40 protein-coding genes and 1 pseudogene are annotated in these 43,284 nt (G+C 46.3%); 32 read left to right on the plus strand and 9 right to left on the minus strand.

The window, feature by feature from the left end:
• Nucleotides 1-211: 211 nt before the first annotated feature.
• A complete protein-coding gene (locus NFR99_RS09755; RefSeq protein ID WP_251353510.1) occupies nucleotides 212-469 on the plus strand; it encodes a type II toxin-antitoxin system Phd/YefM family antitoxin in 258 nt (85 codons plus the stop codon).
• Nucleotides 462-791: a type II toxin-antitoxin system RelE/ParE family toxin gene (locus tag NFR99_RS09760; protein WP_251353511.1), complete on the plus strand. Its 330-nt coding sequence runs from the start codon at nucleotides 462-464 to the stop codon at nucleotides 789-791. The genes NFR99_RS09755 and NFR99_RS09760 overlap by 8 nt, the downstream gene beginning before the upstream one ends.
• A gap of 112 nt (nucleotides 792-903) precedes the next feature.
• Here the strand turns inward: NFR99_RS09760 and NFR99_RS09765 are convergent, their stop codons facing one another.
• From NFR99_RS09765 to NFR99_RS09775, 3 genes are read right to left on the minus strand one after another with little or no spacing between them, the layout of a single operon-like run.
• Nucleotides 904-1,722, minus strand: a complete 819-nt coding sequence (locus NFR99_RS09765) for a tyrosine-type recombinase/integrase (protein WP_330642182.1) — start codon at nucleotides 1,720-1,722, stop codon at nucleotides 904-906.
• Nucleotides 1,688-2,632 carry a tyrosine-type recombinase/integrase gene (locus tag NFR99_RS09770; RefSeq protein ID WP_251353512.1) on the minus strand — a complete coding sequence of 315 codons (945 nt, stop codon included), beginning with the start codon at nucleotides 2,630-2,632 and terminating at the stop codon, nucleotides 1,688-1,690. The genes NFR99_RS09765 and NFR99_RS09770 overlap by 35 nt, the downstream gene beginning before the upstream one ends.
• A complete protein-coding gene (locus NFR99_RS09775; protein ID WP_251353513.1) occupies nucleotides 2,625-3,824 on the minus strand; it encodes a site-specific integrase in 1,200 nt (399 codons plus the stop codon). Before NFR99_RS09775 ends, NFR99_RS09770 begins: the two co-directional genes overlap by 8 nt.
• Nucleotides 3,825-4,000: 176 nt before the next feature.
• Here NFR99_RS09775 and NFR99_RS09780 point away from each other — a divergent pair.
• From NFR99_RS09780 to NFR99_RS09795, 4 genes and pseudogenes are all read left to right on the plus strand, one after another.
• A pseudogene (locus NFR99_RS09780) lies at nucleotides 4,001-4,216 on the plus strand (transposase domain-containing protein); the annotation flags it as partial.
• 212 nt (nucleotides 4,217-4,428) lie between these two features.
• Nucleotides 4,429-6,144, plus strand: a complete 1,716-nt coding sequence (locus tag NFR99_RS09785; protein ID WP_251353514.1) for a L,D-transpeptidase family protein — start codon at nucleotides 4,429-4,431, stop codon at nucleotides 6,142-6,144.
• Nucleotides 6,145-6,165: 21 nt separating this feature from the next.
• Nucleotides 6,166-7,206, plus strand: coding sequence for an A/G-specific adenine glycosylase (gene mutY, locus NFR99_RS09790; protein ID WP_251353515.1), 1,041 nt, complete (start codon nucleotides 6,166-6,168; stop codon nucleotides 7,204-7,206).
• A 60-nt stretch (nucleotides 7,207-7,266) separates the two neighbouring features.
• Nucleotides 7,267-8,283: a glycosyltransferase family 2 protein gene (locus tag NFR99_RS09795; RefSeq protein WP_120484713.1), complete on the plus strand. Its 1,017-nt coding sequence runs from the start codon at nucleotides 7,267-7,269 to the stop codon at nucleotides 8,281-8,283.
• Here NFR99_RS09795 and NFR99_RS09800 read toward each other — a convergent pair.
• A complete protein-coding gene (locus NFR99_RS09800) occupies nucleotides 8,276-9,190 on the minus strand; it encodes a diacylglycerol/lipid kinase family protein (protein ID WP_120484712.1) in 915 nt (304 codons plus the stop codon). The genes NFR99_RS09795 and NFR99_RS09800 overlap by 8 nt on opposite strands.
• 168 nt (nucleotides 9,191-9,358) lie before the next feature.
• Between NFR99_RS09800 and NFR99_RS09805 the strand changes: the two genes are divergently transcribed.
• From NFR99_RS09805 to NFR99_RS09825, 5 genes are all read left to right on the plus strand, one after another.
• Complete coding sequence (locus NFR99_RS09805) at nucleotides 9,359-11,023, plus strand: glutamine--tRNA ligase/YqeY domain fusion protein (RefSeq protein ID WP_251353516.1); 1,665 nt, start codon at nucleotides 9,359-9,361, stop codon at nucleotides 11,021-11,023.
• 7 nt (nucleotides 11,024-11,030) lie between these two features.
• Nucleotides 11,031-12,425, plus strand: a complete 1,395-nt coding sequence (gene pdxR, locus NFR99_RS09810; RefSeq protein ID WP_251353517.1) for a MocR-like pyridoxine biosynthesis transcription factor PdxR — start codon at nucleotides 11,031-11,033, stop codon at nucleotides 12,423-12,425.
• Between the two features lie 84 nt (nucleotides 12,426-12,509).
• The gene (locus NFR99_RS09815; RefSeq protein WP_243126715.1) at nucleotides 12,510-13,157 is read left to right on the plus strand and encodes a TlpA family protein disulfide reductase; all 648 of its coding nucleotides are present in this window, start codon (nucleotides 12,510-12,512) and stop codon (nucleotides 13,155-13,157) included.
• Nucleotides 13,154-13,303, plus strand: coding sequence for a CD1871A family CXXC motif-containing protein (locus NFR99_RS09820; protein ID WP_135976539.1), 150 nt, complete (start codon nucleotides 13,154-13,156; stop codon nucleotides 13,301-13,303). The genes NFR99_RS09815 and NFR99_RS09820 overlap by 4 nt, the downstream gene beginning before the upstream one ends.
• Complete coding sequence (locus NFR99_RS09825) at nucleotides 13,296-14,135, plus strand: 4Fe-4S binding protein (protein ID WP_251353518.1); 840 nt, start codon at nucleotides 13,296-13,298, stop codon at nucleotides 14,133-14,135. Before NFR99_RS09820 ends, NFR99_RS09825 begins: the two co-directional genes overlap by 8 nt.
• A gap of 60 nt (nucleotides 14,136-14,195) precedes the next feature.
• Here NFR99_RS09825 and NFR99_RS09830 read toward each other — a convergent pair whose 3' ends face one another.
• From NFR99_RS09830 to NFR99_RS09845, 4 genes are all read right to left on the minus strand, one after another.
• Nucleotides 14,196-14,624: a hypothetical protein gene (locus NFR99_RS09830; protein WP_251353519.1), complete on the minus strand. Its 429-nt coding sequence runs from the start codon at nucleotides 14,622-14,624 to the stop codon at nucleotides 14,196-14,198.
• 69 nt (nucleotides 14,625-14,693) lie between these two features.
• A complete protein-coding gene (locus NFR99_RS09835; protein ID WP_120484705.1) occupies nucleotides 14,694-15,026 on the minus strand; it encodes a branched-chain amino acid transporter permease in 333 nt (110 codons plus the stop codon).
• Nucleotides 15,013-15,717: an AzlC family ABC transporter permease gene (locus tag NFR99_RS09840; protein WP_120484704.1), complete on the minus strand. Its 705-nt coding sequence runs from the start codon at nucleotides 15,715-15,717 to the stop codon at nucleotides 15,013-15,015. Before NFR99_RS09840 ends, NFR99_RS09835 begins: the two co-directional genes overlap by 14 nt.
• Nucleotides 15,718-15,760: 43 nt before the next feature.
• On the minus strand, nucleotides 15,761-16,366 hold the full coding sequence (locus NFR99_RS09845; protein WP_120484703.1) for a YdcF family protein: 606 nt from the start codon (nucleotides 16,364-16,366) through the stop codon (nucleotides 15,761-15,763).
• Between the two features lie 154 nt (nucleotides 16,367-16,520).
• On the opposite strand from NFR99_RS09845, the gene NFR99_RS09850 reads away from it, so the two are divergent.
• The 3 genes from NFR99_RS09850 to NFR99_RS09860 are packed head-to-tail and all read left to right on the plus strand — an operon-like array spanning nucleotide 16,521 to nucleotide 18,276.
• On the plus strand, nucleotides 16,521-17,207 hold the full coding sequence (locus NFR99_RS09850; protein WP_251353520.1) for an HAD family hydrolase: 687 nt from the start codon (nucleotides 16,521-16,523) through the stop codon (nucleotides 17,205-17,207).
• Nucleotides 17,204-17,992, plus strand: coding sequence for an HAD family hydrolase (locus NFR99_RS09855; RefSeq protein WP_251353521.1), 789 nt, complete (start codon nucleotides 17,204-17,206; stop codon nucleotides 17,990-17,992). The genes NFR99_RS09850 and NFR99_RS09855 overlap by 4 nt, the downstream gene beginning before the upstream one ends.
• 26 nt (nucleotides 17,993-18,018) lie before the next feature.
• A complete protein-coding gene (locus tag NFR99_RS09860; protein ID WP_251353522.1) occupies nucleotides 18,019-18,276 on the plus strand; it encodes a glyoxalase in 258 nt (85 codons plus the stop codon).
• A gap of 27 nt (nucleotides 18,277-18,303) precedes the next feature.
• Here NFR99_RS09860 and NFR99_RS09865 read toward each other — a convergent pair whose 3' ends face one another.
• A complete protein-coding gene (locus tag NFR99_RS09865) occupies nucleotides 18,304-19,023 on the minus strand; it encodes a TraX family protein (protein WP_251353523.1) in 720 nt (239 codons plus the stop codon).
• A gap of 212 nt (nucleotides 19,024-19,235) precedes the next feature.
• On the opposite strand from NFR99_RS09865, the gene argH reads away from it, so the two are divergent.
• The 18 genes from argH to NFR99_RS09955 form a co-directional block, all read left to right on the plus strand.
• On the plus strand, nucleotides 19,236-20,636 hold the full coding sequence (argH, locus tag NFR99_RS09870; protein ID WP_120484698.1) for an argininosuccinate lyase: 1,401 nt from the start codon (nucleotides 19,236-19,238) through the stop codon (nucleotides 20,634-20,636).
• Nucleotides 20,637-20,810: 174 nt separating this feature from the next.
• A complete protein-coding gene (gene asd, locus NFR99_RS09875) occupies nucleotides 20,811-21,896 on the plus strand; it encodes an aspartate-semialdehyde dehydrogenase (RefSeq protein ID WP_251353524.1) in 1,086 nt (361 codons plus the stop codon).
• Nucleotides 21,897-22,066: 170 nt separating this feature from the next.
• Nucleotides 22,067-22,951, plus strand: coding sequence for an ABC transporter ATP-binding protein (locus tag NFR99_RS09880; RefSeq protein ID WP_120484696.1), 885 nt, complete (start codon nucleotides 22,067-22,069; stop codon nucleotides 22,949-22,951).
• A complete protein-coding gene (locus tag NFR99_RS09885; protein WP_135976542.1) occupies nucleotides 22,944-23,741 on the plus strand; it encodes an ABC-2 transporter permease in 798 nt (265 codons plus the stop codon). The genes NFR99_RS09880 and NFR99_RS09885 overlap by 8 nt, the downstream gene beginning before the upstream one ends.
• A 21-nt stretch (nucleotides 23,742-23,762) precedes the next feature.
• Complete coding sequence (locus NFR99_RS09890; RefSeq protein WP_251353525.1) at nucleotides 23,763-25,763, plus strand: DNA topoisomerase; 2,001 nt, start codon at nucleotides 23,763-23,765, stop codon at nucleotides 25,761-25,763.
• A complete protein-coding gene (locus NFR99_RS09895; protein ID WP_120484739.1) occupies nucleotides 25,763-26,428 on the plus strand; it encodes an acyltransferase in 666 nt (221 codons plus the stop codon). The genes NFR99_RS09890 and NFR99_RS09895 overlap by 1 nt, the downstream gene beginning before the upstream one ends.
• Nucleotides 26,429-26,566: 138 nt before the next feature.
• Nucleotides 26,567-26,887: a PadR family transcriptional regulator gene (locus NFR99_RS09900; RefSeq protein WP_120484693.1), complete on the plus strand. Its 321-nt coding sequence runs from the start codon at nucleotides 26,567-26,569 to the stop codon at nucleotides 26,885-26,887.
• Nucleotides 26,884-27,609 (plus strand): DUF1700 domain-containing protein, encoded by a 726-nt coding sequence (locus NFR99_RS09905; RefSeq protein WP_120484692.1) that lies wholly within the window; start codon nucleotides 26,884-26,886, stop codon nucleotides 27,607-27,609. The genes NFR99_RS09900 and NFR99_RS09905 overlap by 4 nt, the downstream gene beginning before the upstream one ends.
• Nucleotides 27,606-28,352 (plus strand): DUF4097 family beta strand repeat-containing protein, encoded by a 747-nt coding sequence (locus tag NFR99_RS09910; protein ID WP_120484691.1) that lies wholly within the window; start codon nucleotides 27,606-27,608, stop codon nucleotides 28,350-28,352. Before NFR99_RS09905 ends, NFR99_RS09910 begins: the two co-directional genes overlap by 4 nt.
• Before the next feature lie 28 nt (nucleotides 28,353-28,380).
• Nucleotides 28,381-28,563 (plus strand): PspC domain-containing protein, encoded by a 183-nt coding sequence (locus NFR99_RS09915; RefSeq protein ID WP_120484738.1) that lies wholly within the window; start codon nucleotides 28,381-28,383, stop codon nucleotides 28,561-28,563.
• 98 nt (nucleotides 28,564-28,661) lie between these two features.
• Nucleotides 28,662-28,865, plus strand: coding sequence for a small, acid-soluble spore protein, alpha/beta type (locus NFR99_RS09920; RefSeq protein ID WP_120484690.1), 204 nt, complete (start codon nucleotides 28,662-28,664; stop codon nucleotides 28,863-28,865).
• Nucleotides 28,866-29,179: 314 nt separating this feature from the next.
• A complete protein-coding gene (gene holA / locus NFR99_RS09925) occupies nucleotides 29,180-30,178 on the plus strand; it encodes a DNA polymerase III subunit delta (RefSeq protein WP_120484689.1) in 999 nt (332 codons plus the stop codon).
• Nucleotides 30,175-30,666 carry a DNA-deoxyinosine glycosylase gene (locus NFR99_RS09930; protein WP_135976546.1) on the plus strand — a complete coding sequence of 164 codons (492 nt, stop codon included), beginning with the start codon at nucleotides 30,175-30,177 and terminating at the stop codon, nucleotides 30,664-30,666. The genes holA and NFR99_RS09930 overlap by 4 nt, the downstream gene beginning before the upstream one ends.
• Nucleotides 30,667-31,358: 692 nt before the next feature.
• The gene (locus NFR99_RS09935; protein WP_251353526.1) at nucleotides 31,359-40,700 is read left to right on the plus strand and encodes a DNRLRE domain-containing protein; all 9,342 of its coding nucleotides are present in this window, start codon (nucleotides 31,359-31,361) and stop codon (nucleotides 40,698-40,700) included.
• A gap of 35 nt (nucleotides 40,701-40,735) precedes the next feature.
• Nucleotides 40,736-41,275, plus strand: coding sequence for a hypothetical protein (locus tag NFR99_RS09940; protein ID WP_251353527.1), 540 nt, complete (start codon nucleotides 40,736-40,738; stop codon nucleotides 41,273-41,275).
• Nucleotides 41,276-41,289: 14 nt separating this feature from the next.
• Complete coding sequence (locus tag NFR99_RS09945) at nucleotides 41,290-41,853, plus strand: hypothetical protein (RefSeq protein WP_251353528.1); 564 nt, start codon at nucleotides 41,290-41,292, stop codon at nucleotides 41,851-41,853.
• 47 nt (nucleotides 41,854-41,900) lie between these two features.
• Nucleotides 41,901-42,239 carry a hypothetical protein gene (locus tag NFR99_RS09950; protein ID WP_251353529.1) on the plus strand — a complete coding sequence of 113 codons (339 nt, stop codon included), beginning with the start codon at nucleotides 41,901-41,903 and terminating at the stop codon, nucleotides 42,237-42,239.
• 95 nt (nucleotides 42,240-42,334) lie between these two features.
• A partial coding sequence (locus NFR99_RS09955; protein ID WP_277613459.1) for an RHS repeat domain-containing protein occupies nucleotides 42,335-43,284 on the plus strand: 950 nt, incomplete at its 3' end.

Here is a 43,284-nt window from a genome sequence, read left to right on the forward strand (position 1 = left end):
AGTCTGCCCATTTTTGTGGATAAATCGATTGATTTCACGGGAACTGGTTCAAGGATTTGTAGTATCGAGCATTTTTAGATGCTCATGAATAATTCAGGGTTAGGAATATCCTGATTAAAATAATTATTTTGCTACTTGTAAAATATACAAGTTTTGTTTATAATGAAAATTGAGATAGAATATTGATAAAATTATGATAAGGAGAAGAGCAATGATACAGATAAAGCCAGTTTCCGATCTTAGAAATAAATTCCCTGATATAGAAAAAATTGTAAATTCCGGCGAACCAGTGTATTTAACTAAAAATGGGTATGGCGCTATGGTGGTACTAAGCCTTGAAGAATATTCCAAACTGACGGATGGGGCAGAAAATGCCATGGATGAAGCGGATCTGGCAGCAGAAAGTGACAGCAGGCGTTATACGCATAATGAGGTTTTTGAGGGACTTAGAAGGAGAGTAAATGGCTGATACAAAATATATTTTGCGGTATTTGCCATTATTCTATGAGGAATTAGAAGAAAAAGTGGTTTATATTGCCAAAACATTAAAAAATCCGCAGGCTGCAAATAATCTTCTGGATTTAGTTGAATCGGCTATCTTAGAGCGTTTGCCAAATGCAGAGTCTTTTGAGCCGTACCATTCATTGAAAGAGAGGAGATATCCATATTATCGCATCTATATAAAGAACTTTGTGATTTATTATGTCGTGGTTGATGATAAAGGCCCGAAGAAAATTATGGAAGTTAGGCGCTTTCTATACAATAGGCAGAACCGTGATGCCAATATATAGTGGGATGAAATGTGTATGGTTATAGAAAACAAGGGGGATTTTCAAAATATTATGTAAGAATGTGTTGATTTTGGCTGAGCATTGGGGAAAAATGGCAGATGTGCAATTCCTGCTATATTTTATTCTTTAAAAGTGATGGAGATAGTACTGCGGCTCTTGCTGAAATGACGGTTATCCTTTGTCCAATACCAGATCTCGTCATTGGTGCTTTTGCCCTGCTTTGAATCAGATAGTCATCTTGGCTTAAGCACTGCATTGTTATATATTTCTTAATAAATGATGCAGTGGTCTTCCATATGGGTGTGATGCGTTCTTTTCTTCCTTTTCCCATAAAGCGGATGGATGATGTTCCATCCATGCTCAGGGTAATATCACGGAGCTGGATATTTATAAGCCCTGAAGCCCGGCATCCTGTATTATACAAAACCATAAGCATCATCTTATCTCTCGCTGATACTATGTCCGAGCCGTCACATGTCCCGAGCATAGATTCATACTCGTTCTTTTTAATAAATGTCATTACCGGTTTTTCTGTCTTCTTTGCAGGAAAAGCCAAGGCCTTGCGGATACTATTCGTGTATTCCGGAGCTTCTATTGCAGCATATCTCAAAAAGGATTTAATTGCGGAAATCCGAAGGTTGATTGTAGAAGAACTGCATTTCCGGTCGTTCTCAAGGTATTCTGCAAACGCATTCAGGTGGTCAATAGAAAAATGCTCCATTTCTACATCATCAGGTTTCACATGATATACACCACTGATGAACCCGAGATATAAGGAGAAACTGTCCCTGTAAGAAGAAATCGTCTGTGGTGACACATTCCTTTGGGAAATCATATAGGATAAAAAGTATTTTTCCAGCAGTGGGGCAAAAGAACACAGTTTTGATTTATCACATTTAACCATTGTCATGACCTCCATAAATGTTTTCATATTTACGGGAAGACATATCCAGCAGCTCAGGTGTTGCAGACAGATACCAATACGTATCTTCCGGATGATTATGCCCCATATATGTGGATAATAAATATAACTTAGCATTTACATCTATATCCTGCTCAAGCCATTCAAGGACAGTCCTGGACGCAAATGTATGACGGAAATCATAAAGTCTGGCTTTATCATAACCAGAATCACTGACATCTATGATGCCTCGAATCTTCCGGAATGCGTATTCCAGGGCATCACGTTTTAATGGTCTTCCTCTGGTAGTTATAAAAAAGCTTGGTTCTCCAATAGCATTAGTGGACAGTACTTCTACTTTCTGACGATAGTTTCGCAGTTCAGCAGTAACCTCTGGCTGTATGGGAATCAACCTGTCTTTATTGAACTTACTACTATGGATAAAAATCAGGTTGTTTGTAAAATCCACATCCGCCACTTTAAGATTTATTAGTTCAGATGTCCGAAGACCTGTTGCCCAAAGCAATCCGATTGCCGTTTTTACTGTTAAAGAACGGATGCCGTCTGGAGCATACAGTTTATCACAACATTCCATAAGGCTACATGTTTCCTCGAGCGAATATATATGAGGTCGGACTCGGTTGTGTGGATTCCCATACGGGAGTTTTGGCATTATTTCGGATTCCGGATCAAATGCATTTGCATAGTCAGCAAATGACTTTATTGGTTCGTACCGGCGGCCTTTTGTGACCAGAGAAGGATTTTCCCCAAGTTCACACCACTGAAAAACAATCTGACATGTCAGCGCCCCATTATATCCTGTTTCTATCGTGTATCTGGCAAATGCCTTTAAATATACGGCTTCTCCGACTAACTGGAAACCAAGTCCATGCTTGTATTCCAGATAAGCTTCAACCAAAGAAGATATCCTATTACTCATGATTCATCCTCCTTGGCCAGGATGATGTAACTTTCTTTAAAGAATCCACATCGATCCTTACATATGCTTTGGTAGCAGAAACAGAAGAATGGCCTAAAAGATCAGCAACGGTTTTCATGTCGTTACCTGCATTATATAAACGCGACCCCATAGTTCTCCGCAGCGCATGTGTTCCGACGTGCCAACCACTAATCCCGTTTTTTTCATATAGACGGCGTATCGAACTTCTTATGTTTTCAGTTGATGCAGGTAATTCCATCTGGCGTTCGGATTTGAAGAACAGCTTATTTCCCAAACTTTTAGGACGGGCATGCATCACGTACTCCTCGAGAGCTTTTCCCAATGTCGCTGAAACAGGGAGTTCACGCTGACTTCGAGTCTTTGTTGACCGGATGATTATCGTACCGCTGTGCCATAGGATATCTTCCATTTGCAAGTTCGCAACCTCACTGCATCTGAGACCGAGTTCTGTAAAGCAGCACAGTATCAACCGATCCCTAAGCCCTATAGGTGTCTTTGGGAAGGTGTAAGTTTCAAGTTTCTTCTGCTGTTCAGCAGAAAGAATGATGGGAAGACTGCCGCCTTTACTCCATGCTGTGACTGACAACGGAAGATTAAGTATAGAATGATGCACCAGCTGGTCATTATACTCCAGAAAACGAAAGAAACGTCGGATTGCCGTTACAGTAACACCCAAGCTTGCAGTACGTAACTCAGACCTCTCTGCATCAAGATACGCAACGATATCATCTGCCGTAAAATCTGACCAGTCAACTTTTGCAGGTTCAGGAGCAAGTATCTTCATAAAAGCTTTAACCTCCCGTATTGCTGCCAGTGTAACCGGTTCTGTAAGATGAAGAAAATCTCTGCAATAGCTTCCGTATTGTTCCATGAGAGGATCATACATATCTTTTGGGATGCACTGTTTCCGATATTCTTTTATGTGTATTCCCGTTTTCATGAAGAAAAAAGAACTGAGTGATGCCCGGGCAGAAGCAAAAGATGTCCGATTAAGGACAGCTTTCTTCAATGATAGGGCATTGTCAATAAAAGACAGCAGATCCCTCGGATTATCCGTTTCAGGCGGTTCCTCCAGATCGCTTATCAGGCGTACATAACTATTAACAGTGCCTTTCGTATGGTTTTGCTCCTGTAGAAAGTTCAGAAACATTTCAATAGTTGTTTGTTGCATTTTTGCATCTACCTCCTTTAAATTGGTAGATACATCATAACGTGTATTTTAGATTCTATATACAATTATGTTCTGTTTATTGTGGTGCCGCGTAAGCAGTTTTAAAAGCCTATGCGGCACTACAGAACATAATCTGATACAGAGCATAATTCTTTTTATGTTCTGTAGAACATAAAAAGAAGAACTGGCTGTTCAGTGATTCTGTCTCTGGAGCCAATGCCAGCGCTGTAGTTTATACAATGGTTGAGATGGCAAAGGCGCACGGCCTGAACATTTACGGATATCTAAAATTTCTGCTGGAACGTCGGCCAACGAAAGAGATGACTGATGCTCAGCTGGCAGAGCTTGCACCCTGGAGTCAAAAACTCCAATCTATCAAAAATCGCATGTGAATTATAGTGAATTACTCCAACTCGCAAAGGGCTGGATTCTTTGCCTAAATTTACGCATTCTTACGGACTTTGCAGCAAGTGCAAAGTCCTGGGCTGAACTGTTACAAAAAATTTGCTGAAAATTAGAAAAAGTGCTTTCTCATTCGTTTATATGATGATATCATAGAAGGAAATGGCGTAATGATTATAGAACATGAGGTCAGAGGGAAAGAATGGGAAAAGGAAAGAAAAAGCATAAGAAAAAACAAGGTGAGATAAACAATCAGCCGGAAACAGTGAAGGAAGTAAAAGCGAAAGCGCTGCCTCCCAAGGGGCAGGCAGAAACGGTAACAGAACAGACAATACATCCCCGGAAGGAAAAGGAAACAGAGAAGCAGGAAGTTCAGCCGCGGGAAGAAAAAGAAACCGTGGTAGAGGAAAAGAATCAGCCTGCGCCAGAGACAGAAAAAGAGACATCAGAAAAAACAGCAGGAAAAACGGAAGAAACACCGATAGAAGAACCTGAGGAAGAGGTTCAGGCGGAAGGTGCAAAGGTATTTCCGTGGAAGAAGTTCTGGATGATTTTCGGCGGCAGTGTGTTTGGGGTAATGCTTGTGGTTTATGTGGCAGGCATGATTTATCTGCATGATAAGTTTCAGCCGAATACCAAGATTAACGGGCTGGATGCGTCTTTGTATACGGTAGAGGAGATGGAGCAGCAGATTTCTGATATGGTGGGAACGTATGAATTGAAGATTGAGGAGCGCGGCGGGACTGAAGAAATCATCACAGCAGACCAGGTGGGCTATCGGTATGTGCCGAAAGGCGAGGTACAGGGCTTTAAGGACAGTCAGAAGCTTTATTTGTGGCCTTTGTCTTTGTGGGAGGACAGTGAATTTGTGTTTGCGTCCAGTACCGAGTTTGATGAGGAGAAGCTGGGCGAGGCGATAAAAGCGTTGAAGTGCTGTGATAAGAAATTGGAAAAAGAGCCGACAGACGCTTATATGAAATTCAACGGAACGACCTATGAGATAGCAGAAGAGACGCAGGGGAAGAAAGTAAAGAAGAAAGTGCTGAAGAAGGTGTTGGGTGAAGCGATTTCGAAAAGTGAGGATGAGCTTTCACTGGAGGCGATGGACTGCTATGCCAAGCCTGCGGTTACGAAGAAAAATAAGGCGCTTAACAGGCTTACGAAAAATATGAACCGTTTTGCAAAGACGGAGCTTATCTATAAGTTTGGAGAAAAGCGTGAAGTATTGGACGGAAGCATCATACGGAAGTGGCTTTCTTATGATGAAAATGGGGAGGTTACTCTTGATGAGGAGAAGGTTGCGTTGTACGTGGACTATCTGGCAGAGGAGTATGATACTTACAGAAAACCGAGGGCGTTTACGACTTATGATGGTTCTGTAGTGACTGTCGAGGGTGGTTCTTATGGATTTCTGATTGACCGTGAAGCGGAGACTGCAGAGCTGACGGAGCTAATCCGCAGCGGCGCCCGGAGGACGCGGGTGCCGGTTTACGCGCAGGCTGCCGTAAGCCGCGTAAACAGTGATTTGGGCGTAGACTATGTGGAAGTAGATATGACAAATCAGTGGGTATGCATGTACATAGACGGAGAGAAAATCCTGGAAACGGACATGGTTTCAGGCACTTACACGAATCCGTCAAGACGTACGCCGCCGGGGACTTATACGCTTTATTGGAAGAAATCTCCGGCTGTGTTAAAGAGCGACAAGCCGGGCGACAGCTATGAGAATCCGGTAACATACTGGATGCCGTTTAACGGGGGCATCGGGCTTCATGACGCGAACTGGCGCGGCAGTTTTGGCGGTTCGATTTATATGTACAGCGGTTCCCACGGCTGTATTAATCTTCCAACAAGCGCGGCGAAAGTGATTTATGACAATATTTATAAAGGGATGCCAATAATCTGCTATTATCGGTAGATACTAAGTGAGGTTGCAGCTATGCTGAAAGAAATCATAGAACCGCTGTTGGACTGGTATGATGCAAACGCCAGGGTTCTGCCCTGGCGGGAAGAACCTTCGCCCTATCGGGTATGGGTGTCGGAGATTATGCTCCAGCAGACTCGGGTAGAGGCGGTAAAACCGTTTTTTGACAGGTTTCTGGAATCCCTTCCCGGGGTAAAGGAGCTGGCAGAATGTCCGCAGGACAGGCTGCTGAAGCTATGGGAAGGGCTGGGATATTACAACCGGGTGCGGAATATGCAGAATGCGGCCCGGGTTGTGATGGAGAAATATGACGGCCGGATGCCGGAGAATTATGAAGCGCTTTTAGAACTGCCCGGAATCGGGCGCTACACAGCGGGTGCGATTTCTTCGATTGCTTTCGGGATTCCGGTTCCTGCGGTGGACGGGAATGTGCTGCGGGTGATGTCACGGCTGACAATGGATGAGGATGATATTTTGAAGCAGTCGGTAAAGAGCCGATGGGAGAGGGAAATCGGCGTGATGATGCCGCAGGACAGGCCGGGTGCGTTTAACCAGGCACTGATGGAGCTGGGAGCAGTAGTCTGTGTCCCGAATGGGACAGCGAAATGCGGGCAGTGTCCGTTAGAAGCTTTCTGCATGGCGAGGGAAGCAGGAAGAATCCGGGATTTTCCGAAAAAGGCGCCTAAGAAACAGAGAAAAATTGAAAAGCGTACGGTGCTCATCCTCCTGGCAGGGAACAGAACGGCAATCTGCAAAAGACCGGAGAACGGGCTGCTGGCAGGACTGTATGAGCCGCTTAACCTGAAAGAGCATCTGTCGAGAGAGCAAATTTTGAACTATTTGAAGGAGAGACATATCTCGGCGCTCCATATTCAGGAAGCAGAGGAGTCAAAGCATATTTTCAGCCACAAGGAATGGCATATGGCGGGATATATTGTAAAGGTTGAGGAACCTTTAGGGAGAGAGACAGACGATATTATATTTGTGGAACGTGAGGAGAGAAAGAAAAACTACCCTATTCCATCAGCGTTTAGGGCATATATGAAATACATGTAGTGTGCCTGGGGCATGGCAGCCAAGGCGGCGCATGGGCAGTATAGGAGGTTAAGATTAAAAATGAAAATATTGTCAGTAGCAATCCCTTGCTACAATTCAGAGAAGTACATGGAAAAATGTATAGAGTCCCTTCTTCCCGGCGGTGAAGATGTGGAAATACTGATTGTGGATGACGGCTCGAAAGACAGGACGGCAGAAATCGCAGATGCATATGAGAAGAAATATCCGGGAATCGTAAAGGCAATCCACCAGGAGAACGGCGGCCACGGCGAGGCAGTGAACACAGGGCTTAGAAATGCCACAGGGCTGTATTTTAAAGTGGTGGACAGCGACGACTGGGTGGATGCTTCGGCATATCCTAAGATACTCCATGCACTGCGGGAGCTGGCAGGAGGTCCGCAGACAGTTGATATGGTCATTAGCAATTTTGTTTATGATAAAGTTGGGGTGAGGCGTAAGAAGGTGATGCAGTACCGCGCGGCTTTTCCGAAAGAGAAAGTATTTGGATGGGAGCAGGTACGTCATCTGCGTATCGGGCATTATATTTTGATGCATTCCGTGATTTACCGGACGAAGCTTCTGCGGGAATGCGGGCTGGTGCTGCCAAAACATACTTTTTATGTGGATAATTTGTTTGTGTTCCAGCCGCTGCCTTATGTGAAAAATATGTATTATATAGATGAGACATTTTATCACTATTTTATCGGACGGGAGGATCAGTCGGTAAATGAAGTGGTGATGATTGGGAGAATTGACCAGCAGATCCGGGTAAATAAGCTTATGATTGATATTCTGGCAGGACAGAAGATTGCGGATAAAAAGCTGCGGAAATATATGATAAATGATTTGGATATCATTACAACGGTGTCCTCCATCATGCTGATTCGCTCAGGCACGAAGGAGGCGCTGGAGAAGAAAAAGGAGCTGTGGCAGTATCTGAAAAAGGCAGATTTTGCACTTTACTATAAGCTGCGGCGGGGGATTATGGGGCGTACTATGAATCTTCCGGGAAAATCAGGGCGTAACTTGTCAGTAGCGGCGTATAAGATTACACAGAAATTCTTCGGATTTAACTGATAAACTTTAATTTGGAATCCAACAGCGATACCGTTATTGTATTTCGGAAGTGAAAGGACTCTCCGTCCGCATGGACAGCCAGCGGGCGGGGAGTTTTTATATGTGCTTCGCGGCATCGGTAAATATGTACTTCTTCAATGCTTGTATGCCTGCCGGAAAATGCGGAAGGGAGTACACGGAGGAACTTTAGCTTGGGGACTTTTTCAACCAGGCACACGTCCAGGAAACCGTCATCCGGCAGCGCGTCCGGACACATCTGAAAACCGCCGCCCTCGTATTTGGTGTTCATGAAGGCGCAGAAAAAGATTCGCGGGAAAGAAAATGCGCGTCCGTCATCGAAAGCCAGTTTTGCCGGGGTGCCTTTTAGAAGCATAATCTGCTTTAGGGCAATGCCCAGATAAGTGAGCTTTCCCAGATGGAACCGGTTCAGCAGCTTTTTCAGACGGGAGGAAAGCGCTTCGTGGCAGACCGAGGCATCGAAGCCGACGCCGGAGCTGACAAAAAAACGCCGGGAATCTTCACCGCTTTGGATGCATCCCACGTCCAGGGCGTGTATGTGTTCCGGATTTAGCAGCAGAGCAAGTGACTCTTCCGGGGCGTCGGGAAGGTTCAGGGCTCTTGCCAAATCGTTGCTGGAACCGGTAGGGATATAGCTAAAGATGGTGTTTTCGAAATCACAGATGCCGTTCAATATTTCATTTGCCGTGCCGTCTCCTCCCAGGGCGGCAAGTATGAGGGGTTCGTGCCGGGAGGTGATAGCCTGTGCAAAGCGCACTGCGTCGCCGGATTTCCTGGTGAAATATACTTTATATGGGAGATTCTGCTTTTTAAGAAGAGCGGCAATCATTTTCCACTTTTTCATGCCGGAACCGGAGCCGGCAGAAGGGTTTACAATAAAATAATACATAGGGGGTCTCCTTGTGTGAAATAATAATAAGAGTGTATCATTTTTGGCGGACTCTGGCAATTCTAAGATTGTCAATTATCCTGGTTTATGCTAAGATAGTAGCCAAAGCAATTTTTGAAAAGGCCGGAAGGCCTGTTTATAAGAGAAAAGGAAATCAGGAGGCGCGTTATGGAAAATGAAGTAGTTTCCAAAAACTTTATTGAGCAGATCATTGAGAAGGATTTGGCGGAAGGACACTGCGATGCAGTATGCACCCGTTTCCCGCCGGAACCAAACGGTTATCTGCATATAGGACATGCTAAGTCGATTTTACTGAACTATGGGCTGGCACAGAAATATAACGGAAAGTTCAATATGCGTTTTGATGACACGAACCCCACAAAAGAGAAATCCGAGTTCGTGGAGTCTATCAAGGCGGATATCCAGTGGCTAGGAGCCGACTGGGAGGACAGGCTGTTTTTTGCATCAGATTATTTTGGACAGATGTATGAGGCAGCGGTAAAGCTGATTAAAAAAGGCAAGGCGTATGTATGCGATTTGACAGCAGAGCAGATTCGTGAATACAGAGGAACGCTTACCGAGCCGGGAAAGAACAGCCCGTACCGGGACAGGAGTGTAGAAGAGAATCTTGAGCTGTTTGAAAATATGAAAAATGGCGTTTACCAGGATGGGGAGAAGGTACTTCGTGCAAAGATTGACATGGCTTCTCCGAACATTAATATGCGTGACCCGATTATTTACCGTGTGGCGCATATGCATCACCACAGAACCGGGGACGCCTGGTGTATTTATCCGATGTATGATTTTGCCCATCCGATTGAAGACGCGATAGAGGGTGTGACGCACTCGATCTGTACGCTGGAGTTTGAGGATCACAGACCGCTCTACGACTGGGTGGTACGTGAACTGGAGTATGAGCAGCCCCCGAAGCAGATTGAGTTTGCGAAACTGTACCTTACGAATGTGGTGACCGGAAAACGCTACATTAAGAAAATGGTAGAGGACGGCATTGTGGACGGCTGGGATGATCCAAGGCTGGTGTCGATTGCAGCGCTGAAACGCCGTGGGTATACGCCGGAGTCTATCAAGATGTTTGTAGAATTGTGCGGTGTGAGCAAGGCACAGAGTTCTGTTGATTATGCGATGCTGGAGTACTGCATCCGTGAAGATCTGAAGCTGAAAAAGCCCCGTGTCATGGCGGCTCTTGACCCGGTGAAACTGATTATTGACAACTATCCGGAAGGACAGATTGAGTATCTGGATGTGGATAATAATCTGGAGAATGAGGAATTAGGCAAGCGCAAGGTTCCATTTTGCCGGGAGCTTTACATTGACAGGGAGGATTTCATGGAAGAGCCGCCGAAGAAATATTTCCGGCTGTTTCCGGGCAATGAAGTGCGACTGATGGGAGCATATTTTGTAAAATGCGTAAGCTATGAGAAGGATGCAGACGGAAAGATTACGGAAATCCACTGCACATACGACCCGGAGACGAAGTGCGGCACAGGATTTACCGGAAGGAAGGTAAAGGGAACAATCCATTGGGTGGCAGCGCCGACGGCTTTGAAAGCGGAAGTGCGTCTTTATGAAAATATTATTGATGAGGAACAGGGCGTTTATAACAAAGAGGACGGAAGCCTGAACCTGAATCCAAATTCGCTGGAAATCAGGCAGTGTTTTGTAGAGCCAAGCCTGGCAGATGCAAAGGCGTATGACAGTTTCCAGTTTGTACGCCAGGGATATTTCTGTGTGGATGCGAAGGATTCAAGGCCGGACGCTCTGGTATTTAACCGCATCGTATCGTTGAAAAGCTCTTTCCGCCTGCCGAAATAGGAGTGTTATGAATGAGTTAACAATCAGCCTGGATGCGAAAGCGTCCAAGCCGCTGTATGAACAGATTTATGGTTATATTAAGAAGGAAATCGAGAGCGGAGGGCTGCCTTTTGAAGAAAGGCTGCCCTCTACAAGAATGCTGGCGAAGCATCTGCAGGTGAGCCGCAGCACGGTAGAACTGGCGTATGAGCAGCTTTTGTCAGAAGGATATATCGAAGCCGTTCCCTATCGCGGGTATTTTGTGTGCCAGCTGGATGGTTTGGTACGTCTGGAAAGACAGACGGCGGCAGAAGAGGTACGTCAGGCAGAGAAAAAAGAGCGGTATGTATATGATTTTTCTCCTAATGGTATCGCGTTGAACAGCTTTCCGCACAATATCTGGAAAAAGCTTTCGCGGGGGATTTTGATGGAAAATGACGATGAGTTTTTCCAGCTGGGCCACCCGCAGGGAGAAGAATTCCTGCGGATGGCAATAGCTTCGTATCTTCATCATGCAAGGGGTGTTTCCTGTACGGCAGAACAGATTATTGTGGGTGCGGGGAGCGACTATCTGTTGATGCTTTTGTTGAATATCCTGGGAAACCGCCGGGTGGTAGCGATGGAAAACCCTACTTACAAGAGAGCGTACCGTGTTCTTCAGTCCATGACGAAATCCATGATTGCGATTGGGATGGATCAGAGCGGAATGGATGTCGGGGAGCTTTCCGGGAGTGAGGCGGATATTGCGTACGTGATGCCGTCCCATCAGTATCCTATGGGAATTGTCATGCCTGTGAGACGGCGGATGCAGCTTCTGGAGTGGGCGGCGAAAGCAGAAGAGCGGTACATTATTGAGGATGATTATGATAGTGAATTCCGCTATAAGGGAAAGCCCATTCCGGCGCTCCAGGGCTTTGACGCCAGGGGGAAAGTAATTTATCTGGGAACCTTTTCACGGGCAATTGCGCCTTCTATCCGAATCAGCTACATGGTTCTGCCGAAAGCATTGATGAAGTTTTACCAGGAGCGGGGGCGCATTTTCTCTTCCACTGTGTCAAAGGTAGACCAGATGATTATTGCAAGATTTTTAAAGGAAGGGTACTATGAGCGCCATTTAAACAGGATGCGTGCATTGTATAAAAGCCGCCATGATGTGCTGTTAGAGGAGATGGGCGGCTTTTTGGATATATGCAGTGTGTCCGGGGAACATGCGGGTGTTCATGTGCTGCTGCATTTTACAAATGGCATGAGTGAGGCGGAGGCTGTCAGAAAAGCAAAAGAAGCAGGCGTAAAGGTTTATGGGCTGTCAGACTACTGCATCGGGCATGAACCGGAGGAAGCGACCGTAATCTTGGGATATGCAAATATGGAAGAAGAGGAAATACGGAGCGCGGCGGAGCGCCTGCGGAGGGCGTGGAAATAACAGAAGAGAGCACAGATAGTTTACGCCGAAACAGCAAAAATGTGGTATAATGCTTTTACGAAAAGAAAAGGAGTTGTTTTAGTTATGGCAGGAAAAATCAAAAAAATAAGTGCAGTTTTGATGATCGGTATCATAAGCATGACAGCTGTCGCAGGGTGTTCGGCTCCGGCAGCAGAATCGGAAAAAGAATCCGTTGCAGAATCTGCAAAGATGGATACTGAGGCGCTGTCCCCGGAAGAGACGGCGGGGGCTGAGAAAGCCGATGTCAGTATCGGTGAATTTACGATGCAGGATGTGGACGGAACAGAGTACACCGAGACAATGTTTGAGGACTATGAGCTTACAATGGTAAATATTTTTGCTACCTGGTGTACGCCATGTATTAATGAGATCCCGGATTTGGAGAAACTGCGGAATGAGATGACAGATAAGGGCATAAATGTAGTTGGTATCGTCCTGGATGCAGCAGGGGCTTTTGGCGATGCAGGCGGGGAAGCCGTAGAGAAGGCAAAGCTTTTGGCTGAGCGGCTGGAGGTTACGTATCCATTTTTGATACCGGACGCAGGGCTGTTAAATGGCAGGCTGGCAGGGGTAGAAGCAGTACCGGAGACATTTTTCGTAGATAAACAGGGAAATATTGTGGGCGAGACTTATTCGGGAAGCCGCAGCCTGGAAGAGTGGAAGGAAATCGTGACGCAGACGCTTGACGGTATAGAAGGAGCGGGAGAATGATTCGCCGGCTTGGAGAGCATAAAGCAGGAATCTGCCTGGCAGCCTTGGGACTGGCTTTGATGGGGTATGGGATTTACCGCGGAGAGGCGGCAGTCTGCTTTCAAAAGGCGATAAATATCTGTATGGAGTGTATTGGAATTGGGTAAGAAGAAAATAACAAATGAGTGGAAACGTCATAGAGTGCAGATTCTATGGGCGCTGCTGACGAACAGCTATTTGATAGGATTTGTCCAGGGGAAGATTTACAAAGGAAAACTGAAAAACCTGTGTGTTCCGGGGCTGAACTGCTATTCGTGCCCCGGCGCTGCAGGGACATGTCCGATTGGGGCGATGCAGGCGGTTATCGGAAATTGGAATTTTAAATTTGCATTTTATGCGGCGGGTTTTTTGATGTTTGTCGGCGCACTGATGGGAAGGTTTGTCTGCGGGTGGCTCTGTCCGTTCGGGCTGATTCAGGATTTGTTATACAAAATACCTTTTCCCAGAAAGCTTCGCACGTTTAAAGGGGACAGGCTTTTGCGCAAGCTCAAATATGTAGTGCTGCTGTTTTTTGTAATCCTGCTTCCTATGTTTCTTGTAGATGTTTTGGGGCAGGGAGCGCCGTACTTTTGCAAACTGATTTGTCCCGTTGGGACGCTGGAGGGCGGCATTCCGCTGGTTTTGCTGAATAAATCCATGCACGGCGCCCTGGGATGGCTGTATGCCTGGAAAAACGTGCTGCTTCTTTTTACAGTTTTCCTGTCTATTCTGATTTATCGGCCATTCTGCAAATACATATGCCCGCTTGGAGCTGTTTACTCCGTGTTTAACCCTATTTCGGTGTTCCGCTACCGGATAGACAGAGAAAAATGTGTGGGCTGCGGCGCCTGTGCGAAAGTCTGCAAGATGCAGGTAAACCCGGCGGAAAATCCAAATCATCCGGAATGTATACGCTGCGGACAGTGTAAGAAGGCTTGTCCGAAGCAGTGTATCCATTAAATTTAAAACAGAAATAAACAGTGGATGGAAAATCACTCCATCCACTGCCTGCATTCAAGGCTATTTATTTTTGCTTACGTTCTCCTTTACCCGGTCTACGGTTTCGGATACGGCGTCAGCAACAGCCTGTGCTGCGTCTTTTGCCCCGTCTTTTATATCTTCAGCAGTATCTTCCAGGGTATCTTTTGCATTTTCAACAGCATCTGCGGCTGCGTCTGTTATATCTTTTGCGGCATCTACAGCGGCATTTTTTACATTTTTGGCTGCGTCTGTTACTGTCTCAGCTGCTTCTTTTGGAATCGTAACATATTCTCTGGAAGCAGTAACTTCTTCTTCGTCGTCAAAATCATCATCCAGTTCATCCTGAAAATCATCGAAATCATCATCCCAGGATTCTTCTTTTTTGCATTTATTCAAATATGCCAGTCCACAGCCGACTGCCGCGCCGATGATTGCGGCGCATATGAGTTTTCCATGACGTTTTGCCATAATTTGACTCCTTTCAAATGGGATAGGACTATTGTAATACTTTTTGGGTAAAAAGAAAAGGGGAAAAATTTAAAAAACGCACTGAACCAAAAACATATAAAACAGCGTGCCTCCTCCGATACTAAGCAGCGTGTTCCGTTTCCAAAGATGTACGGCAACGATAGCCACTGCAGCCAGAAGTTCGGGCAGGCCGAAAGGCGCGGTGAGCGGAGAAACATCTTTTAGGCAGTAGACCACCAGCATACCGATAATCGCATAAGGAAGTACTTTTCCAAGATAGAGTATGTAAGCAGGCGTTTTTTTATTCCCCGGAAATAGAAGGAAGGGAAGGACACGGATAAAAAATGTGATAGCTGCCATAATAAAAATCATAATTAGAGCTTGTGAATCAGGAATCCGCATGTTTTTCTTCCTCCTTATCCAGTGTTTTTCTGAAAATACTTAAGATTGCCAGGATGGACAGCATCGCCGGGACAATAAAATTGTCTGCGCCAAAGAAAATAAGGCACAAAATGGAACAGCCGACGCCAATAAGGGCCGGGCGGTGTTCCCTGGTATCCAGCCACTGATTAACAAAAAGCACAAGAAACAGGGCGGTCATGACAAAATCCACGCCCTTCGTATTGAACTTTACCAGCGAGCCGAACAGGGCGCCAAGCGTACAGCCGCAAATCCAGTAAGAGTGATCTAAAAGGGAAATAAAAAAGTAAAACCATCCCGCATCCACGCCTTCCGGAGGTTCGCTGGTGGCTATAAGCGAGTAGGTTTCGTCTGTCAGCTCATAAATCATCATCCATTTTTTCTTTCCCACGTTTTTGTATTTTACAATCAGGGAAAGTCCGTAAAATAGATGGCGTATCTGTATCATGACCGTCATGATAGCGGTTGTAATGAAAGAAGCTCCGGCTGCCAGTAAATCAATGGCTACATACTGCATGGAGCCGGCATAAATGATAATGGACATAAAAGCGGCCCACAGAAAAGAAAAGCCTTTGCTTGCAAGAAGGATTCCAAATCCAAGGCCCAAAAACAGATAGCCTGCCATGACGGGAAGCGTCAATGGAAAAGCGGCTTTTAGTGCTTTGCGTTTCATAAACGAGTTCTCCTTTGGTAAAATCCGGTGTACAGACCGTGCCTTAAAGTATAGCACCGTTCAGATGGTTTTTCAAGATGTCGTGGAACTGGCTTCCGCACCGTTCCACTTCTCCCAGAACCAGGTCGATTTTTACCGGGTCATCCTGCCAGTTTTCTCTGGAAATGCCTCTGGTCACGGCAGGACAGACCAGAAACCGCGTTTCCGGGTAGAGCAGTTGGAAATAAAGGAGACACCGCTTGGCATGGTAAGCCTGGCAGGAAATAATGGCAGTCCGAACAGAAATGCCCAGTTCGTCCGTCATTTTTTTTGAATAGATAGCATTCTCATAAGTATAAGAAGCCTGCTTTTCCTGTAAAATGGCTTCGGGCGGCACCTGATTTTCCAGAAGGATATCCGAGAGGAATTCACATTCTGCCGCATAGGAATTTTTACGGTAGCGTGCGGGGGATTTTACCCCGGAAAAATATCCGTCTGTGATACTGTATTTTCCGGACACCAGAATCAATGGGGCATAGCCCTTGTGATAGAGCTTTGCTGCATTCTCAGCAATTTCCCCATACCCGCCTCCGGGGACAAAAATAATATCCGCATTCTCCGGTACATTTTCGGTAAAGATAAAATCTGTCAGATAGTCATAAAATAGCATAAGCTCACCTCTGCTACAGTATAACACATTCAGTTGTAATTGTACAAAAATCGTGTTATTCTAGTTCAGGAGAAAAAAGGGGCAGGTTTCCCAGCGTCTGGTACAGGCTTGGCAGAGCCGTTATGTGAGAATGAAAGGAATGGAGAATGCGTGTATGTATAAAGCAGGGATTTTTGACTTAGACGGGACATTGGCGGATACGGTGGACTCTATGGCATATTCAGCAAACCTGGCGCTTCGTGAACTGGGGCTTTTGGAGCAGCCGGCGGAGCGTTTCAAAACCTTTGCGGGGGATGGCGCAGAAGAGTTAATCAGGCGCTGTCTGAGAGCCGGAGGAGATGAAACATGCAGCAAATTTGAGGAAATGCAGCGGCTGTACCGGAGATATTTTGGCGAGAACTGTATGTATCATGTACAGCTTTATGACGGAATCCTTCATCTTCTGGAAACGATGAAGCAGAAGGGAATGAAGCTCGCCGTGCTTTCCAATAAGCCCAATGCCCAGGCGGTGGATGTTGTAGAGAAGCTTTTTGGAAAGGGACATTTTGATTATGTACAGGGGCAGACAGAAGAGATTCCCAGAAAGCCAAGCCCTGTAGGGGCATTGCATATTGCAGAATACTTTGGCGTGGAAAGGTCAGAATGTCTTTATATAGGAGATACGGACACGGATATGCAGACCGGAACAGCAGCAGGGATGTTTACAATCGGCGTGCTGTGGGGATTCCGAAGCAGAGAAGAGCTTGAGGAAAACCGCGCAGATTGGATTGCGGGGCATCCTTCGGAGATAGAGAGTTTTCTAAGGCGGCGCTGCAAATGCGTCAGGAAGGGGGAAGTATGATAAAATTGATTGCATCGGATATTGACGGGACGCTGTTGGAAGAAGGAACAGATGGAATAAACCCGGAGATTTTTACCGTGATTAGAGAGCTGAAGAAAAAAGGCATTGTTTTTGCGGCGGCAAGCGGACGGGAATATGCCAGTCTGAGAAGGCTGTTTCAGCCTGTGAAGGACGATATTTATTTTATTGCAGACAATGGAGCGAGCGTTATGTATGGCGGAGAAGAAATCTATGCCACGCTTATGGACAGGGGACTTCTGGAGGAAGTGGTGAAGAAAATCAGGACGCTTCCGGGCTGCTACAGCGTCATATCCACCCGAAAGGGGGAATGCTATTTAGAACAGGAAAGTGAAGAACTGGATGATTTTCTGATAAATGGCTATCATTATGATGTACATCATGTGGACGATGTGCTGAAAGCCCCGATTGAGATTATCAAATGTGCGGTTTACAAAAAGCATGGTATCCAGGAGCTTGCGCCGGAATTTCTTGAGAAGTATAAGAACAGGCTGAATGTGGCGATTGCAGGAGATATTTGGCTGGATTTTATGAACCTGGAATCAGACAAAGGAAATGCTTTGAAGAAACTTCAGGAGAAACTTCATATTCTGCCGGAAGAGACGATGGCGTTTGGAGACAATATGAACGATATCGGTATGCTGCGTGCAGCGGGAGAGAGCTACGCGGTGGAAAATGCGGCCCAGGCTGTGAAAGAAACGGCAAGGTATACTGCCGGGAAGCATACAGAGGACGGCGTGCTGAACGTATTGAGAAAATTGTTGTAAGATTTTACATGACGGGAGGAAAAGGGATGTTTAGCAAAGAATGTGTGGAAACTTTTTTAAAGAATCAGCTTCAGCTTTTTGATGAAAAAGTAGTAGAGAATGAGGAGGAAGCAGAAGAATTTTTGGAGGATAACCTGGCAGTTGTATTGAATTCGCTGAAAGAAGTACGTGAGTATTTTGAGGAGAGCGGTATGGACGTGTCCGGATTATCAAAGAAAGAATTGGAAGAAACCTCGGAAGTGTTTAAGCTGCCGAGCGGAAAATATCTGGTGGTGGAAGCGTAGCTTCCGCCGCCTTTTTCGTAACAGTGTTTACAGCGCCGCGCAGTACTGTGCGATACCCGCGAGAATCAGCAGATGCGCAGGGTAAAACAGATAGAAGAAATATTTCATGGACAGTCCGCGTTTTCCATTGTAAGCCAGGATGGGAAGAAAGGCGATAGGGGCTGTCGTCTCCCAGCTAAAAGCCAGTGCTCCGGCAATACACTGCATTTTTCTGTCATAGCGAAGAAAATATAGGAGTTCAATCAGAAAAACACCTTTATATCCGTAGTCTGTCTTAAGGACATAGCCTGCGCCTAGACCGAGAGCGAAAATGAGGCCCTGCAGCCATATGTTTTTGGAGAAATAAGAGGCCGCCATCATCACCAGGAGCCCAATGAGCAGTGTGAAAAATACGTTTTGGGCGCGGAAATCCACAGCATTTCCCCGAACCGCCCAATCAAATGGAATTTCGGAAATGAAGGCAAAAAGCAGAAGCCGTAAGGCATACTTTTTGGAATCTTTCGTATGTAAAAATCCCTCAACTAAAAGAAAACAAAAGATAGGAAACGCCGGACGTCCGATTAGGCGCAGAACTCTGTCAACGGCACGGATTTTGTCAAAAAGGGCGGCGTCATTTTTGACCCAGGCAGAAGCAAGGAGTCCGCGTTCTAAGACAGCGGCTCCGATATGGTCGATCAGCATACTTAGGATTGCGATGATTTTTAACGTGCTGCCTGAGATACCGGAAAACTTTTGTTCAGGTTTCATGGATGTAAGTTCCTTTCAATGTTTACAGCCAGTATAACGAAAAGGACTGCGCATGTAAAGGGGGATACATATTCTTGAGGATGTGGCAGAAGCCGCTCTTGTGGAATGGAGTGAAATGTGATAAGCTAAGACTTGAATTTGGAAAAGGAGGCATCCGGGGCGGCGCGCTGTTCCGGAAAAGCGCTAAAATGTGATGAAACGAGGATAAAAAGATGGCACAGTTATGGGGCGGCCGTTTTACGAAGGAGACGGATCAGCTGGTTTATAATTTTAACGCATCAATTTCATTTGATAAGAAATTTTACAGGCAGGATATTGAGGGAAGCAGGGCACATGTGACGATGCTGGCAAAGCAGGGAATTCTGACAGAAGAAGAAAAGGAGCAGATTCTGGGAGGGCTTTACAGCATACTCCGGGATGTGGAGAATGGGACGTTGGAAATTACAGACGCCTATGAGGATATCCACAGCTTTGTGGAGGCAAATCTGATAGACAGGATTGGCGATGCGGGAAAGAAGCTTCACACAGGACGGAGCAGGAACGACCAGGTGGCGCTGGATATGAAGCTGTATACGCGGGATGAGGTGAAAGAGCTGGACGGGCTTTTGAAGGAGCTGCTGTCTACCTTGCTGCATATCATGGAAGAGAACCTGGATACTTATATGCCGGGATTCACGCATCTGCAGAAAGCCCAGCCGATTACCCTGGCGCACCATGCCGGGGCTTATTTTGAGATGTTTAAGCGGGACAGGCAGAGGCTGGCGGATATTTATAAGCGGATGAATTTCTGTCCTCTTGGTTCCGGAGCGCTGGCCGGTACGACGTATCCGCTGGATCGGGAGTATACGGCTGAACTGTTAGGCTTTGACGGCCCGACGCTGAACAGCATGGATTCCGTGGCAGACAGGGATTATCTGATAGAGCTGCTTTCAGCGCTGTCCACGATCATGATGCATTTGAGCCGGTTTTCGGAGGAAATCATCATCTGGAACAGCAATGAATACCAATTTGTGGAGCTGGATGATACTTATAGTACGGGAAGCAGCATTATGCCGCAGAAGAAAAATCCGGATATTGCAGAACTGGTGAGGGGAAAGACGGGGCGTGTGTATGGGGCGCTGATGTCCCTGCTTACGACCATGAAAGGGCTGCCTTTGGCATACAATAAGGATATGCAGGAGGATAAGGAGCTGACGTTTGACGCGATCGATACGGTAAAGGGCTGCATTTCGCTGTTTCATGGAATGATTGCGACGATGAAGGTGAATAAAAAACAGATGGAAAGCAGCGCGAAAAATGGGTTTACCAATGCGACAGATGCCGCGGATTACCTGGTAAATAAGGGCGTGCCTTTCCGGGACGCACATGGAATCGTGGGACAGCTGGTGCTGCATTGTATCGGAAAAGATATTTCGCTGGACGATATGACATTGGAAGAATATAAGTCCATCAGCCCCGTATTTGAGGAAGACATCTATGAAGCTATCAGCATGAAAACCTGTGTGGAGAAGCGTACGACGATTGGCGCGCCGGGGGAGGATGCTATGAAGCGGGTAATTGTGCGGAACCAGGCATATCTGGAGAATGAAGGCAGCGGGGAGATGTTTGCGTAGATTTGTGCATAGATTGCATAAAGCTTGTGGAAACGATGATGGAAACCGTAACAAAAACCTCTTGATTTTTGCGGGAAAATAGTATAGTATATTCCAAGAAAAGACAGATGTGCGCGAAGCGGAGACAAAAATTGCCGCACGCACAGGGCAGCAGGATATGAGGAGGATGGAAAAATGGATAAAAAATTGAAAGTAGGTATTTTAGGAGCTACCGGGATGGTGGGGCAGAGATTTATTTCCCTGCTGGAAAATCATCCGTGGTTTGAGGTTGTTACTCTGGCGGCGAGCCCGAGAAGTGCGGGAAAGACTTATGAGGAGGCTGTGGGCGGCAGATGGAAGATGACTGCCCCGATGCCTGAGGCGGTAAAGAATATCGTCGTTATGAATGTAAATGAAGTAGATAAAGTGGCTTCCGGTGTTGATTTTGTATTTTCAGCGGTGGATATGTCAAAGGATGAGATAAAGAAAATCGAGGAAGAGTACGCGAAGACAGAAACTCCGGTAGTTTCCAACAACAGCGCCCACAGATGGACGCCGGATGTACCGATGGTAGTGCCGGAGATTAACCCGGAGCATTTTGAAGTGATTGAGTTCCAGAAGAAACGCCTGGGAACAAAAAGAGGTTTTATTGCGGTGAAGCCGAACTGTTCTATCCAGAGTTATGCGCCGGTACTGACGGCGTGGAAAGAGTTTGAGCCCTATGAGGTGGTAGCGACTACGTATCAGGCGATTTCAGGAGCAGGAAAGACATTCAAAGACTGGCCGGAAATGGTGGAGAATATTATCCCATATATCGGCGGGGAGGAAGAGAAAAGCGAGATGGAGCCGCTGAGGCTTTGGGGAAAGATTGAAGATGGCGTGATTAAGCCTGCAAAGTCTCCGGTTATCACCTGCCAGTGTATCCGTGTCCCGGTACTGAACGGGCATACGGCGGCTGTATTTGTGAAATTCAAAAAGAAACCTACGAAAGAGCAGTTAATCCGGAAGCTTGCAGAGTTCAAAGGCCTGCCTCAGGAACTGGAGCTGCCAAGCGCGCCGAAGCAGTTTATTAAGTATATGGAAGAGGACAATAGGCCGCAGGTGCAGCTTGATGTAGATTATGAAAACGGAATGGGAGTTACCGTGGGAAGAATCCGTGAGGATAAGGTTTATGATTTTAAATTTGTGGGGCTTTCCCACAATACTGTCAGGGGCGCGGCAGGCGGCGCCGTACTGTGTGCAGAGACGCTGACAGCGAAAGGATATATTAAGGCAAAATAGAGTTTTTGAAATAAAGAGGCTGCTGCGATTTTAAGGGCGGCGGGCCAAAGACCGGCCTGCTCCGGCGGCAGCCATTTTGCCGTATGCGGACACGTAACGATTCGGGGGTTTGCCGGGACAGTTATGTGTATATATGCTTTATATTATGGAAAACAAGGGCTGTAAGATAAATGATAAGAGTGAAGAATTTGACAAAAGATTACGGAGGACGGAAGGGAATCTTTGATTTGTCGTTTGAAGTAGAGAACGGGGAAGTGTTTGGGCTGCTCGGACCGGAAGGCGCAGGGAAAACTACAGTCATCAGCCAGCTTTTGGGATTTGCTTCAGCCAGCCGTGGACGGTGCTTTATTAACGGAAAGAGCTGCCATACCAGGTCGGCGGAAATTATGGAATTTACAGGATATCTGCCGGAAGAGATTTCCCTGCCGGAAGATATGACGGGGCTTGCATTTGTGCGTTTTATGGCAGAGATAAAAGGGATTAAAAGTATTGAGAGGGCACAGCAGGTCGCGGAACGTTTTGAGCTGGATTTGGATGAGCGTATCCGAAAAATGTCCAGGAGAACAAGGAAAAAAGTAGGGATTGTGTGTGCTTTTATGCATGATCCGGCGGTGATTCTGCTGGATGAGCCAATGGGCGGGCTGGATGCATTGATGCAGGGGCGGCTCAACGATCTGATTCTGGAAGAGAAAGGCAAGGGAAAGACAATTCTTTTTGCGTCCCATACGTTTGAAGAAGTGGAGCGTATCTGCGACAGGGTTGGGATGATTAAGAAGGGGCTTATGGTGAATGTAGATGATATTGCGGGAATCCGCGCGGCTAAGAAGAAGTCCTATATTGTGAGTTTTGCCACAGACGAGGATGCCCAGCGTTTTGCCAGGGAGGGGTTTGAAGTGATAAGCCTCAGCGGACGGCAGATTACAGTCAGCCTGAAGGGAGAAATGATGCCGCTGGTAAAAGCGCTTGGAAGCTATCAGGTGGTGGGGCTGGAGACGGTGGCGCAGAGCCTGGAGGATGTGTTTATACATTTTTATGGAGGTGATACACGTGTTTAGCGCCCCTCTTTTGAAACGGACAATAAAGACGAGTGGAAAGCTATGGATGATTTTCACGGGTATCTTAGTCCTACAGATGTTTCTGGTACTGAGTATGTTTGCTTCGGCGCCGGGAAACGGCCGTGTATTCCGTGGGATTCCTGCGGAAATAGCGGCAGTGCTTGGAATAGATATGGGAGCGGATGCTTTAACTGCATATCTGGCGTCTCATTCGTTTGCTTTTTTTAATCCTCTTATTTCCATGATTTACGGAAGTATTGCCGCGAACAGGCTGGTGGCGCAGAAGGTAGAGTCGGGTACTATGGTATATCTCCTGGCATCGCCAAATAAGAGAGAGCGTATCGCAGGAACTCAGGCTGTTTTTCTGGCGGCGGGGCTTTTTGCGATGTTTTTGTGTACGACAGCGGCAGGGCTGGGCGCCTGCGCTGTATTTTTTCGGGGAAAGCTGGAGATAGTTCCGTTCTTGCTGTTGAATGCCGGAGGCTTCTGCCTGGCGTTCTGTCTGAGCGGTATCAGTTTCATGGCTTCCTGTATCAGTAATGATACCAGATTTTCCCTGACAATTGGGGCGGGGATTCCGATGATTTTCCTGTTGATACGGATGCTGGCAAACCTGGGAGGAAGTCTGGAAGCATTGGAGTTTGCAACTATGTTTACGTTATTTAATACTGCGGACGTCCTGGAAGAAAGCATGAGCGTTTTCTGGAAGTTTCCGCTTCTGGCAGTTGTGGGAGCGGTATTTTATCAGATAGGGATGAAGCAGTTTGCAAAGAAAGACTTGCCGGTTTAGCAGGCAGGCATGAGGTTTTGGATGTCGAAAGCATTATATATAGCCGAAAAGCCCAGTGTGGCGCAGGAATTTGCAAAAGCACTGAAAAGGAATACATCCAGGCGGGATGGTTACCTGGAAGGTGAGGATGTGATTATTACCTGGTGCGTAGGGCATCTGGTGACAATGAGTTATCCTGAGATTTATGATCCCAAATATAAGCGGTGGAGCCTGGAAACGCTTCCTTTTATACCGGACAAATTTCTGTATGAGGTGATACCGGGCGTTCAGAAGCAGTTTAAAATCGTAAGTGGGCTGCTGAACCGCAAGGATGTGGATACGATTTATGTGTGTACTGACTCCGGGCGCGAAGGTGAGTATATTTACAGGCTGGTGGAGCAGGAGGCACAGGTAGAAGGAAAGCAGAGAAAGCGTGTGTGGATTGATTCCCAGACAGAAGAGGAAATCCTGCACGGAATAGAGACAGCGAAGGATTTGTCGGCATATGATAATCTGTCGGAAGCCGCTTATCTGCGGGCAAAAGAGGACTACTTGATGGGAATTAATTTTTCCCGCCTTCTGACACTAAAATACGGAAATCTGCTCTCGAACTGTATGGGCACGAAATACACAGTGATTTCCGTGGGACGTGTGATGAGCTGTGTGCTGGGCATGATTGTACGGAGGGAAAGAGAAATCCGGCAGTTCGTAAAGACGCCTTTTTACCGTGTGCTGAATATATTAGATTATAACGGGAAAAATTTTGACGGGGAATTCCGGGCGGTGGAAGGCTCGGCCTATTTTCAGTCTCCAAAGCTTTATAAGGAAAATGGCTTTAAGGAGAAAAAGGACGCGGAAGAGCTGATAGAAAAGCTGTCTCAGGAGCCGCCTCTTAAAGCAAGGGTGAAATCTATTGAGCGGAAGAAGGAAAATAAAAATCCGCCGCTGCTGTATAATCTGGCAGAGCTGCAAAACGACTGTTCCCGGATGTTTAAAATCAGCCCTGATGAAACGCTGCGTATTGTGCAGGAACTTTATGAAAAAAAGCTGGTGACTTATCCAAGGACGGACGCCAGGGTGCTTTCTACCGCGGTGGCAAAGGAAATCCATAAGAATATCGGGGGGCTGAAAGGCATACCTTGGGCAGAGGGCTTTGCAGAGGAAGTGCTGGAGGCGGGCACGCATAAGAAAATAGCGTCTACCCGCTATGTAAATGATAAACAGATTACTGACCACTATGCAATCATTCCTACGGGGCAGGGGCTCGGGGCGCTGCGATCTCTGTCAGAGCGTTCGGTGGGTGTGTACCAGGCAGTAGTGAGGAGGTTTTTGAGCATTTTTTATCCGGCTGCGGTTTATCAGAAAGTGAGTCTGGTGACGGAGATGTCGGGGGAAGCTTTTTTCAGCAGCTTTAAAGTGTTGGTTTCTGAGGGCTATCTGAAAGTGGTAGGCATACCGAAGGAGAGCAAAAAGAAGGACGAAGAAGCGGAAGTAAAAGCGGACGCGGCGTTTATTGAGGCTCTGAAAAATCTGAAAAAGGGGATGGAGCTTCCGGTAGAAGCGCTGCAGATAAAGGAAAGCGAGACTTCTCCGCCCAAACGGTACAATTCCGGTTCGATGATTCTGGCAATGGAAAACGCAGGGCAGCTGATAGAGGACGAAGAGCTGCGGGCGCAGATAAAAGGAAGCGGTATCGGAACGAGCGCGACCCGGGCAGAAATTCTCAAAAAGCTTGTGGCGAATAAGTATATCGCCCTAAATAAAAAGACTCAGATTCTGAACCCTACGCTTCTGGGGGAGATGATTTACGAGGTAGTGAACGCGTCGATAAAATCCCTGTTGAATCCAGAGCTGACGGCAAGCTGGGAGAAAGGGCTTACTTATGTGGCGGAAGGAGAAATTACTCCGGATGAATATATGGAGAAGCTTACGGGCTTCATCCGGGGAAGGACTGCGAATGTGCTGCAAAATAACCATAGTTATGTGCTGCGCAATAATTTCCGTGTTGCCGCAGAATTTTATAAGAAAGGGGCGAAAAAATGATGGATACATGTAGGATCAAAAACCTGTATAATTTGGACGAAACTATCGCGAAAGATTTGTTCGAAGGGGCGGAATATCCCTGGGAGGTGCTGCCGAAAATCAGTGATTTCATAATGGAGCTGGGAAATACGCTGAGCGAAGAGGAGTATGAGAAGCGGGGAGAGGATATCTGGGTCGCAAAGTCGGCAAAAGTAGCGGAAAGCGCGTATATCCACGGTCCGGCGATTATCGGAAAAGAGGCAGAGGTACGCCACTGCGCATTTATACGGGGAAATGCCCTGGTAGGCGAGGGGGCTGTCGTAGGAAATTCTACAGAGCTGAAAAATGTGGTTCTCTTTAATAAAGTACAGGTGCCCCATTATAATTATGTAGGCGATTCTATCCTGGGATATAAGGCGCATATGGGCGCAGGCTCTATTACGTCGAACGTAAAATCAGACAAAAAGCCGGTCATTGTCAAAGCCGGAACAGAGCGCCTGGAGACAGGGCTGAAAAAGTTTGGAGCCATGATTGGCGATGAGGTGGAAGTCGGATGCGGCTCTATCCTGAATCCGGGCACGGTTGTTGGGCCGCGCAGTAGTATTTACCCTTTGTCGTCGGTGCGTGAGGTAGTTCCGGCAGACAGTATTTATAAAAAACGCGGGGAAGTGGCAGAGAAAATGTGAATGAAGGGAATAACAGAGCGCCGGGGTGGAAGCCCCGGCATTTTTGAATTGATAGTTGACAAATTATATTATACAGCATATAATATAGAAAATAAAGTAATATTATAAAAGTAAAAAAGAAGTAAGCGAGGTGATGGAATGGTATTTAATACGGGTGCGGCATTGTTGGATGCTATTGTGCTCGCTGTGGTTTCCAAGGAGGAGGAGGGTACTTATGGATACCGTATCACCCAGGATGTGCGCTTGGCGCTTGAGGTTTCTGAATCAACCTTGTATCCGGTGCTCCGACGGCTGCAGAAGGATGACTGCCTGGAGGTATATGACAGGGAGTTTGGAGGGCGGAACCGCCGCTATTACAAAATTACGGAAAAAGGCAGCGTGCAGCTGAATCTGTACATTGCAGAGTGGAGGGAGTATTCGTCAAAAATTATGAAAATATTTACAGGAGGAGCAGTATGAGCCGTACAGAATATATGAAACAATTGGCTTATCTTTTACAGGATGTTCCAGACAACGAAAAGGAAGAGGCGCTGTCCTGGTATGAGGATTATTTTGATGAGGCGGGACCGGAGAAGGAGCAGGAAGTAATACAGACTCTGGGCAGCCCGGAGCGGGTAGCTGCCATTATCAAAGATGGGCTGAACGGCGGGAACGATGAGGCAGGCGAGTATACGGAGCGGGGCTATCAGGACGACCGTTTTCGTGAGGACAACAAAGTTCCGCAGCCGAGAGTTGGGAATCTGCATGAAGATAAAGATGAGAATTACAGATATTATGAAGGCGGGGAGCCGGAAAAGAGAAAGAGGAGCAGGGGAGAGATTCTTCTGATTATCATGTTGTGCATTGTTGCATTTCCGGTGCTGCTGGGAGCTGCCGGAGGAATCTTTGGAGGGATTATGGGGCTGCTGGGCGGCGTCATGGGAGTTCTGATCGTAGTTCCTGTATGTGCGTTTGCAGCAATTATTCTTGGAGTTGTATTTGTGGGAACTGGATTTGCGAAAGTTTTTCTGACGCCCGGACTGGGATTTCTTTTGCTTGGCAGCGGATTTCTGGCGTTCGCAGTGGGAATCCTTCTGACGCTGGCCTGCATTTGGGTGATTCGGAAAGTTATTCCGTGGACACTTCGGAAATTTACGGAGCTGTGCAGGAAGATTTTTAAGAAAGGGGGATATGCCGCATGAGGAAATCAACAAAGATCTGGCTGATTATAGCGGCGGTATTGGCTGTAGTGGGAATCGCATTCTGTATTGCCGGCGCGGCATGCGGCGTGAGTCTTTCGGAGCTGCGGGATATCCCGTTTTACAGGGAACGCATCAGGGAGCACGAAGGAACAGATAGGGATGATTTTGAGTTCAGCCAGGATTTTGACGGAATTGAGAAGCTTGATCTTGAGATTGACGTTACGGAAATGACAATTACGGAGAGCCAGGATGGGAGTTTCCACGTATATGGATCACATCTCGGAAAGTCTTTCGAGTGCCGCCAGGATGGAAAGACATTGAAGCTGAAAAGTGAGAGGGAATTTTTCTTGTCGGCAGGCAGAGAGGAAACGATTACCATCGAAGTACCGAAAGGGACGGTTTTTCAGAAGGTGGAAATGGAGGTAGGAGTGGGAAGCCTGGAAGCTGAATGGCTGGACTGCGAAAAACTGAAACTTGAATGCGGGGTAGGCAGTGTTTTGGTAAACGGGCAGATAAGAGACGGCGGCGAGATTGAATGCGGAGTAGGAGAAGTAGTTCTGGCTCTGGATAATAAAGAGGAAGATTTTGACTATAAAGTATCCTGCGGAATCGGAAGTGTGCTTGTGGGAGAGAATAGCTACAGCGGGATTCCGGGAGAAAAGAAAATTGACAATGGGGCAGGACGCAAGATGGAAATCGAGTGCGGTATAGGAAGCGTTGCAGTGACTTTTGAGGGCGAATAGGAAAACAGATTTCAGAAAGGAAAAGGATATGTCGAAAAAATTATACAAATCAAGAACAAATCAGATGCTGTGCGGAGTGTGCGGCGGAATCGGGGAATATTTAAATATAGACCCCACGTTAATCCGTCTTCTGGCAGTGCTGCTGGGATGTACTACCACAGGAATTGTTATTTATATTGTAGCCGCAGTTATTATACCTTATGAGTATTAAGCTTTGTGGGCAATGAGCCAATCAGAACGATTTGGCTGTATAAATACGCGTAAATGGGCCATACTCCAGAAAAAGCCAGAAAGGAGTATGGTCTACTTATGTCTAAGAAAGAAAAGAAGATCGATTTGGAAAATCTTACGCCGGAGGAAGAACTGAAGTATGAAATTGCAGAAGAACTGGGGCTTCTGGAGCGTGTTATGGAGAATGGATGGAAGTCATTGTCTGCTAAAGAAACGGGACGCATCGGCGGACTGATGACGAAAAGGAAAAAGCAGATGCGGGCAGAAGCGATGGAACAGTAAAGAAAATGGCGAGGGGAAGTTTTGTAACAGTTCAGCGCAGGACTTTGCACTTGCTGCAAAGTCCGTGGAATAGCGCTGCGGTTGAGGGGCGTCAAGCCGCCACGAAGTGGTTTTGCATGGCTTGATGCCAGTAACAGGAAGCCGAAGGCTGAACTGTTACGAAGTTTTTCTGAAAGATTAACTTTCCCATTTTAAAACGCAGGTATTTATGATAAACTAAGTTCAAATACGGCAGGGAGAAAGCAGCATTTAAATGGAATTAAGAAAAAAGTAACTTTTCTGAGATAGTAAAAATGCCGTGACAGGAGGCTGGGATGAAGAGTCTGAAGGAAGATTTAGAGAGCGGCAAGCTGAAAAAAGTGTATCTTCTATATGGAGAAGAAGTTTACCTGAAAAACCTTTATAAAAAGAAACTGAAAGATGCGGTGCTGCCATCTGGGGATACGATGAATCTGTCGGCATACGAAGGCAAGGGCATTCAGATTCGGGAAGTGATCGAGAGGGCAGAGACGCTGCCTTTTTTTGCGGACAGGCGTCTGGTGCTGATCGAGAACAGCGGCTTTTTTAAGGCGGCTTCCCCGGAGCTGGCAGAATACATACCCCGGATGCCGGAAGAGACCTGCATGGTATTCGTGGAAAATGAAGTGGACAGGCGGGGGAAGCTGTATAAAGCGGTGAGCAGCGCGGGACGTGCCGTGGAGATGAAACGCCAAACTGAAAAAACGCTGATGAATTGGGTGCTGAGCGCGCTCAGGAAAGAGAAAAAAAATATTACGTCCGCTACAATGGAGTTATTTCTTACGCGTACAGGCAGCGATATGGAGTTTATTCAGAACGAGCTGGAAAAGCTTTTGTGTTACACCGCGGGACGGGACGTTATTACATCAGAGGATGTAGAGCAAATCTGTACGGTACGCACAGAAAATAAGATTTTTGATATGATAAATGCAGTTTCCGAGGGAAAGCAGAAAAGGGCGCTGGCGCTTTACTATGATTTGCTGTCGCTGAAAGAACCGCCTATGCGTATTTTATACCTGATTACAAGACAGTTTAATCTTCTGATGCAGGTGAAAGATATGCTGGAGCAGGGATTTTCACAGGATACCATCGCCCAGAAGCTGAAGATACAGAGCTTTATCGTGCGGAACTGTGTAAGGCAGGCGAGGAGTTTTGGCCTGAAGGAACTGAAAACGGCGGTGAAAGACTGTGTGGATATGGAAGAAGCCGTGAAATCAGGCATGATGAATGACACGATGGGCGTGGAGCTTTTAATTGTAAAATACAGCGGAGAAAGGCAGGGAGAAGGCAGATGAATAATTATCAGACATTATCCCACAGTTTCGAGCCGGTTTTTGACGGGAATTCGGAGGTCTTGATATTAGGTACCTTTCCGTCAGTGAAATCAAGGGAGAATCATTTTTATTACGGCCATCCCCAGAACCGCTTCTGGAAGGTGCTGGCAGCAGTGACAGGGTGCGCGGTTCCTCGGACAGTGGAAGAAAAGAAAGAGTTTCTGCTGGGACAGCACATTGCCGTGTGGGACGTGATTGCCCAGTGTGATATCATTGGTTCCAGCGACAGCTCTATTAAAAATGTGGTTCCGGCGGATTTGTCGGTGATTCTGGAGCGGGCGCCTGTCAGAAATATTTATGGGAACGGGGCGAAAGCGTGTGAGCTGTACCGAAAATATTCGTACCCGCAGACGGAGCGGGAAATCATCAAGCTGCCTTCAACCAGCCCGGCAAACGCCGCCTGGCAGATGGAGCGGCTCGTGGAGGCGTGGGGGATAGTAAGAAATTAGCTGTGATGAAGATATCTGAGCGGTCGTAAAGATTAGAAAGATAAAAATGTGCATGGATTTTGGCAGAGGAAAGCTGCCAGACCATGCACATTTTTATGTATGTCCGGCAGCGCGCGTTTCCGGGGAGTGCAAGTCCTGAGTTTGTCTGGTAGCGGGAAGGATACAGCCGAAGGCAGGGGCATCACATTGTATGAGGGACAGATGAAGTACCTGGGAGTAAAAAAGTGAAGCTGTCGGAAGGAACTATGGTTCATTGGTGGGAGAAAATTTAGAGGACGTATACGCTCGTCCAAACGAAGGAAGATTATCAGGAGCGGAAGAGATAAGATATCTTTAGAAGGGTTCTGTACGAAATTTGAGGGAAAAGGAAAGATGATAAGAAGCAAATGGTATGGTTTTTTGGCAGTTTTTATTGTTTTGAGTTACAATCTGTTTTGCATTGCCTATTTAAATAAATAATTCAAGAAAACTTAGAGCATATGTTAAAAAATGAAATATTGACAGATGTATAATACAGTGATTTAATATAATATAAGTATTAAATATATAATTTTAAATTATAGAATAAAAAAGTATTTGAAAGATTAGAAAGAGGAGGGGAGGTTCAATATTTTAAGAAATTTACGCAAAACAGGGGTTTTATAGTGAAACATGGCACACGGGATGTATATATTTCATGAAAGGAATAAGGAATGAGAAAAAATTTTACGAAAGCAGTTGCAGTCATACTTAGCGTATGCGTAACCATGACGTCGGTATCGTGGGAGAATTTTATTGTAGCAAAGTCCGCGGAAGCGGAAGAAATGACGGAGCCGGAGAATGTTACGGCGGAGAATGAGATAGAAGAGGAGCGGACGGAGGACAGTACGATATTTGATTTGGGCGGTAATAGAAAAATGGAGGTTTTTCATGGGGCGGATGTACGGTTCCGGGATGAAAGCGGGGAACTGGTGGACTATGACCCGGCGCTGGTGGAAATATGCTCGGAGGAAAGTGCAGGCGGGCTTAGCCTGGCGGGATATGCTTATGAGAACAGGGAGGGGGACAGCAAGCAGTATCTTCCGGAGGCGCTTTCGGAAAATACGCCTGTTTTGATGGAGAAAGGGGATTACCGTATTTCTTTCCATCCGGTGGCGATACCGGAGGCAGGCATACAGCCGGAAGAAAACGGTGAGAGTCCGGTGGAAAGCAGCGGAAATTTAGAGGATAAGAGTCTGCCGGAAGAGGGCAATACGGAGGAACATGCGGAAGTGCCGGAAGAATACGTGCCGGAAGACGCAGAGGCGGTAGTTTTCGAGGAGCCGGGTACGGAAACGGCGGGAGAAGTACTGCCGGAGGATGGGGCTGCAGGGGCAGATGATATCAAATTTCAGAATCTTTCTGTAGAGGATATGGAGACTGCGGATTTGTATGGGGAGGAGAGCATGCGGCCGCTGAAGGCAGTCTATGAGAATGACTCTGAACCGTACCGTCTGGAGTATGAGTCCAGTGATATCGGCGTGAAGGAAAATATTGTCCTGGAGGAGCGTCCGGAAAGTAACCGTTTTACTTTTGAGTTCCGTCTGGCGGGCCTTACGATGCGCAAAGACCCGGTGGGCGGGGGATTTACCTTTTATGATAAAGACAGCGGGGATATCGTGGGAGGGATCGCAGCCCCTTATATGAATGACGCCACAGGGGAAGCATATTCAGAAAAAATTGTCTGTGAGCTGGAGGAAAAAGAAGGGGAAACGGATGCGTATCTGCTGACAGTAATCCCGGACAAGGAGTATCTGGACAGTGCGGACAGGGTTTATCCGGTTACGGTTGACCCGACAGTTACATGGACGGGGGGCAGCAGGATACAGGATGTCTATGTGTGCAAAGGAAGCCCGGCGACGAATTACTATGCCAGCGGCGTGACGGTGATTTCCGTAGGGGACAGCACGGCGCAGGGACTGTACCGCACCTATATGAAATTCGTGGATATCCGCAAGGATCTGGCGGGGAAATATGTGGAGAGCGCGACTCTGGATTTGTATGAGACTGGGGGCGGAGCCGGGGGAGAGGTTATCCGGGCATACCGGATTAAGGATAGCTGGAAGGCTTCTACGATTAACTGGAATAATAAGCCTGCCCACAATACGGGGAGCTATTATTCGCAGTTTAAGGCTACGGGAAAAGCGGGAACGAAACGTACTCTGGATATTACGGAGAACGCGAGGCAGATGGCAAGGAACCAGTTCCTGGGGCATGGCATCATGCTCCGGGCAGAACGCGAGGGGAAGGAAGGCTTTTATACGCAGTTTTACGGCTCCCGGCACGCGACGGCGGCGCGGCGGCCGAAGCTGACGGTAGTTTATTATGACGCGCCTACAAAGCCGGCGAGCGTGCAGCTAAATGGCAGTTATTTTAAGAAGGGGAGTACCTTACAGGTGAGCTGGAGCGGCATCAGCTCCAGGGCATTGGATTACGTGCAGTATAAGGTCGTGGGAATGAATGATGCCACTGGGAAAGAAACAGGGGATGTGATTGCGTATTCCGCGTCTACCAAGATTGGCTCAGCCGCGTCAGCTACAGCTTCTATAGCGGGGAGCAATACCTGGGGAGAGGGCTGTTACCGCATCTGGGTGCGCGGCGTGGATAGGGGCGGCATCGCCGGGGAAGGCAGGAGCTGGAACTTTCACATCGACAGTACGGCTCCGGTGGTGGGCAGCATATCTGTTTCGCCCGCAGGATACACTTCTGTTAAGAATCCTGTGCTGAGCTGGAGCAGTGTCTCTGACAAGCATTTGAAAGAGGTACAGTACCAGGTGGGAAGCGCCCCTTATGTGTTGGCAGGAACAGGAACGTCAGGCAGCGTAGTAATTCCAGCGACATATTTTCCGTCCTCCGGGACATACCCTATCCATGTGCGGGCGGTGGATCATGCGGGGAATGTCAGCGCGGTCAAGACGCTGAACTATCTGGTGGATGTGACCTGCCCGACGTTTGGGACGCTTTCTTCCACCCCGGCGGCGGGGCAGTGGACAGGGAATGCCAATCCTGCAATAGAGTTTAAGAATATCACAGAACTGCACAGTGGGATGATTGCGTCTGGGGTGAAATACTGTATCACAGCGGCGGGGCAGCCTGCGTCCGCATATAAGGCGGCGGCAAATGTGCGTTTTACCTCTTCGGCAAACCCATACGCGGGAAGCTTTACGATGGACAGCGCAGACCAGGGCAAACCGGATGGGAATTATACGATTCATGTACGGCTGGAGGATAAGGTAGGGAATGCAGTAATGAAAACTCTTTCCTATAAAAAAGACAGGACGCCGCCGACAGGCGTTCTTACCTATTCCCAGGCGAAAAGCAGCCTGAAAGATACGGTACAGATTACGGCGGCGTGCAGCGACGGGACAGGCAGCGGCGTCAAGAGCAGCAGCCTGGTAATCAAAGACAGTACGGGGAAGGCGGTGGACACTGTCTACAGTAACTTTACCACCAGCTCCGTGACAAGGCCGTTTAATACAAAAAATATAAGGAACGGTTCTTACAAGGCAGAGCTGACGGTTAAGGATTATGCGGGGTATACGGCAACTGTAACGGATACAATCACGATTACAAACCAGGTGGATGCGCCCAGCCTGACAGGGAGCAATAAAAATAACGGAACGGGTTATATTACATGGAATCAGAGCGTGGGTATCAATGGGCTGAAAAGGATGGAATACCAGATAGAGGGCAATAGCGGATGGACTTCCGTATTAAATTCCGGTACGGGCACAGGTGGGTTTTCTTTCACATTGCCGGCGGCAGAGAAAGCATATGTTGTGAAGGTACGCGCAGTGGACGCCAGCGGCCTGCCTGGAAAAGAAGCGCAGGTGGAGTGCGTCTACGATAAGACAGCCCCCGCAGCAGCGGTTTCTTCCATGCAGCAGGGCGTACTGAAGGGGAGCGTGACAGATACATACCTGAAATCGTGGAGCTTGAAAGTAAGGAAACAGGGGGATACCACATATAAGAAGCTGGCAGAAGGGACATATCCCGTTGTGAATGATATCTTGCATATCGTAAATGTAGGAAGCAGTGAATACGAGACGGGAGTTCTTTATGAATTTCTCCTGGAAGCATGGGACGAGGCGGGGAACAGGAGCACGGCAGCTTACAGCTACACAAAGAAAGACGGGGATGGCACGGCGCAGAAGAGGGAGCCAGTATGGTTTTTGGAGCATCCCGCATATCTGCAGGTCGGGAAAAATGAGTATTCCCTGCCGGAGAATACGAACTACCTGGAGCTGAAATCCCGGTCAAGCCAGGAACTGTCCAGCGTGGAATGGTACATTGACAACCAGAAGATTGGGGCGTTATACCAGCACACGGACAGGCCGTGGATTCTGGATTTCCACAAAATCAAGGCAGGCTACCCGGAGGGGACAAAGCATACGATTATCGTCAAATGTAAAGATGAGTCCGGGAACGTGACATATTCCGTCCCGGAATATAAAAGGGCGCTCCTGGAATATCTTCCGGTGACTTCTGGAAGTGTGAAGACTCTGGCGTTCAAAGAGCCTCTGTCGGGATTTACCCTGGAGTCCGGTGTAAAGACAGGCAGTACTGGAACACCGTCCTATTATGTGAGGTTCGGTACGTCCGCATGGAAAAAGGTGCTGGCAGGAAAGGAATACAGTGTCAGCGAACTGCTGCCCGGCAGCGTCACGGTAACTTCTATGTCAGTAAAGGCAGAGTGGGGAAGCAGCGTCAAAGGGCTGAGCTCCTTCCGCCTGGTGGGGAATACCGTGGAACCGGAGACATTTAGCCTTTCGGAGATGGATAACTACGTGCCCACTTTCCTGTCGGCGGTGAGTAAGATAAACTATAAGACATACCTGACCTGGAACCGTGCAGGCGAGGTGGATACGGCTGATATGGAGAAGGAGAAGGCGGTGGAGCTGCCGGAGGGGGTGAGTTATGAGATTTACCGCGCAGACAACAGGGAAAAGCTTGTAAATATGAACAGGGCATCTATTGCAGAGATTAAAGATGATTATTACAGTGAGTTGAACATTAATTATGGACAAGAGTTTTTTTATCGGATACGGGCTGTGCGGAAGAAAGAAAATCAGTCGCCGGAATATAGCAATTTCTCCAGAATAATCAGCGCTAAAGTCGTAGATGGTGATGAGTATGTTAAATTGCTGGGACATAAGCCTTACTGGGAATATGAGAGCTTTGAAAATCCGAACGGAATAGGATATGTGGAGAAAAGCCAGGGGAATTTTGTATATTCACAGACGGATGCAGATATTGCAAATGAAAAAATGCCTATAACGATTGAGCGTACATATAATAGCCAGGCGAGTACTGTGTCTTCCTTTGGGCTTGGATGGAATCATTCTTATGATCTTGAACTTTTAAATATCAATGAGGAAGACAAGTTGATTGACCGTAAAGCATTAAGGGATGAAACAGGTACGATTTTCCTTTTTGAAAAGCTTCAGGATGGAACGTATGCATCATCAATGGGGAAATATATGACATTAACGCAGGAAGAAAAGACAGAAACTATAGAGATACCTGCAAGAAATGGGAATGAAAAACTGTCCAGAGAAATTACCAGTAGTTATACAATACTTACCAAAGATAATCTGGAATACCGATTCAATAGTGGAGGACAGATGCTTTATGCAAAGGAGCCTAATGGAAGTTTTCTGCTATTTATGTATGATGCGAGAACAGGAAGGGTGTTGCGTGCAGTTACAGATAAAAATTTGACAATGGAATTTTCTTATCTGGAGGGAGCCAGGGAGAAGGCGGATGGAATTGTCGAAGAAGCTGTAGAAAAACAGAAAACGCCAACGAAGGCAGCGAGGGCAGGCTTAGGTACAGAAGCGTCTCCGGCAATAAAGCCTCCGGCAGAAGGACCTTCCAGACCGGTTATTGAGATGGATGAAATCTCTAAAATACCAGTAACAGGTTCCGGCGTGCCAGTTGGGGATGCAGTTAATAATCTAATGCTGGTTCGTAAGATTATGCTGCCGGATGGGACGGACATTCAATATGACTATGATAAAAATAACCGCCTAAAGAAAGTTATACGCAGTGATGGAAAAACGGATGGGGAGAGTGTGTCTTATGTATATGAATATGATGGGCAGGGAAAGCTGTCTGTGATTCATGATGCAAAAGGAAATCCTTATACGATTATTTATCAGGATAAAAAGGTAAAAGAACTGTTGTATCCAGAAGTAAATGGGAAACAGGAGTCTGTACGTTTTACGTATGAAAATATAGAAAACGGGGATTATGCATATTTAACAACGATACAAAAAGGACTGGATGGAAAGTATGGAAAAGGGGAGACAATAAAAAGCAACCGTTTGGGAAATGTCCTTTACAGAAAAGATTTGAATGATAAGGAGTTTACATATACATATGAGGACAATTTGCCAAAAATCAGTTCGTCTATGGTGGAATATCAGGAGCTGTGCGATGGGAAGATAGTCACAAAGGTTATAGAAAGAAAAGAGGAGACAATCTATGACTCAGAACAGGATATGAATCCGACGCAGGAGATCAGTGCAGACGATACAAAGGTTACCTATGAATATGCAAACCAGGAAAATGAGTATGCAGATGATTTGCCAAGCAGAATCACGGAGGAATGGGATGATGAAATATATGAAGATGAGTACTTCGAATATGACGAGTATGGAAATGAAATATGGGAGGAAGACCTTATAACAGGCGACACTATCCAGATTGAATACTATGGTCAGGACAATGAATTTGCAGGAGAGGAGAAAGAAACTGTGGAGAAACAGAAAGTAGAGGCAGAGGATGGAACAGAAGGCTATCTGACAACTACAACGACGCATGAGTATTCTTATGGTGAAGATGGGGTAAAGACAGAAACAATTACAGAAACTGCTGATGGGAAAAGCACAGTTTCAGTGAATAAATATGACAGAATGGGAAGATTGATTTATACAGATGATGGCGTGGGAAATAAAGCTTCTTATACATATGATTTTATGGGGCGGGAAATTTCTGTAGAATATGACGAAAATGGAAAGATTTATACAACCTCCAATACTTATGACGAGAATGGAACCCTGCTACAGGAGACGGGGAGGGATGGCATGAAACAGGTGTATACATATGATGCAAGAAACCGTCTTCTCCAAAAAGAACAGGTAAAAGATTCAGACAGGCGGATTTGGAAAACATCTTATGGATATGAATGGGAGGAAGAATCTGAACCTGTGCTCATCGCAATACAGAAACAGCAAAGCCCCGGAGGAACTGTATCAGAAACATATACAGACCAGGCAGGCAAAACAGTGAAAACATTGTCAGGCGGCATGATGCTACGGAATGAATATGATAAGAATGGACAGGTAACTGTTCAAAATATTACATCGGCAGATGGAGAGGAAAAAGGTTCCGTTACAGTCAACCTGTATGACGCGTCAGGGAATGTGACTGCCACGATTTTGAACCCCGGCAAAGATAAAGCTACAGGAGCATGGATGGCGACGGAGGATTCCATTGTTACGAGCAGTACATATGACGTAATGAAACATCAGACATCTGTGACTGATGGGGAGGGTAACATAACAGAGTATGTCTATGAAAACCTGGGCGCCTTAAAAGAAGTCCGCCAAAGTGATGGAGCAGGGGAGGAACATGTGATTTCTCACAAAACCGACATTCTGGAAGCAGATGGGACTACCAGTTCATGGATAATGGATGCCAACGGGAATGTGAGTAAAGAGTATTTTGACGCAAAAGGGAATAAGGTTAAATCGGCAGACTTAGGTGATGGAAGTCTGGCGCCCATTGTAACAACTTATCAATATGATGATAAAGAGAACCTGAACAAAGAAGTATATGCAGACGGAACTTATAAAACATTCCAATATGACGCGAATAACAGGATGATTTCAGAGTCCTGCTTTACATCTGCGGGAATCCAGACGCTGGAGACAAAATATGCATATTCAGAGCAGGGGAGTCTTTTAGTAATGGAAGATTTTGAGGTGGAAAATGGGCAGAAACACCGTTTCCGCTACACAGATTACACATATGACGGTCTGGGGCAGCTAACCGGAGTGGCAGAATACAGTGGAAGTGATGTGCCGGGAGAGGAAAAGCTCAGGGAGTACCGGATGGTATATTCCTATGATTTGGACGGACGCCTGGAAACAGTTTGGTATCCTGCCAGCAGAAACAGTGAAATAAAAGGCATGAAATATGTGTATGATGAAAATAACCATCGGATAGAAGACAGGGCTATCATGGAAGACGGAAGAGAGGAAATAATTTCAAGTTATCGTTATACCGGGATAGGAAATCTGGATTCAGAAACAATTCATATGGGATTTTTAGATGGAAAGTCGAAAAAAGTGATTTACAAGAAATATTCTTATGATGAATTTTCGAGAGTAGCAGGGATTTCTTATTATGACAGTGAAGAGATAACAAACTGCCTGGAAGCTTACAGGTATACCTATGATAAAAACGGCCGTATTTTGACAGAGGACAGATACTGCTACTATCCGGGGATGAGTGAAGAAGAGCAGACAGATGAACTGTGCAGTTATGAGTATGATGCTTTTGGAAGATTGAAAAAGGTGGCAGTAAGAAACAGGAAAACAGGAATCAGTGAGGAAAGTGTTTATACTTATGACAAGGCCGGAAACATACTGAGCGAGGTAAATGGAGATGGAACAGTATTCAGGACATACAATAGCCTGAACCAGCTTGTGCTTTCCCGAAAGCAAAAGGGTGGGCAGACAGAATCACAATGTGCTTATCAGTATGACGCAAGAGGGAACCTGGTGTACGAGGAAGATGTAGCACAGGGGATACGGACGGACATGGAGTATGATATCAGAAACCAGATGGTAAAACAGACTCTGAGTGAAGGCGGCGAGATATCGGTGCAGCAGGAAGACAAATATAATGGAAATGGCCAGAGGATACAGAAAAAAGAAAATGGCAAAGTAACCAATTACTATTATCAGGATTCTGCGGTATATGCTACGGCAGATGAAAATGATACAATCGTTAATCTCCATCTGCTTAAAGGTGAAAATAATGTAGCGGCATCTGTGAAATGCCAGGGGGAAGATGCAGGGACGTGCTTCTTCTATGGGAAAGATGGCAGGAGAAGTACTACGGCAATTGTTAGACCTGATGGGACAGCGGTACAAAATTATAAATATGATGTTTTTGGGGAAACGCAGGTGGGCGGTACAGAATTGTTTTCTGAATTTTGCTATACAGGAAGCGTGTATGACAGCCAGACAGGCAAATATTACCTGAATGCAAGGTACTATGAACCGGAAAATAGAAGATTCCTTTCACAAGACTCCTATCGGGGCGAGGTGAAAAATCCGTCATCGCTGCATCTGTATGCTTACTGCGCGGGCGACCCGGTGAACTTTGCGGATGTGGATGGGCATAAGCCGAGGTATATAACGGAACAGGGGGCAGATGTTTTGGTTGATGGCACACCAATGAAACAAATGCGGGTAGGGATATTTGGAAATGTTTGGGAGAATGGATGCGGAGCGATAGCTGTGTACAATGTAATGACAGCCTATGCTTATAGGGGAAGCTTTAGCGATGTGTTACAGGATATGAACAGAGCTGGCTTATTTAATTTGATAGATTCTATATATGGATGTGGAGTAGAGCGGGTGTTAAGCCTTATAAGAAGTGCATGGGATGTTGTAGGAAAGCTGGGGTTTGAGCCAAAAGCGCTTAGAAGATATTTAAAAAATAGATTTAAGAGTGTAAAGCAGAGGTATATAGGGGGATGGCAGAGTGTGGCGGGTCGTTCAGGAGCTATTATTACGCTATTTAAGTGGGATAGCTGGTCTGCACATTATGTGGCTGGAATCCGGGGAAGGAACGGAAGAAGATATAAGTTTTATAACCATGGATTGAAAGATTATGATGGAGATTATATAACACTTTCGCAGTATATGAGATGTTTGAAGAAAAATGGGTGTACAAGGTTAGCTATTGTAGGGGTAAAAAATCCGAGATTGTGGTGGTAACTTGTAGGGATATAGACATAAAGTGGAGGTCAGGGATGTTTAATATTAGAAAAAAATTGTTGCCAGGAGTTGTGTGTTTGTGCATGGCTGTTATGGTTTGCTCATGTCAGAATCTGCCGCATGGTCAGAGACCTTATGATTATCCGCCTGCAAAGTGGGTTTCAGAATCGGGTGACTTATGGTTTGAGGTAACAGAGGATACTATGGCCAGGGAGGGAAATTGGTATCCGCTCTTAGATGGCGGAGCTGTCATAGATGGCAAGACGTATGAATGCAAGGTGGAATTTGACAGTTATGTAAGCGTTATCTTTTGGGACAAAAATGTCTGGGTACAGTATATGCGTGATTTGGAATGGGAAAATGAAGGGCATCCAATTCCGATTCCGCCGATGTTGGTGGTAGGAAGATGTAAGTTTTCGCCTAACAAAGTAAAGGTATCAGTAAACGAAGTAGGTGAGTATTTTCAACATGAGAAGATTATTTTTATAAGGCAGCCTTCGGACAAGCAAGAAATGACAGAGAAGAATGGTGGAAAGGGCTGGTGGTGGATAATAGGAGCTAATGATTTGCAATAGACAGGAGATGGTAGATGAAAAGGAAAATATGTAATATGTTTGCGGGATTCCTGGGAATAACCGTATTCGTGCTTGCAACTCTTGGTTTTTTGTCTAAAATGGGAACGGGTTCTGCACTGCCAAAGGCTCCGGAATATTATGGTTCTGCTGTATGGAAAACTAAATCGGGGGATGTCTGGTTCAAAGTTGAAGGGGAAATGCAAAAGAAAGATAAAGAAGGTGCGCCGATATATGAAGGGGGAATTGTAATAAGTGGAGAGGAACAACTCTGTAAGATAAGACTGTCAACAGGTCAGCTTTATTTTTTAGAGAATGATGTGGACGAAGATAAAATTGACTATGGAAGATTAATAATTTCCGGATATTATGGATATAAGCCATCTGGATATCAATCGAAAAAGCTTATGCCCCAAAAGTTAATTCTGGATGTGGATAAACTGAGTAAGCATTATTCCGAATATCAGAGGATAGAATTTTTCAGGTATCCATATGGAAGAGCAGACAAAGAGCCGGAAACTGATTTTAGGGATAGAAAAATATGGAGTAATTATGCGGCAGCGAGTAATGAAAGAGAATAGGATAGCAGTATAAAAATATATGTCTGCAAAATAATGGGAGGTTTGTAATGAGCAGCAGAGGGAACAAACGAATGTTTCTGAGTGTTTTGTGTTTATGCGTGGTATGTTTACTTTCCTCATGCTACCGTTTACTACAAGGGGAACATCCCTTTGATTATGAACCAGCGAAATGGATATCAAAGTCAGGAGAGTTTTGGTTTGAGGTAACGGAAGATACAGTGGCGACAGGGGAAAATCCGTTTCCAGTGTTGGAGGGGGGAGTTACCCTGGATGGGGAAGAATATGTATGCAAAGTTATGTTTGACGGCGCCGTAAATATGGATATTTGGGAAAAGGAGTTAAGCTCGTTTTTGTCAGGCAATCGCTTGAGGAGTGTGTGGAATTAATATAAAGAAAATAATAAGGACGGAACAGGGGGCATCCTTTCTACAATAGAAAGCACCACGATAAAAAAGGCTGGCTGGAATCCGTTTACGCGGGGATGGACAGCGGGGAGAAGAACCTGATTTGCGCATATTTTTACACAGCGGATGGGAAAGTAAGCGAAATCAGGGATTACCGGGGTTTTGCGGAGGGCGATTCCCAGAGCTATATCCGAAAAACATATGCTTACGATACCCTGAACCGTGTAATAGGAATGGAGTACAGCGACAGCGCGTCTCCTGGGAAGGCCACGGAATCCTATGGATATACGTATGACAAGAATTCAAATATCCTGACCGAAACCACAGGCGGCGAAACCACCAGAAGTACTTACAACAGCCTGAACCGGATGCTTACTGCTAACAAGACAAAGGAAATCATAGTACTGTCTGACAGGAGTTATGTCTATGACGCCAACGGCAACCTGAAAAGTGAGACAGACAGCATCCTGGAGAAAAGCATGGAGTATGCCGGTGACGTGGGGAATCGCATGGTACAGGCCGTCCGGAAAGAAAAAGGGGAAGCTGTCTTAACCCAGACAAACCGCTATAACGGCAGCGGCCAGCGTATCCAAAAAACAGAAGACGGGAAAACCACAAACTACTACTACCAGGGGACAGCAGTCCAGGCGACTACGGACGCGGAAGGGAACAAAAGCAGCTTCAACCTGTATGGGCTGGAGGGCAACGTCATCGCATCTGGAAGGTATACGGGGAGCTGCGCCGGGGAATACCTCACCAGTGGAAAAGATTTAAAGGGCAGCACAACCAGTCTGATAAAGCCGGACGGAAGCTGTGCGGCCGCTTACCGTTATACGGACTTTGGCGAGACGGTCATATATGCGGCGGAGGATGTGGAGAATGAAATCTGCTATACAGGCGGTATTTATGATGAAAGCACGGGGTTGTACTATCTTAATGCAAGGTATTACGACCCGCAGGATGGGAGGTTTACCAGCCAGGATACGTACAGGGGAAAAGATGAAGAATATAAGACATGGAATCTGTA

Source organism: Hominisplanchenecus murintestinalis (assembly GCF_943193015.1).
In the GTDB taxonomy this organism is placed as follows: domain Bacteria; phylum Bacillota; class Clostridia; order Lachnospirales; family Lachnospiraceae; genus Hominisplanchenecus_A; species Hominisplanchenecus_A murintestinalis.

Excerpts from the sequence above, each read along its gene's own strand:
- NFR99_RS09755 (WP_251353510.1), top strand. The coding sequence starts at position 212 with ATGATACAGATAAAGCCAGTTTCCGATCTTAGAAATAAATTCCCTGAT.
- NFR99_RS09760 (WP_251353511.1), top strand. The coding sequence starts at position 462 with ATGGCTGATACAAAATATATTTTGCGGTATTTGCCATTATTCTATGAG.
- NFR99_RS09765 (WP_330642182.1), bottom strand. The coding sequence starts at position 1,722 with ATGAAAACATTTATGGAGGTCATGACAATGGTTAAATGTGATAAATCA.
- NFR99_RS09770 (WP_251353512.1), bottom strand. The coding sequence starts at position 2,632 with ATGAGTAATAGGATATCTTCTTTGGTTGAAGCTTATCTGGAATACAAG.
- NFR99_RS09775 (WP_251353513.1), bottom strand. The coding sequence starts at position 3,824 with ATGCAACAAACAACTATTGAAATGTTTCTGAACTTTCTACAGGAGCAA.
- NFR99_RS09785 (WP_251353514.1), top strand. The coding sequence starts at position 4,429 with ATGGGAAAAGGAAAGAAAAAGCATAAGAAAAAACAAGGTGAGATAAAC.
- mutY (WP_251353515.1), top strand. The coding sequence starts at position 6,166 with ATGCTGAAAGAAATCATAGAACCGCTGTTGGACTGGTATGATGCAAAC.
- NFR99_RS09795 (WP_120484713.1), top strand. The coding sequence starts at position 7,267 with ATGAAAATATTGTCAGTAGCAATCCCTTGCTACAATTCAGAGAAGTAC.
- NFR99_RS09800 (WP_120484712.1), bottom strand. The coding sequence starts at position 9,190 with ATGTATTATTTTATTGTAAACCCTTCTGCCGGCTCCGGTTCCGGCATG.
- NFR99_RS09805 (WP_251353516.1), top strand. The coding sequence starts at position 9,359 with ATGGAAAATGAAGTAGTTTCCAAAAACTTTATTGAGCAGATCATTGAG.
- pdxR (WP_251353517.1), top strand. The coding sequence starts at position 11,031 with ATGAATGAGTTAACAATCAGCCTGGATGCGAAAGCGTCCAAGCCGCTG.
- NFR99_RS09815 (WP_243126715.1), top strand. The coding sequence starts at position 12,510 with ATGGCAGGAAAAATCAAAAAAATAAGTGCAGTTTTGATGATCGGTATC.
- NFR99_RS09820 (WP_135976539.1), top strand. The coding sequence starts at position 13,154 with ATGATTCGCCGGCTTGGAGAGCATAAAGCAGGAATCTGCCTGGCAGCC.
- NFR99_RS09830 (WP_251353519.1), bottom strand. The coding sequence starts at position 14,624 with ATGGCAAAACGTCATGGAAAACTCATATGCGCCGCAATCATCGGCGCG.
- NFR99_RS09835 (WP_120484705.1), bottom strand. The coding sequence starts at position 15,026 with ATGCGGATTCCTGATTCACAAGCTCTAATTATGATTTTTATTATGGCA.
- NFR99_RS09840 (WP_120484704.1), bottom strand. The coding sequence starts at position 15,717 with ATGAAACGCAAAGCACTAAAAGCCGCTTTTCCATTGACGCTTCCCGTC.
- NFR99_RS09845 (WP_120484703.1), bottom strand. The coding sequence starts at position 16,366 with ATGCTATTTTATGACTATCTGACAGATTTTATCTTTACCGAAAATGTA.
- NFR99_RS09850 (WP_251353520.1), top strand. The coding sequence starts at position 16,521 with ATGTATAAAGCAGGGATTTTTGACTTAGACGGGACATTGGCGGATACG.
- NFR99_RS09855 (WP_251353521.1), top strand. The coding sequence starts at position 17,204 with ATGATAAAATTGATTGCATCGGATATTGACGGGACGCTGTTGGAAGAA.
- NFR99_RS09860 (WP_251353522.1), top strand. The coding sequence starts at position 18,019 with ATGTTTAGCAAAGAATGTGTGGAAACTTTTTTAAAGAATCAGCTTCAG.
- NFR99_RS09865 (WP_251353523.1), bottom strand. The coding sequence starts at position 19,023 with ATGAAACCTGAACAAAAGTTTTCCGGTATCTCAGGCAGCACGTTAAAA.
- argH (WP_120484698.1), top strand. The coding sequence starts at position 19,236 with ATGGCACAGTTATGGGGCGGCCGTTTTACGAAGGAGACGGATCAGCTG.
- asd (WP_251353524.1), top strand. The coding sequence starts at position 20,811 with ATGGATAAAAAATTGAAAGTAGGTATTTTAGGAGCTACCGGGATGGTG.
- NFR99_RS09880 (WP_120484696.1), top strand. The coding sequence starts at position 22,067 with ATGATAAGAGTGAAGAATTTGACAAAAGATTACGGAGGACGGAAGGGA.
- NFR99_RS09890 (WP_251353525.1), top strand. The coding sequence starts at position 23,763 with ATGTCGAAAGCATTATATATAGCCGAAAAGCCCAGTGTGGCGCAGGAA.
- NFR99_RS09895 (WP_120484739.1), top strand. The coding sequence starts at position 25,763 with ATGGATACATGTAGGATCAAAAACCTGTATAATTTGGACGAAACTATC.
- NFR99_RS09900 (WP_120484693.1), top strand. The coding sequence starts at position 26,567 with ATGGTATTTAATACGGGTGCGGCATTGTTGGATGCTATTGTGCTCGCT.
- NFR99_RS09905 (WP_120484692.1), top strand. The coding sequence starts at position 26,884 with ATGAGCCGTACAGAATATATGAAACAATTGGCTTATCTTTTACAGGAT.
- NFR99_RS09910 (WP_120484691.1), top strand. The coding sequence starts at position 27,606 with ATGAGGAAATCAACAAAGATCTGGCTGATTATAGCGGCGGTATTGGCT.
- NFR99_RS09915 (WP_120484738.1), top strand. The coding sequence starts at position 28,381 with ATGTCGAAAAAATTATACAAATCAAGAACAAATCAGATGCTGTGCGGA.
- NFR99_RS09920 (WP_120484690.1), top strand. The coding sequence starts at position 28,662 with ATGTCTAAGAAAGAAAAGAAGATCGATTTGGAAAATCTTACGCCGGAG.
- holA (WP_120484689.1), top strand. The coding sequence starts at position 29,180 with ATGAAGAGTCTGAAGGAAGATTTAGAGAGCGGCAAGCTGAAAAAAGTG.
- NFR99_RS09930 (WP_135976546.1), top strand. The coding sequence starts at position 30,175 with ATGAATAATTATCAGACATTATCCCACAGTTTCGAGCCGGTTTTTGAC.
- NFR99_RS09935 (WP_251353526.1), top strand. The coding sequence starts at position 31,359 with ATGAGAAAAAATTTTACGAAAGCAGTTGCAGTCATACTTAGCGTATGC.
- NFR99_RS09940 (WP_251353527.1), top strand. The coding sequence starts at position 40,736 with ATGTTTAATATTAGAAAAAAATTGTTGCCAGGAGTTGTGTGTTTGTGC.
- NFR99_RS09945 (WP_251353528.1), top strand. The coding sequence starts at position 41,290 with ATGAAAAGGAAAATATGTAATATGTTTGCGGGATTCCTGGGAATAACC.
- NFR99_RS09950 (WP_251353529.1), top strand. The coding sequence starts at position 41,901 with ATGAGCAGCAGAGGGAACAAACGAATGTTTCTGAGTGTTTTGTGTTTA.